Source organism: Desulfobacula sp. (assembly GCF_030145145.1).
Classification (GTDB): domain Bacteria; phylum Desulfobacterota; class Desulfobacteria; order Desulfobacterales; family Desulfobacteraceae; genus Desulfobacula.
This window is the reverse complement of the sequence record NZ_JAQYWD010000045.1, coordinates 1-40656: the sequence shown is the minus strand read 5'-3', so window position 1 is coordinate 40656 and position 40656 is coordinate 1. Positions and strand designations below refer to the sequence as shown.

At 44.0% G+C, this 40656-nt stretch carries 39 protein-coding genes and 1 pseudogene; 32 read left to right on the top strand and 8 right to left on the bottom strand.

What is annotated here, in order from left to right; all coding sequences use genetic code 11:
• Nucleotides 1-107: 107 nt before the first annotated feature.
• Nucleotides 108-1028: a hypothetical protein gene (locus tag Q1Q15_RS21690; RefSeq protein ID WP_300464594.1), complete on the top strand. Its 921-nt coding sequence runs from the start codon at nucleotides 108-110 to the stop codon at nucleotides 1026-1028.
• Nucleotides 1029-1224: 196 nt separating this feature from the next.
• Here Q1Q15_RS21690 and Q1Q15_RS21685 read toward each other — a convergent pair whose 3' ends face one another.
• From Q1Q15_RS21685 to Q1Q15_RS25570, 3 genes are all read right to left on the bottom strand, one after another.
• Nucleotides 1225-2610, bottom strand: coding sequence for a carboxypeptidase regulatory-like domain-containing protein (locus Q1Q15_RS21685; protein ID WP_300464592.1), 1386 nt, complete (start codon nucleotides 2608-2610; stop codon nucleotides 1225-1227).
• 2 nt (nucleotides 2611-2612) lie between these two features.
• On the bottom strand, nucleotides 2613-3206 hold the full coding sequence (tssD, locus tag Q1Q15_RS21680) for a type VI secretion system tube protein TssD (RefSeq protein WP_300464590.1): 594 nt from the start codon (nucleotides 3204-3206) through the stop codon (nucleotides 2613-2615).
• 386 nt (nucleotides 3207-3592) lie between these two features.
• Nucleotides 3593-3931 (bottom strand): YkgJ family cysteine cluster protein, encoded by a 339-nt coding sequence (locus tag Q1Q15_RS25570; RefSeq protein WP_363321029.1) that lies wholly within the window; start codon nucleotides 3929-3931, stop codon nucleotides 3593-3595.
• A 116-nt stretch (nucleotides 3932-4047) separates the two neighbouring features.
• On the opposite strand from Q1Q15_RS25570, the gene Q1Q15_RS21675 reads away from it, so the two are divergent.
• Both Q1Q15_RS21675 and Q1Q15_RS21670 read left to right on the top strand, forming a co-directional pair.
• Nucleotides 4048-4467 carry a thioesterase family protein gene (locus tag Q1Q15_RS21675; protein ID WP_300464589.1) on the top strand — a complete coding sequence of 140 codons (420 nt, stop codon included), beginning with the start codon at nucleotides 4048-4050 and terminating at the stop codon, nucleotides 4465-4467.
• 48 nt (nucleotides 4468-4515) lie between these two features.
• Nucleotides 4516-4764, top strand: a pseudogene (locus Q1Q15_RS21670) (hypothetical protein); the annotation flags it as partial.
• Nucleotides 4765-4798: 34 nt separating this feature from the next.
• Here the strand turns inward: Q1Q15_RS21670 and Q1Q15_RS21665 are convergent.
• On the bottom strand, nucleotides 4799-6187 hold the full coding sequence (locus Q1Q15_RS21665) for a sigma-54 dependent transcriptional regulator (RefSeq protein ID WP_300464587.1): 1389 nt from the start codon (nucleotides 6185-6187) through the stop codon (nucleotides 4799-4801).
• Between the two features lie 482 nt (nucleotides 6188-6669).
• Between Q1Q15_RS21665 and metK the strand changes: the two genes are divergently transcribed.
• The 9 genes from metK to Q1Q15_RS21620 all read left to right on the top strand — a co-directional run bounded on the left by metK (nucleotide 6670) and on the right by Q1Q15_RS21620 (nucleotide 14953).
• Entirely contained in the window at nucleotides 6670-7857 is a 1188-nt protein-coding gene (gene metK / locus Q1Q15_RS21660) for a methionine adenosyltransferase (protein ID WP_300464585.1), read from the top strand.
• A 113-nt stretch (nucleotides 7858-7970) separates the two neighbouring features.
• The gene (locus Q1Q15_RS21655) at nucleotides 7971-9167 is read left to right on the top strand and encodes a homocysteine biosynthesis protein (protein WP_300464583.1); all 1197 of its coding nucleotides are present in this window, start codon (nucleotides 7971-7973) and stop codon (nucleotides 9165-9167) included.
• Nucleotides 9164-9589, top strand: coding sequence for a 4Fe-4S binding protein (locus tag Q1Q15_RS21650; RefSeq protein ID WP_300464582.1), 426 nt, complete (start codon nucleotides 9164-9166; stop codon nucleotides 9587-9589). Before Q1Q15_RS21655 ends, Q1Q15_RS21650 begins: the two co-directional genes overlap by 4 nt.
• A 100-nt stretch (nucleotides 9590-9689) precedes the next feature.
• Entirely contained in the window at nucleotides 9690-10166 is a 477-nt protein-coding gene (locus tag Q1Q15_RS21645; protein ID WP_300464580.1) for an SET domain-containing protein-lysine N-methyltransferase, read from the top strand.
• Nucleotides 10163-11371 carry a diaminopimelate decarboxylase gene (locus Q1Q15_RS21640; RefSeq protein ID WP_300464578.1) on the top strand — a complete coding sequence of 403 codons (1209 nt, stop codon included), beginning with the start codon at nucleotides 10163-10165 and terminating at the stop codon, nucleotides 11369-11371. Before Q1Q15_RS21645 ends, Q1Q15_RS21640 begins: the two co-directional genes overlap by 4 nt.
• Nucleotides 11372-11380: 9 nt before the next feature.
• Complete coding sequence (locus tag Q1Q15_RS21635; RefSeq protein ID WP_300464576.1) at nucleotides 11381-12751, top strand: aminotransferase; 1371 nt, start codon at nucleotides 11381-11383, stop codon at nucleotides 12749-12751.
• Nucleotides 12748-14160, top strand: coding sequence for a gamma-aminobutyraldehyde dehydrogenase (locus Q1Q15_RS21630; RefSeq protein ID WP_300464574.1), 1413 nt, complete (start codon nucleotides 12748-12750; stop codon nucleotides 14158-14160). The genes Q1Q15_RS21635 and Q1Q15_RS21630 overlap by 4 nt, the downstream gene beginning before the upstream one ends.
• 212 nt (nucleotides 14161-14372) lie before the next feature.
• A complete protein-coding gene (locus Q1Q15_RS21625; protein WP_363321028.1) occupies nucleotides 14373-14732 on the top strand; it encodes a transposase in 360 nt (119 codons plus the stop codon).
• Nucleotides 14733-14821: 89 nt separating this feature from the next.
• The gene (locus tag Q1Q15_RS21620) at nucleotides 14822-14953 is read left to right on the top strand and encodes a hypothetical protein (RefSeq protein ID WP_300464571.1); all 132 of its coding nucleotides are present in this window, start codon (nucleotides 14822-14824) and stop codon (nucleotides 14951-14953) included.
• A 456-nt stretch (nucleotides 14954-15409) separates the two neighbouring features.
• On the opposite strand, the gene Q1Q15_RS25565 is transcribed toward Q1Q15_RS21620, so the two are convergent.
• Both Q1Q15_RS25565 and Q1Q15_RS21615 read right to left on the bottom strand, forming a co-directional pair.
• Nucleotides 15410-15640: a hypothetical protein gene (locus Q1Q15_RS25565; protein WP_363321030.1), complete on the bottom strand. Its 231-nt coding sequence runs from the start codon at nucleotides 15638-15640 to the stop codon at nucleotides 15410-15412.
• An 8-nt stretch (nucleotides 15641-15648) separates the two neighbouring features.
• Entirely contained in the window at nucleotides 15649-16179 is a 531-nt protein-coding gene (locus tag Q1Q15_RS21615) for a hypothetical protein (protein WP_300464570.1), read from the bottom strand.
• Between the two features lie 553 nt (nucleotides 16180-16732).
• Between Q1Q15_RS21615 and Q1Q15_RS21610 the strand changes: the two genes are divergently transcribed.
• The 18 genes from Q1Q15_RS21610 to Q1Q15_RS21525 all read left to right on the top strand — a co-directional run bounded on the left by Q1Q15_RS21610 (nucleotide 16733) and on the right by Q1Q15_RS21525 (nucleotide 33832).
• Nucleotides 16733-17737 carry a TRAP transporter substrate-binding protein gene (locus tag Q1Q15_RS21610; RefSeq protein ID WP_300464568.1) on the top strand — a complete coding sequence of 335 codons (1005 nt, stop codon included), beginning with the start codon at nucleotides 16733-16735 and terminating at the stop codon, nucleotides 17735-17737.
• A 30-nt stretch (nucleotides 17738-17767) separates the two neighbouring features.
• Entirely contained in the window at nucleotides 17768-18262 is a 495-nt protein-coding gene (locus tag Q1Q15_RS21605) for a TRAP transporter small permease (protein ID WP_300464566.1), read from the top strand.
• Entirely contained in the window at nucleotides 18259-19575 is a 1317-nt protein-coding gene (locus Q1Q15_RS21600; protein ID WP_300464564.1) for a TRAP transporter large permease, read from the top strand. Before Q1Q15_RS21605 ends, Q1Q15_RS21600 begins: the two co-directional genes overlap by 4 nt.
• Nucleotides 19576-19831: 256 nt before the next feature.
• Nucleotides 19832-20308: an IS1595 family transposase gene (locus Q1Q15_RS21595; RefSeq protein WP_300464562.1), complete on the top strand. Its 477-nt coding sequence runs from the start codon at nucleotides 19832-19834 to the stop codon at nucleotides 20306-20308.
• 280 nt (nucleotides 20309-20588) lie between these two features.
• On the top strand, nucleotides 20589-21101 hold the full coding sequence (locus Q1Q15_RS21590) for a hypothetical protein (protein ID WP_300464560.1): 513 nt from the start codon (nucleotides 20589-20591) through the stop codon (nucleotides 21099-21101).
• Between the two features lie 9 nt (nucleotides 21102-21110).
• Nucleotides 21111-21548, top strand: a complete 438-nt coding sequence (locus tag Q1Q15_RS21585) for a formylglycine-generating enzyme family protein (RefSeq protein ID WP_300464558.1) — start codon at nucleotides 21111-21113, stop codon at nucleotides 21546-21548.
• Nucleotides 21549-21784: 236 nt separating this feature from the next.
• Nucleotides 21785-23248, top strand: a complete 1464-nt coding sequence (locus Q1Q15_RS21580; protein WP_300464557.1) for a sigma 54-interacting transcriptional regulator — start codon at nucleotides 21785-21787, stop codon at nucleotides 23246-23248.
• Between the two features lie 258 nt (nucleotides 23249-23506).
• A complete protein-coding gene (locus tag Q1Q15_RS21575) occupies nucleotides 23507-23866 on the top strand; it encodes an antibiotic biosynthesis monooxygenase (RefSeq protein WP_300464555.1) in 360 nt (119 codons plus the stop codon).
• 188 nt (nucleotides 23867-24054) lie between these two features.
• Nucleotides 24055-24228 (top strand): hypothetical protein, encoded by a 174-nt coding sequence (locus Q1Q15_RS21570; RefSeq protein ID WP_300464553.1) that lies wholly within the window; start codon nucleotides 24055-24057, stop codon nucleotides 24226-24228.
• Nucleotides 24229-24652: 424 nt separating this feature from the next.
• Nucleotides 24653-24970 (top strand): BON domain-containing protein, encoded by a 318-nt coding sequence (locus Q1Q15_RS21565; protein WP_300464552.1) that lies wholly within the window; start codon nucleotides 24653-24655, stop codon nucleotides 24968-24970.
• A gap of 31 nt (nucleotides 24971-25001) precedes the next feature.
• Nucleotides 25002-26204 (top strand): OmpA family protein, encoded by a 1203-nt coding sequence (locus Q1Q15_RS21560; protein WP_300464550.1) that lies wholly within the window; start codon nucleotides 25002-25004, stop codon nucleotides 26202-26204.
• Nucleotides 26205-26440: 236 nt separating this feature from the next.
• The gene (locus tag Q1Q15_RS21555) at nucleotides 26441-26653 is read left to right on the top strand and encodes a LapA family protein (protein WP_300464548.1); all 213 of its coding nucleotides are present in this window, start codon (nucleotides 26441-26443) and stop codon (nucleotides 26651-26653) included.
• A gap of 13 nt (nucleotides 26654-26666) precedes the next feature.
• Nucleotides 26667-26957 carry a coiled coil domain-containing protein gene (locus Q1Q15_RS21550; RefSeq protein WP_300464546.1) on the top strand — a complete coding sequence of 97 codons (291 nt, stop codon included), beginning with the start codon at nucleotides 26667-26669 and terminating at the stop codon, nucleotides 26955-26957.
• 420 nt (nucleotides 26958-27377) lie between these two features.
• Complete coding sequence (locus Q1Q15_RS21545) at nucleotides 27378-28406, top strand: hypothetical protein (protein ID WP_300464544.1); 1029 nt, start codon at nucleotides 27378-27380, stop codon at nucleotides 28404-28406.
• A gap of 149 nt (nucleotides 28407-28555) precedes the next feature.
• Nucleotides 28556-29365, top strand: a complete 810-nt coding sequence (locus tag Q1Q15_RS21540) for a nitrilase-related carbon-nitrogen hydrolase (protein ID WP_300464542.1) — start codon at nucleotides 28556-28558, stop codon at nucleotides 29363-29365.
• 309 nt (nucleotides 29366-29674) lie between these two features.
• Complete coding sequence (locus tag Q1Q15_RS21535) at nucleotides 29675-30985, top strand: glutamine synthetase family protein (protein ID WP_300464540.1); 1311 nt, start codon at nucleotides 29675-29677, stop codon at nucleotides 30983-30985.
• Between the two features lie 233 nt (nucleotides 30986-31218).
• A complete protein-coding gene (locus tag Q1Q15_RS21530) occupies nucleotides 31219-33426 on the top strand; it encodes a hypothetical protein (RefSeq protein WP_300464538.1) in 2208 nt (735 codons plus the stop codon).
• Between the two features lie 10 nt (nucleotides 33427-33436).
• On the top strand, nucleotides 33437-33832 hold the full coding sequence (locus Q1Q15_RS21525) for a DUF2391 family protein (protein WP_300464536.1): 396 nt from the start codon (nucleotides 33437-33439) through the stop codon (nucleotides 33830-33832).
• 459 nt (nucleotides 33833-34291) lie between these two features.
• On the opposite strand, the gene Q1Q15_RS21520 is transcribed toward Q1Q15_RS21525, so the two are convergent.
• Together Q1Q15_RS21520 and Q1Q15_RS21515 are read right to left on the bottom strand one after the other, a co-directional pair.
• Nucleotides 34292-34975 carry a hemolysin III family protein gene (locus tag Q1Q15_RS21520; protein ID WP_300464534.1) on the bottom strand — a complete coding sequence of 228 codons (684 nt, stop codon included), beginning with the start codon at nucleotides 34973-34975 and terminating at the stop codon, nucleotides 34292-34294.
• Between the two features lie 910 nt (nucleotides 34976-35885).
• Nucleotides 35886-36440, bottom strand: coding sequence for an XRE family transcriptional regulator (locus Q1Q15_RS21515; protein WP_300464532.1), 555 nt, complete (start codon nucleotides 36438-36440; stop codon nucleotides 35886-35888).
• Nucleotides 36441-36540: 100 nt separating this feature from the next.
• Here Q1Q15_RS21515 and Q1Q15_RS21510 point away from each other — a divergent pair, with 100 nt between their 5' ends.
• Together Q1Q15_RS21510 and Q1Q15_RS21505 are read left to right on the top strand one after the other, a co-directional pair.
• Complete coding sequence (locus tag Q1Q15_RS21510; protein ID WP_300464530.1) at nucleotides 36541-37146, top strand: LysE family translocator; 606 nt, start codon at nucleotides 36541-36543, stop codon at nucleotides 37144-37146.
• Nucleotides 37147-37856: 710 nt separating this feature from the next.
• Nucleotides 37857-40656, top strand: a 2800-nt coding sequence (locus tag Q1Q15_RS21505) for a chemotaxis protein CheB (protein WP_300464528.1), incomplete at its 3' end; no start/stop codon positions are given.

The window sequence follows — 40656 nt, the reverse complement described above, 5'->3', positions numbered from 1 at the left end:
TGTAGGTTTGAAGCATTATATTTTCCTTTTTTGGATGCCGCTTAACCTACGATATTTTTACCCAAAAGTCAAGTAAAACCCTTTAAAATAAGGCTTTTTGAAGCTTAATGTCAGGAGCTCTGAAATTCGACAGCCAGGGACAATGGGTCTGGTCGGTTGGCTCGCTCGGCTCCGATCATGATGGCCAGTTCCTTTCCCCACGGGGAATCGGCATAGGCGTAGACGGCAATCTGTATGTCTGCGATACCTACGGCTACCGCATACAGGTGTTCGGGGTGAACGGAGAGTTGATCAAATCTCATAATGATGAACATTTCACCTTACCCGCGCACATCGCCTTCAGCCCCGACGGTAACGCCATCTATGTCGGCAATGACGGTAGAGAGACAGAACTCTTCAAGGAATCGACGGGCAATCCGTGGTCTTACAATTTTTCTCTTTTCGGGTTTTCTGCTGCTGAGCAGTGGGTTGATCTTGCCTATCGGGATCAGGGAACTGTAAGGATTGTTGAATTCTCCGTTGCCGACGAAACCCTCACGCCTGAAGATATCGAACATTACATTGACTATCAGGAAGGCGAATATCGATTTGTCACCATTGACTCACTCGTGAGCAGCTTCGGTTCAAATCTGATTCATCCGACCCATGAGGAGGAGATTCGTCAGGCCATTTCACAGAATAAGCTTGTTTTAACTATTCACATTGTTTCATCAAATCGCAATCCTGTATCTCCCGAACTTGCGGCGCTTGACGATAAATCCATTCCAGCCTACGACTGGCTGTCAAACGAATTATTGGGAAACGTTATGGTAAATATATCTATAGCCCCCAGGCCGGTCCGCAAAGGTGATTTTGACGACAGCGGGCATATCGACCTAGCTGATGTAATTTTAGCCTTGGAAATCCAGGTCTGTGAAAAAACCCAGCCGGCATCAGATGTTTATGTGGAAGCGGAGACCAGCGGAGACCAAAAAATCGGAATTCAAGACCTGCCCTTTGTCATGCAGGAAATAACAGGGAACAGGTGAGTTCGGGGGACAAGTTCGGGTTCTTAGAAAAAAAACGGGTTGTGCCGGTTAAATGAGCTGGTAGATTGAGAGACAATCTCAATGGGAGAGGGATATGGGGGCATTCAAAATTCTGTGTCAATAAATCCGGGAAATATAAAAAAGGGCTGCCATAATTACCACGACAACCCCCTTTTATGAAAATTTTCAGAGGACACTATTTAAACCCGGAAAGGGCCTTTAAAATATCAATCGCCTCCTTTAAATCAATCAGACCATCATTGTTGATGTCACTTAGAACCTTTAATTCAATGTGCGGCAGATATATGAACGTGTCATTTACAACAATTTCAGTCGTATAAGGCTTGAAATAAGAGGCCTGGGCTTGAATCAAGTAATTCCCATAGGGAATATTGTCAAAGGAAAAAGTGCCTGACAGGTCGGTCGTTGTCTGGAAATCCGTTCCCTGCAAGAAAATTGAAGCACTCTTGATTCCGCTTTCGTAACCGTTGACCGTAGAAAAAATCGTCCCCATAACCGTGGCTGTCCGAAATGTATAGGAGGTTTTGTCCTGAGGATCTGTTTCATCGACATACTCCTGGTAGTTGCTGTTTCCATCACCATCCGAATCTTGGGCAGCGTCTTTCCGATTCGTGGGATCAAGGCCGTTATCGGCTTCCCATCCATCCGGTAAATCATCATTGTCGGTGTCGTAATCAAACGGATCTGTGTTGTGTTGATATTCGGCTAAATTAATTAATCCATCCGAATCAAGGTCGATCCCTCCATCCTTCTCGTTTTTGTTCAATCCCGTATAATAATCTTCCCAATTATCCGGCATTCCGTCCCCATCAATATCGCCGTCATTGTCTATTTCTATTGCTGATACGGTTTTTTTTGCTCCTGATGCTGTACTCAGCAAAATCACGGCCGAACCGTTCTCAGTATCTGCATCCTCTGCTGCTGCAATCGTTACCGTCTGAAACTGATCCCAGTCGAATGGTGTAAAGGTAAGGCTGGCGCCGGACTGAATTGTAAGGTCAGGGTCTCCGTTTACTTTTGCAGCCATCAAGCTGACATTGGATGCGGGTTTAGAAGACAGCTTTACGCCGATTTCAGCAATCCTGCCTTCGGTCACCGGAAGTGAGTCTTTGTCCGTTACAAGTTCTGAGTCTTGAGTCGTCGGTACAAAGATGAAACCAGTATCGACAGCCTCAATCCATCGGATATCCGGGTAATAAACCACAAACGGTTCGGTTTCAAGAACTTCCCATAACGTTCCGGATGTTCCATTTGTTGTTTCAACGGTTTCATCCGGATCAGGAAGCGATAATATGGACGACTCGGCATAGAGTGACAGGATCATGGACTCTATCTCGTAAACCAAAAGACTCTCGGATTCGTAATGTATACCCCAGCTTGCCACCTGTAAAGACGCAAGGGTTACGATACCACCTCCTGGAAGCGTTATCAATCCCTCCATATCTTGATTGATGATGGTATTGCCTTTAAAAACCATGACCTGCCCGGCATGAAAATTTTCCGCCAATGGCAGGGTCAAAGATACCACCACAAAAAATAGTAACAGATTGATTGTTTTCATGGCTATTGCCTCAACTGCGCATTCCTGTCTGTTGCCATTTGCTCGGAAGATCCTATTGAATCTTCTGACTCTATCCCATCACTTTCCCATGTCCACTTGATATATTGATAGATGAAGGCAACGGTTTCCATATGATGATAGCTGTTGTTTTGGGGTAGGAAAACAGGCGGATAACTTGGTGTGATGCTGATAATTAATGCTTTTTTTAGAGTGATAGTAAAATAGTTTTCTTCAATTCCTGATGGGTCAACTTTGTAAAACCGCATGGTAATCTCTAGTTGTTCGCCGTTGATGAGCGCCTGATAGAGCTTGGGTGTTGATTTGTCGAAGGATTTTAGAATTTTTAACGGTGTATGTACTCTCTTCCCTGTAATGTTATTTTGAGCGTCTCTTGGTATGTAGACGTTATGCCCGAACGAATATGCGGCTATCCATCCATCACAGTCAAAGCTGGAGTCGCAACTGCCTTCGATTTTACCCTGTGTTTCACCTTCAATGAGAACCTTTGAAACAAGTGCTGCTTCAACAGCCAGGGGAGTGCATAGAAATGCCACGGTTACCAGCAATAATGAAAAAAAAATTAAAATCGCTTTCATGGGACAAACCTCCTTTTATAGTTTATCGTATTGATATGGAACCGGAACAAGAGGATTGCAGGCTGGGCTGAAGAGTTGGAACTGACATGGATTCATGTGTCAGGTCAAAGCAGATAATTATTCTGAATAATACACCCAAATACATAAAAAGAGCAAGTTTTTTACAGGACCTGAGATTGCGTTTTATGATCCGCGGCCAACAATATTCATGGGAATCCCCGATCCGGGCAAATTCACCTCCAGCGTTGATCTTAGTTCCGTGTTCAGGTAATTTTTCACGTGAGCAATGCCTGATACATAATCTTAGAGCATAATGAGGATCAAAAAAATAGTATCAATACCTGTGGCTGGCATTTGGAATTGTAACCAAAAAGACGGGAAAAGCGTTAATACTTTGAAAAGGATTGGAGGCCAAAAAATTCTCTTGACCTGTCACACAGGAAGTTGCCGATATTATTTTCCCATGAAATATTGAATTCTCGACAGGTGGAGGGCCGGTGTTCATAAATGAGACATTTTACACAGAAACCCACTTTGCCCTCCAGAGCAATGCAGCGATGATTTCTGGTGTCAGTACCTTTCATGAACCTTCTGGAGTCTTTGAAGAGAGAGGTCATATCAACTGGGACAAAACCATTTATGATATTATCGACCTCAAAGTCTGGGAATGAAACCAAGGAAAAGGCACAACAGGCACCGCATGTTTCGCAAGGGCTGATTTTCATATGATTTTTCCTTCTTTTTTTATATGCAATATATTAATCTTCGTTTATTGTAAAAGCAAACTAATTATTCTATTATTTAGATACTTTTATAACAATTTAAACTGCGAGAAAAACCAATGGGCAAAATCGACCTTTCAGGATTGAAAATCGGAATGGAAAATACGCTAAGTATTATTGTCTCAAATGAAAACAGCGCCGAGGCTGTCGGCTACAAAGGAATGCCAGTTTTAGGAACACCTCACCTTGTTGGCGTTATGGAAACCGCTTGTATATTCGTACATGAATTCCTGCCTGAAAACTACCTGACAGTAGGAGTAGCGAATAGCATGAAACACCTGTCCGCATCACCTATTGGCGCAACAATTGTAACTAAAGCACAATTAACTGCCATAGACGGGAGGAAGCTGACCTATTACATAGAAGCCCATGACTCAGTCGATAAGATAGCCGAGGGCACTCACACACGGTTTATAGTTAATTCCAGAGATTTTTTTGCAACCCTTGAAAGAAAGAAACACAAGCTTGGTCTAACCTAAAAGGTTGTTCAAAACCAACGTATGAAAAAAGAGCAACTTTACGCTTGGTCCTTGGTGCTGCTCAACCTTGCCGGTGGGGATTGTGTTGATGATTTAACCTGAAGGTCACACGTAAAAATACTGGAAGCAGATGAGGGGTTTTATAAAATATTGCGTCAATCAGAAATGCACGGTCTGAGGCGTAAAGTCCGGAGAGCCTTGGACTGTCTTCCGGATAATGTGGAAACAGTAAAATTAAGATCAGACACGGCCGGATATCAGCACGACCTGTTGAAATACTGTGAAACAGGTGGAAACTGGGATGATGAAAAAATTTGGCGGTGGATTTGGACTACCCTGATGAGTTGACAGTAGAGATGCCGTACCGCTCCATCTTGTTGTACAGGGTCCGCCTGGATATTCCAAGGATTTCACTGGTACGGGATCGGTTATCCCCTGCATGGGCCAGGGTCCTGATAATCAGTCCTTTTTCAACCTGGGCCAGGGTCATGCCTATTTTAACGGTCATCTGATTATCCCTGTCCTGGTAATGGCTGATCCGGTTGGGCAGGTTTCGGGTTCGTAGAATATCCTCAGTTGCTGAGACCACAGCGCGCTGGATGACGTTTCTTAATTCCCTGACATTCCCCGGCCAGGGATAGGATTCCACACAGTTGATAAAATCCGAAGAGAGCCCTCTGATCTTCTTTTTAAAATCCTCGCTGGCCTCTTTTATGAAATGGCTCACCAAGAGAGGGATGTCACCACTCCGATCTCTTAAGGGCGGCATAACGATATTGAGGACGTCCAGCCGGTAGTAAAGGTCTTCTCTGAAATTGCCCAGCCGGATCTCATTGACAAGATCGGCATTGGTGGCGGCAATCACACGGACATTGACAGGCATATTTTCCTGGCTGCCGATCCGGCTGAATTCATTGGTCTCCAAAAGTCTGAGCAGGCTGACCTGCATTTTCTGATCAATGGTGCCGATCTCATCAAGAAACACCGTGCCGCCGTCAGCCATCTCAAAGCAACCTTTCCGCATTTTTGTTGCTCCGGTAAATGCACCGCTGACATGGCCGAACAATTCACTGGCCACAAGATCGGGAGGCAGAGAGGCGATGTGGACAGGGATACAGGACGCATCATTGCGCGCGCTCAGTTGGTGGATGGCTTGTGCAGCCAGTTCCTTTCCAGTACCGGTTTCTCCTGAAATCAGAACCGGGATGTCTGTAACCGCTGCCTGGCGGATCAGGCGGTAGGCCGCCTGCATCACCGCGGACCGGCCGACCATTCGTTCAAACGTATTTTTTTCGGTCTCTGCCTTGAGCAGCATGTTGGGTCCCAGAAGGGGTTTTGCCTCCATGGCCGACCCGATAAGCAGTTTGAGTTCCTCGCTGGTAATGGGCAGTGTGGCGTAGTGGTAGGCGCCGGCTCTTAGCCCCTGGTTGGCAAATTTCAAAGAACCGGGGGCCGTAAATAGAAGAATCTGGGTCTGGGGGCATTTAACAGAGATCAGCTCCAGTACATCCAATGCATCGGCCTGCTGGTTGCGGGCAACAGCGCCGGAAAAGAGCATCAGGTCAAACCGGTTCCGTTCAAACCGGTCCACCACAGCTTCAAGATTTCGTTCATAAGCGATGGTTACATCATCGTTATCAAAAATGGTTTTGACTTGTTCTGCCAGAACTTTGCCGTCGTCAACGCATATAATTCTGGCAGGTATGTGTTCGCCCTCCATGGGGGTGCTCCTTGCGGGATGTATGAATGTTGGCTTGTGCATAATGTGCACAATTTGACCATGGGAATAAAATATTCCTTGTTCAACTCGATTATGTTTTGAGCGTAACTATCATTTAAAATAGGGAAATGCAAGTGTTTGATAAGGTTTTTTTTAACACTGCCAGGGGATAGGGCAGAAAATAGGTTTGTGTAAAAAATGCACACTTATATTGGATTTATATCAGAAGTGTGCTCTTCTTGCCCATGTTCGGATAAAAAAGGGTGTAATCAGGTCGAATCCTTTCCACCCGGTTCGTTATAATTATTTTAAAGATGTATGAAATCAATGAGATGCGGTTGTTTTCCTGAGGGGTATCTGTGTCTGGTACAGGTGTTGCAAAGCCCTGGCAGGAGTTAGTGTGCATTACCGTTGCCGGAAAAACAACCGTCAAAGAAAATGTTCAATGATAATAAACCTGAGCAAGTAAAAAAGGAATAAATATGAGCAAGCTGAAAACCGATCATGTATTTACCAGCGAATCTGTCAGCGAAGGCCATCCGGATAAGATCTGTGACCAGGTCTCGGATGCCATTTTAGATGCCTGTCTGGAAAAAGATGCGGCCAGCCGTGTGGCCTGTGAGACGGCCGTGACAACTGATTTCATGATCAATATTGGAGAGATTACATGCCGTGGGTGGGATGAAATATCTCCGGAAGCCGTTGCCCGAAAGGTCATCCGGGATATTGGATACGACCGTGCAGAACTCAAATTCTGCTGTAACGATTTTGAATATCTATGCCGGATTCATCCACAGTCTGCCGATATTTCCCAAGGGGTCAGCGAGGGAGAAGGACTCTTTTCGGAACAGGGCGCGGGTGACCAGGGCATGATGTTCGGTTACGCAACCAATGCCACCAGTTCGCTGATGCCGGCGCCCATCCATTACAGCCATGAGCTTCTTGCCGGGCTTCAAAAGATTCGTAAAGAGAGGGATATCAAATATCTCAGGCCTGATGCCAAAACCCAGGTCTCGGTGCTCCATGAAAATGGCATGCCCAAACGGATCACTTCGGTGGTCATCTCGCACCAGACCGATGACATTCCCCTGGAAAAGATTCGGGCCGACCTGATCCAGGTCTCCAAAGATCTGCTCGGTCCTTCCGAACTGCTTGATGATGATACGCAATACTATATCAATCCAACCGGCAAATTTGTTATCGGCGGCCCCCACGGAGACGCCGGATTGACCGGCAGAAAGATTATTGTGGACACCTATGGCGGTGTCGGCTGCCATGGCGGCGGGGCATTCAGCGGCAAAGATCCTTCCAAGGTAGACCGTTCAGCCGCCTATTATGCCCGATATGCAGCAAAAAATATTGTGAGTGCTGGCCTGGCAGATAAATGTGAAATCCAGGTGGCCTATGCCATCGGTGTTGCCAAACCCCTGAGTGTTAATGTGGCGTGTTTTGGAACATCCAGTGTTGCACCTTCGAGGATTCAGGAGGTTCTGGAGAGTGGTGAGATATTCGACTTCAGGCCGGCCGGTATCACCCGGGATCTTGATCTCACACGCCCCAACGGCTGGAGCTATCAGGATACGGCGGCCCTCGGTCATTTCGGGCGGGAGCAATTCCCCTGGGAAAAGACAGACAAGGCCCAGGCCCTCAAGGAAGCGGTTGGCGAATAAACGATTTTGATGGGCTTGTGGGAGTTTGATGATGTGTAGAATTAATGGCAAGCGTGGTTTTGCCCAATCTTATGACACTAAAAAGACAGCTGTAACTACAGGGGGCCGGATTTATGAAAACATACGAAGAGATTAACCGTAAAATAGCATCGGGAAAGGCCGTCGTCCTAACCGCAGATGAAGTGATCGACTACGTGGATCAGAAGGGACTTGATAAGGCCGCAGCTGAAGTTGATGTGGTAACAACAGCCACTTTCGGTCCGATGTGTTCTTCAGGATGCTTTCTCAACTTTGGCCATTCCAAGCCGAAGATGCGGATGACTGAAGCCTGGATTGATGATGTAATGGCTTACGGCGGTATTGCTGCGGTCGATGTATACCTTGGGGCAACACAGTTAAAGCAGAATGATCCTGCCAATAAATATTATCCGGGTGATTTTTTATTCGGCGGCGGACATGTGATGGAGAAACTGGTGGCAGGCGAAGAGCTGGAGTTATCTGCCCGATCATACGGCACTGATGAATATCCACTAAAAGAGATCCGAACGTATTTCACAATAGACGATCTGAATCAGGCCATTATGACCAATCCCCGCAACTGCTACCAGAACTATAATGTGGCTATCAATTGCAGTGATAAGCCGATTTATACTTATCTGGGTGAATTAAAACCCAAGATGAAAAACCTCACCTATTGTTCGGCAGGGCAGCTTTCTCCTCTGCTGAATGACCCGTTATACAGAACCATTGGGGTGGGAACCAGCGTCTGGCTTGCAGGGTCGCACGGTCATGTGTATGCCCCAGGGACGCAGCACGCGTCGGACTGCCTCAGAGGGGATAATGATGTGCCGATGGAAGGTGCCGGAACACTTGCACTGACCGGGGACATGAAAGAGATGGACAGCGAATTTGTCCGGGGCGTCAGCCTGAAAGGATACGGCGTATCCCTCGCCTTGGGGGTCGGTGTCCCGATACCCATACTCGATAAAGAGATTCTTCGGTATTGTACCGTACGCGACAGTGAAATATTTGCCGAAGTCATTGACTATTCCACCGCATATCCGGAAAGGCATGGCGATATTCTCGGAAGGCAGTCTTACGCTGATCTGCGAAGTGGAAGAGTAGAAGTGAATGGAAAGAAAGTGACAACCGGGTCGCTGTCTTCCTATTCAAAAGCATTTGAGATATCCGAACGGCTTAAAGAAGAAATTAAAAAAGGAGATTTTTTGTTGAGCATGCCGTTTCAGAGGCTTCCTGTTAGCCAGAGAATGTCTCCGCTTGATGTAAAAACCCAGGGAGAAAAAAGATGAATACCATAGAACAAGTCAAGAGAAGAGTCGTACTGACCTTTCCCAGATTTATTGGCGGACAGCCGATTATCACCGAACTGATCAGAGAATATGAACTTGAAGTAAATATATACAGAGCCCAGGTTACACCGAATGAAAAAGGATATATTGCCATTGATATTATCGGTGAAGAGTCCCAAATAGAGGACGGTCTGGAGTTTATACGTTCTTTCGAGATTGATGTGAACCTGACCATGAACACTCTTTTATGGAATAAAGATAAATGCACCGGATGCGGCAATTGTGTTCCTCACTGCCCCACCGGTGCACTCTATGTAAAGGATAATCGATCAAGACCCATCGATTTCCATGGGGATAAATGTATCGAGTGTCTCTGCTGTATCGAAAGCTGTCCTTTTGGCGCCTGCACGTCCATGTTCTGATATGATAAGTGCAATTTTAATTATAAAAAACAGATGGTTAGAAAAATTATTTGTATGGTGATGATTCACCACAATATCTAAATATTTAAAGAGAGGTGTTATGATTTACCCTTGTGAATATGAATTGCAAGAGGGCCGAAACTATCCAAATGAAGAAGATTTTACGGTTACCCATTGTGAAACAACCGGCAGCGGGATTTATGTGAACCGACGTTTTAAAAAAGGTGAGATGGTGGCCAGGATGGCCGGGATAACCGTGCCGTATATTCTTCAGCACACCCTTCAGATTAACCCGTTTCTTCAACTGTATGATCCCCATTTTACTGGGCTTTTACTGCATTCATGTGATCCGCTGGTCTCTCTGGATATGAATAAACTTGAAATCTGGGCATTGCAGGATATTGAAAAAGGGGTGGCGCTGACAATGGATTATGCCCAGACCGAGGACGTATTGTTCAAACAATTTCCCTGTGCCTGCGGTGCGATTAACTGCCGGGGATGGGTGACCGGTCGAAAAGAATCGATCAATTCCTCGGGCCAGAAGTATCTTCAGGAGCTGGAAAGGAAGTGTGGATGAGCTCACAAAAAGAGCGTCTGTGGTGGGAAAGAGAGGATCTTTGCTATAAAGACGGCCATCTGTTTTTTTCCGGGGAATCAGTGACGGATTTGATCGGTTTAACCGGCACCCCTGCTTTCTTTTATACGGGAAAAAGGATATTACAAAATATCGAGCGGCTCCATACGGCTCTGGATCAACTGGAATCTCACAAGATTTTTTATGCCATAAAAGCCAACCGGTTTGCCCCGCTTTTGACCCATATCAAAGACACGGGTGGATGCGGTGTGGATGTCTGTTCTCCCAACGAGCTGCTCCATGCCTTTTCCTGCGGTTTTATACCCAATGAGATTTCATATACAGCCAACTCCATGACAGATGAGGAACTGAAGCTGCTGGCCAACAATCCGGATGTGGTTTTAAACTGTGATTCGTTAAGCACTATTCGCAGGCTGGGCAAATTCTGTTCCCACCGGAAAATCGGCATCCGGGTCAATCCGGCGATGGGGATTGGATACAGGGATAATGAGACCCTAAAATACAGCGGCGATAAAACCACCAAGTTCGGCATTTACAGGGAGCAGTTTAAAGCGGCGCTCCAGCTGGCTGCAGAAAATCACTTTATCGTGGATACCATCCATTTTCATACCGGATGCGGATATCTGAACAATCAATTGTCAATATTCAGTGAAATTTTAGAAGCCACGCAGTGGTTTCTGGACAATGTGAAGGATCTGGCGTTCGTTAACCTTGGCGGCGGCCTGGGGGTTCCCCATGACTGTGATGACGAGGCGTTAAACCTGGATGCCTGGGTGTCTGTTATCAATACCCATTTTGATGGCAAAGGCATTACCATCTGTGTTGAATCCGGGGATTATATTGTTAAAGACAGTGGAATCCTGGTTTTGGAGGTGAATACCGTCGAGAAAAAGCGGAATACTGATTTTGTCGGTGTGAACGGCGGATTTAATCTGGCCATTGAGCCGACGTTCTATGGGCTGCCCTGTGAACCTGTTGTGCACAGGCAGAAAACAGATCTGATGAAACCGGTTACCATTGTCGGCAATATCAACGAATCCCTGGATGTATGGAAAGACAATTTTCCCATGCCCGATCAGATAAAGGAAGGGGATCCGCTTGTGTTTATCAATGCCGGCGGATATGCGTCGTCCATGATGTCGAATCACTGTATGCGGGGCGTGGTATCAGAAAACCTATTAATTTAAAAGGCGGCTATGAATTTTAAAAAAGAGAATATGACGCTTGCTCAAAAAGACAAAAAGCACATTATCCATCCGTGGTCGGATCTGGGAAGTGATGCTGAATCCATGGTGATTGAATCCGGCAAAGGGATTCATGTCTTTGACGATGCAGGCAATCAATATATTGATTCGATCTCAGGCATGTGGTGTGTCAATCTGGGGTATGGAAACAGGGAAATGGCAAATGCGATTGCCGACCAGTGTGTTCAGCTGGCATACTACACACCCTTTGGGGCCATGACAAGCCCTCCCTCGGTCAAACTGGCAGATAAGTTGAGCCGGTTAACCCCCGGTGACCTGAACTGCTTTCAATTTACAAACAGCGGTTCCACGGCGGTTGAATCGGCCATCCGGTTTGCCCATTACTATTTTAACTGCCTGGGCAAGCCAGAAAAAAAGCATATTATTTACCGCGAGAACGCCTATCACGGCAGTACTTATCTAAGCGCTTCCTTGAACGGTAAAAAATGTGACAGAAGCTATTTTAATTATATTACAGATATGGTTCATTCCATTCCTGATCCCAATCCGTTTAAACGGCCTGCGGGAATGAGTGTCGAAGAGTTCTGCGACCTCCGGGTCAGCGAACTGGAGCAGAAGATTCTACAGCTCGGGCCGGAAAATGCCGCCTGTTTCATTGCAGAACCTGTCATGGGGTCCGGCGGTGTGATTGTCCCGCCGCCGGGATATCACAAAAAAACCCTGGAGATCTGCAGAAAATATGACGTGCTCTATATCTCGGACGAGGTGGTGACGGCGTTTGGAAGACTGGGGCATTATTTTGCGTCTGAAAATGTTTTTGACATTGTTCCGGATATTATTACCGTGGCCAAAGGCATTTCTTCCGGTTATCAGCCCCTGGGGGCTGCCATTATATCTGAAAAACTGGTGAATCGCATCAGCGGACCGTCGGCCAGTGAAAATTCATATTACACAAACGGATTCACCTATTCCGGCCATCCGGTGACCTGCGCGGCAGCCTTAAAATATCTTGAGATTATGGAGAGGGAAAAGATAAATGAGCATGTACGGGAAGTGGGGGACTACTTCATGGAGCGCCTGGAAACCTTACGTGAGTTATCCATTGTGGGCGATGTCAGAGGGATCCGTCTGATGGCGTGTGTAGAGTGTGTGGTTTCAGACAATGAAGAGGAGAATATCGCCGTTGCCCAAAGAGTGGATGAATTCTGCCAGGAAAATGGGCTCATTGTCCGGCCCTATGAAAACTTATGTATATTGTCGCCGCCGTTAATTATTGAAAAAGAAGGCGTAGATCAGATTGTCAATATTCTAAGGCAGAGTATCATCGCGACAACGAATGAAAGAAAAAAGGAGAACCAGTGATAGAAAAAATAGATACCCATCTTCTGATAAACGGGAAAAAAGTGCTGGGAGAGTCTGAAAAAATCGCTCTAATCAGTCCGGAAAATAATGAATTGATAATCGACGTGCCATCGGCGTCAGCGGATCAGGTGGATGCGGCTGTGGAAGCCGCCAATGCGGCTTTTCCCGGATGGAAAAGAAAATCTTTTGCAGACCGGGCAGACAGATTGTTCAAGCTGGCCGATCGGATTGATGAAAAAGCCGGGTTCCTGGCAAAGCTGGAATCACTCAACTGCGGTAAACCCTATCAGCGGATGCTGGAGGATGAGATACCGGCCATTTCCGACCATTTCAGATTCTTTGCAGGTGCGTCACGCTGTATGTCCGGCAGTGCTTCTGGTGAATACCTTGAGGGATTTACCAGTATGATCAGAAGAGATCCGGTGGGGGTTGTGGGACAGATTGCCCCATGGAATTATCCTTTAATGATGGCAGCCTGGAAAATTGCCCCGGCTCTGGCTGCCGGTAATACGGTCGTATTTAAGCCGTCTGAAAATACACCATTGACCATGCTGGCCCTGGCTGACGATATGATCGAACTTTTTCCTGCGGGTGTGCTCAACATTGTCACGGGAACAGGACGTGCTGTCGGAAAACAAATTGCAGACCATGATAAGGTTCAAATGGTTTCGGTAACCGGTTCGGTAAACACCGGAAAGCAGGTGTTGTCATCGGCCTCATCCAATGTCAAACGCACCCATCTGGAACTGGGGGGTAAAGCGCCGGTGATTGCATTTGATGATTGTGACGTTGATGATCTGGTTGAAAATATAACATTATGGGGATATTACAATGCCGGACAGGATTGTACGGCAGCCTGCCGGTTGTATGTTCAGGACAACATTTATCAGGAAGTGGTAGAAAAGCTGACAGCGTCGGTAAAAGGGATTGACGTTAATGACATCGGGCCGTTGATTTCCGAGCAGCAGCGGGAAACCGTCAGTGGCTTTGTCGAACGGACTAAAACAATTCCCCATCTTAATATTACTGCCGGCGGCAACAAGATTGATCGCGGGTGCTATTATGAGCCGACCCTGATTGTTGATGCGCTTCAGGATGATGAGGTGGTTCAGGAAGAGATCTTCGGGCCGGTGGTTTCCGTCACCCGGTTCAGCAATACGGATCAGGCGGTTGAATGGGCCAATGACTGTAAATACGGGTTGGCTTCGTCTATCTGGACCAGGGATATTCAAAAGGCGCACAAGGTATCATCCCTGCTGCAGTTTGGTGTAACATGGATCAATACTTATTTCATGTATGCGTCAGAGATGCCCCATGGGGGATTTAAAATGTCTGGATATGGAAAAGATCTTTCCATGTATGGGCTGGAAGATTACACAGTGGTTCGACATATTATGGTGAAAATTTAACCCTGAACTTTCATAACCTGAAGGTCAGAAACTGATAATTTTGTATAGTCTCGCCAATAATATAGATAAATGGTTGGAATCACGTATCAATATAAGTTCATGAATCCGGGGACATAATACCGTTTTTAAATAGTATTATGTCCCTGAAGAGAAAAAGGGGACAGATTTATTTTTTAATTGTTTTTCTGAACAATATATGAACAAATAGGCATATGCCGAGACAAGGAAGGATCATATTACCCAAAACTCCGCACCACATCATGCGGCGTGGTCATAATCGTGATACTGTATTCAATGGGGATGACGATTTTGAATACCACAAAACCAACCGGATAGAATTCAAAGAAAAAACCGAGTGTAAAATATATGCGTATTGTCTGATGACCAATCATGTCCAGATCATCATTGATCCGGGCAAAGATCCAGCAGCACTTTCCCAGTTCATGAAGGGTGTCGCAGGAAGACAGACGCGCTATATTAATAAAACTGCAAAGCCATCAGGCAGTTTATGGGAAGGCCGTTTTAAATCCAGCATCATATCAACACATGAATACCTTCTAAGTAGGTTTTGATTACTTGCAAAAACCTCACCTTTCCATACAGAAATGCAAACTTAGCGAGAACAGGCTTGCGAGCCTCAATTTTTTTTTCAAGATGAGATATGAATATAAAAGTGGAACCGGTGGGCTTGGTGGAATTGGTGGCTCAACCCAAAAAAGATCAAAACCCCCCAGAAACCCAATTGCAATATGAAAAATTTTCTCCTACCCCCAAAGCAATCTCTGGACAATAAGAACAGTCCATCGAAAGCAAAGGACCGGAGGAGGGCCGGAAAAATTTTGGCTTAGACTTGCATTCCAGGACATGCTTAGAAAAGAACATCTTGATTATACGGTTTCAGTTGCATAATTTAAGCAAAAACCGATATCTCCTCTTTGATCTTTTGCGTATGGCAAAATTCAATATCGCCCAAAGCTTGTTAAAGTAGTCGTCATAATAAGCAAAGCCTTCTGAAGCCCATCTGAACTTATATTACAAGCAGGGTCAGAGGGCATGGATTTGAAGTTCCTTTCAAGGGTAAAAAGATCAGCCGTGTGGTGCTTTGTCACCAGGTCAAAACCATTTATTTTATTGAAAGAGGACTGCAATTTACTGAAAAAGCACCGACCAGTGTGGCGTGGCCAGTGAGGCACTGGCAAAGGTCAAAGCTATCGTAATTATCATTTTTTTAAAGCGACCCTCCTGCATTTCATGCAGATTTTCGCCATTCATACCGATGGTGAAGGCCTCCGAGACGCGGCAAAGCAATCACTTTACAATTTTTCAGACACTTTTCCCGGACTGATCGTCCCGATGGTGTGTCTTTATCAAGACCAAGGTGGGTTTTGTCATCATGATAATAACCCAAATAGGCTGTTAATATTCGCCTCAAATGGTTTTTATTCAAAACAATCATGTGATCCAGACAATCACGACGCACGCTGCCGATCAATCTTTCACCATAAGGATTTTGCCAGGGATTTTGCGGGGGGTTACAGTCGGCACTTTAAAAAAATCAATGGCAAAGGTATTGAACATCTGATTTTTCATGAATGTTCTCCACGTCTGGGATGGGGGTTTGCCGGTTCTGAACTTCTTTATGATTTTAGAAACTGTCCTTTCATGAACTTCAATTCCCAACTTCATAAACTCTCCGTGTATCCGTGGTGCACGCCAAAGAGGATTTGCCCTGGCCATGCTTTCAATGAGTTTACGGATATCGGAATCAATAGAAGGTCGCCCTACCCGTCTTTTCCTCGATTTAGCTTTCCAAAACAGTTTAAATCCTTTTCTGTGCCAATGGATTACCGTTTCTGGCTGAACAATGATTAAAGCACTTTTCCAGTCTTTCCAGAGCCTGCAAAGAAATACCCAGAGAATTCTGTCACGAGTTCTGATTTTTGGACGGTTGCCATGCTGTTTCACGATAGCCAGTTGTTGACGAAGAGCAAGGTTCTCGATGACAAGATATCGATTCATTACAATCATCAAAAAAATGAAACAAAATGATAAAAATATCGCTTCCATAATGCTGGCAACTTAATCATGGGATTTAAAAATTGTCAATAATTTCAGTCAGGACGAATAAATACGAGTGGTTGTAAACTTTTTTACCTATTTGATTTTCGTAATAATTGGGTTTTCAAATAAATAAAACCCGGCACAAAGACAAGATTGCCCAGCCTGGCGTTATTTATCCTCGAGTCATCGAGTCAAAGGGAAAGAATCCTGAACAATATCCAAATTGGGAATATGAGGAAGAATAGATGACTCGTGAAAAGGTTTCGAATCGGCGACCCAATATAATGCCCCAATCAAATAAATGTTGATTTATCAACGAAACCCTTAGAAAATTTTGCGAAAAAAATCCGGATTTTCATTGACAAACGGCAGGCTCATTCGTTATAGCATTTAATCGATGCTACAATGTAGTTGCATTGTGATACTAAAATGAAGACATGTAAACAGCAGGAGTCGGCCATCTGAAAATGACCCTGGTTCAGACGGCCGCCTGACTTGAGGAGGTTTTTGAATGCGCTTACAATCGGTTCCATTGTTTCTGGTTTTCTGTGCCACTTTTTTTCTGATCCAACCGGCCGGGGCTCAGATGCGGCTGACCTATTCCAACTTTTTTCCGCCCACCCATGTTCACAGTCAACTGGCGGAACGCTGGTGCAAAGAAATTGAAGAACAGACCCACGGCGAGATTGTATTCAACTATTTTCCGGCCTCTACCCTGACCCGGCCCCAACAGACTTATACTGCCGTGGCAAAAGGGGTGGCGGACATCGGCATGACGGCCATCGGCTATTCCCGGGGCCGGTTTCCGGTGCTGGAAGCCATTGACCTGCCCATGGGATACACCTCCGGGGTCCAGGCTACTGCCGTGGCCAACCAGGTGCTGGAACGGTTCGATCCGGAAGAGCTGCACAATACCGAAGTAATGTATCTGCATGCCCACGGACCCGGTGTCATTCATACCCGGAACAAACCCATCCATAGCCTTGCGGATCTCAAAGGCCTGAAAATTCGGGGAACCGGCACCAGCGGGGAAGTCATCGCCGCCCTGGGCGGGACGCCTGTGGGCCAGTCCATGGCGGAAACCTATCAGATGCTCCACCGAGGCGTGGTGGACGGGTCAGCCCATCCCGTCGAAGCCAACCACGGCTGGAAACTGGGAGAAGTGGCCAAATATATGATCCAGAACTTTTCCAGCGGATATACCACCACCTTTGCCGTGTTCATGAACCAGAAAAGATGGCATCAATTGACCCCGAAACAGCAGGAAATTTTCACACGCATCAACAAAGAATACGCACTGAAACACGGACAGGCTTGGGATGAGGCGGACAAGAAAGGCATGGCGTTTTTTCTGTCCAAAGGCGGCACCGTGATTTCCCAGACCAATGAGGAATCAAAACGCTGGGCTGAAAAATCATCGGTCCTGTTAGAAAACTATATTCAATCCGTGGCAAAAAGAGGCATTGACGGCAAAGTGGTTGTGGATTTCATCCAAGCCCGTCTGCAACAGCCATAACCCGTATCTTCCAATATACAGGAGTTTTTAATGAGACAGATTGCTCTGGCACTGAACAAACTATCCAACGCCATGAAACTTATCGGCGGCATCGCCCTGGTCGGCATGATGCTGTTGACTGTGGTGGATGTCATCGGGCGGTTTTTCAAACACCCGATATTCGGATCGGTTGAAATCGTCGGGTTTCTGGCAACCATCATCGTGGCAGGGGTCCTGCCCTATACATACAAAATAGGCGGCCATGTGGGCGTTGAAATTCTGATGCAGACCTTTTCCCGAAAAACCCAAATCTGGGTCGGGCTGATCACACGGACTTTAACACTGTTTCTGTTCGGACTGATCACATGGCAGATGTTTCTGCATGCGGCGGAACTCAGACAGACGGGGGAAGTATCCATGAGCTTGAAATTCCCCACCTATTATATCGCTTATATCCTGGGTTTCGGGTTACTGCTTTTTTCCATCACCATTCTGGAAACCATTTGTCTTGATATTGTGGAACTGCGGAAAGGAGATTCAAAATGAGCCCGACACTCATCGGTATTATCGGCATTGTTTTCATGCTGGCACTGTTTCTGACACAAATGCCCGTGGCATTTGTCATGGCCCTGGTGGGATATGTGGGATTCTCCTATGTCATAAATATCGATGCCGGCCTGGCCCTGCTGTCTCTAGAAGTGTATGAAACCCTGGCTTCCTATGACCTGTCCACCATTCCCTTGTTCATTTTCATGGGCCAGCTGGGATTCAATTCAGGTATCAGCAAACGGCTGTATGACGCCGGGTATAAATTTCTAGGCAATATCAGAGGCGGGCTGGCCATGGCCACGGTGGCCGCGTGCACCGCATTCGGAGCCGTGTGCGGATCCAGCCCGGCCACTGCCGCCACCATGGCCACCATCGGGCTGCCGGAAATGAAGCGGTACAATTATGACGATGAACTGGCCACCGGTTCCGTGGCCTCCGGGGGCAGCATCGGCATGATCATGCCCCCGTCCGTGGTGCTGATCATATACGGCATTTTAACCCAGCAGTCCATCGGGGCGCTGTTTGTGGCCGGCATTTTTCCGGCCCTGCTGATCACGCTGCTGTTCATTTTGTGCATTTATATCCGATGCACCATTTCCCCGGAGCAGGGTCCCCCGGGTGAATCCTTTTCATGGACGGAAAAGCTGAAATCCCTGATGGGTTTAGGCGAAACTCTGGCGGTCTTTGCCCTGGTGATTGTGGGAATTTTCATAGGCTTGTTCACACCCACGGAAGCCGCAGCCATAGGTGCCTTCGGTGTTCTGCTGATCGGTTTGGTCAGACGGCAGCTCACCTGGCAGGGATTTGTAAATTCCGTTCTGGAGGCCCTTCGCACCTCCTGCATGGTCATGATGCTGATCGTGGGGGCCGTGATCCTGAGCAAATTTCTGGCCGTGACACGAATCCCCTTTGAAATCGCCGGATGGGTGGCCGGTCTGGACCTTCCCGCCGTGCTGGTCATGAGCGTGATTCTGATCATCTATCTCATCGGCGGCTGTTTTATCGATGCCCTGGCATTTGTCACCCTGACCGTGCCCATTTTCTATCCCGTGGTCCAGCAGTTGGGGTATGATCCCGTCTGGTTCGGGGTGATGATTGTCATGATCACCCAGATGGGGGTAATCACCCCGCCCATAGGCATCAACGTGTACGTGGTTTATGGCGTGGCCCAGACCGTGTTCCGGCAAACCATTCCGCTGGAGACAATCTTCAAGGGCGTGATTCCTTTTCTGGCCGCATTGATTGTGGGCGTCATCATTCTGATCCTGTTTCCACAGATCATTTTGTTTCTGCCCAACCTGCTGTATTGAAACCGGCGCGGATACGGCTTTACGTCAAAACTGACCGGTGCTGGTCTTCAAACCGGGCTTTCACCGACTCCACCATGAAATGCAGCCGGTTTCTGATATTGACTTCTGAGGTGCCGGCATCAAAATCCAGGTACAGCAGATTCAGTCCGGGTACAGTCCATCAAAAGGGGTCAAGTCTCGATTTGAGCTTTGAAAATCATGCAACTCTCAAATAGAGACTTGGTAATCATATAAAGGACTTAGTGAGGTATCGGCATTGGCAATATCGCCTATTTTCATAGTTGTAATTGCTATTGAAATCCATGAACCTATGGGTTTCGGACGAGTTAGGATGCAACGCATTCCTGATGCTAGTGCTGATAGTTTGGTTCCATTTGTCTGTAATTCTGTTGAGCCTGAATCGAATATCCTTACTGATAGCTGGAGAGGATACGATACAATTGAGAAATTTGGCTATAGCCATGAAAAAGTAAATCTTTCGGATAGTGGTGATCCTGCACATTTAAGTTTGCCTGGTGTTCATAGAGTTGCCTCATTATTGAAAAGATGGCTACTCGGAACCCATCAGGGGGCCGTTAGTGAAAAACATCTGGACTATTATCTCGATGAATATACTTTTTGTTTTAATAGAAGATCCGCCTCAGCAAGAGGATTGCTTTTCTACCGTCTTTTAGAACAAGCTCTTTGTTCAACGCCAACAACATACAGAGAGATTGTAAGTAAAGAAATATAAGTTACGGCTGGTCCTTAATTTTGATTTACGCCAGCGAAGTGGACACCCCCCTTATACTAAAATCATATTTCGCTATGGATAGCCCTTGATATTTTATTAACAAAATTTTAGAGTTATCATCCTCTAAAATTTTTATTTTATCATAAAATTACACCGTTAAAATGATCAACGATAATCAAAAAACATTGAAATAGTTGGCTCAAAAACACAGGAGAAACAAAAGAAAGATCCTTTTGCAATTATTATTGACAGGCGCTTTTCTGGCAAATAGACTGCAAGAATGATTAACACTGGGAAGATAAAAAAAATATTGTGGTTTGTCTCTCTGGTATTTCTCTTTATTGGTTTTTCACATGCAGACGATCAGCCAAATCTTAGGTCTCTGGTTGAGGCGGCAAGAAAAGGGGATGTTGAAGCCATGTGCGATACAGGGATGGCCTATTTTTATGGAAAAGAAACACTGAAAGATCCATTCAAAGCCAAATGCTGGATTAAAAAAGCATATGACAACGGCTCTCTGCGGGCTGAAAAAATCTGGCAAGATCTGGAATTGTGGAAATACTCGGGAAAATGTGAAACATCTTTTGATGATGAGCCCTTACCGAAATATTCCAGAAAAGATAGCTTTACAGAACCTGTAACTGGAATGGAGTTTGTCTATATCCCAAACGACTGCTTTAAGATGGGGTGTAACCCTTTAGAAGAAAAATGCAGCAAAGATGAAACGCCTTATCATAAAGTCTGCCTGGATGGATTCTGGATGGGAAAATATGAGGTCACCCAAAAACAGTAGCACTATTTAATGGGTAAAAATCCTTCTCGGTTTAACAGTGATTCAAGCCGGCCTGTTGAAAATGTTTCCTTTGATGACATTCAACAATTTATTCGAATTCTCAGCACAAAAGGCACTGGGAAATTTTCATTGCCCACAGAAGCCCAATGGGAATATACCTGTCGAAATGGTGGGGAAAAAGTGATTTTTTCCTGGGGCAATGATTCCTATCGCCCGGATGCGAACTGCGGCACCTGTAATTCAGACGATTTTCATGGCGAAACTGCACCTGTTGGCAGTTTTTTCCCAAATGAACTTGGGCTGTATGATATGGCGGGCAATGTAAAAGAGTGGTGCCAAGATATTTATTCCAAGAAGACCTATTCAAAACAGGTTAAACAAAACCCTGTTCATGACGGCAGAAGAATTAGACGCATACCCGGTGTTGATTTGAAATTTCTGCTGTAAACAAATGAGCCTGACATTTTGACCGAGTCATCGATTTTTTCCTTGAAATTTTTCAGGGGAATCAACGTTTTCTCATATGGTATGTCTCCTTAGAAGCATCAAATGATTTTTTAACCTTCCTTTGACAAAAAGCAACAATCCATCTATTATACCAGGTGTTTAACTTTGTGTTCCAGGATTGAGTTAACTCTTTTGTTTTTCCCGTGTTTATGTTTTTTAAGATAAGGATATGGTCTGTGAAGAAAGCGTTTTTGGACATTTTCAGCAGTATCCTGAGTTCAGTTAGAGAACCGCTTGTGGTGCTTGATGCCAACCTTAAGGTGGTGGATGCCAATCCCTCTTTCTACAAGACATTCTACGTTACCCCCCAGGAGACCGAAGGAACATTGATATATGATCTTGGCAATGGGCAGTGGAATATCCCAAGACTCAGAGAACTGCTTGAACAGGCCCTGCCGGAAAACTCAATATATAATGATTTTGAAACCATCGGGTCTAAGATCATGCATCTGAACGCCCGGAGAATCTACCGGGAGGCCAACCAGACAGAATTGATCCTTCTGGCCATTGAAGATGTGACCGAGCGTGAATATTTTAAAAGAAATCTTGAAAAAATTGTTGAATCCCGAACTGCCGAACTGGTCACCGCGAGGCAGGAGGCTGAAAAACAAAAACAGGCCGCAGAAGAAGCCCTTTTTGAAATAAAAAATCTCAAAGAGCAGTTGGAGCAGGAAAGAGCCTACCTGAAAGAAGAAATCAAACTGGAACATAACCATGAGAACATCATCGGAAAAAGCGATGCCTTGAAATATGTGTTGTATAAAGTGGAACAGATCGCCCAAACAGATACCACGGTATTGGTTTTAGGTGAGACCGGGACCGGTAAGGAGCTTGTGGCTCGTTCTATTCACGGCTTCAGTAACCGTAAAAACAGGGCGCTTGTAAAAGTAAACTGTGCTGCATTGCCGTCAAACCTGATTGAAAGCGAATTGTTCGGCCATGAAAAAGGGGCATTTACAGGTTCCAGTTCAAGGCAACTGGGACGGTTTGAGATTGCCGACGGGGCCACACTTTTTTTAGATGAAATCGGAGAGCTGCCCCTGGAATTGCAGTCCAAACTGCTGCGGGTTATCCAGGATGGTGAATTTGAACGGCTGGGCAGTTCCCACACCATCAAGGTGGATGCAAGGATTATTGCTGCCACAAACCGGAATCTTGAAGAAGAAGTACAGCAGGGAAGGTTTCGGGATGATCTCTGGTACCGGCTCAATGTTTTCCCCATTACCATGCCGCCTTTAAGAGACCGGATAGAAGACATCTCGCTGCTGGTGGAATATTATATCAGAAAAATCGCCAAACGGATGGGAAAGCACACCGGCATCATTCCCAAAAACGTAATGAATACCCTACAGAATTATCACTGGCCGGGAAACGTCAGGGAACTGGAAAATGTTCTCGAGCGGGCGGTGATTAACTCGTCAGGCCCCAAGCTGCATCTCGTGGATGATCTTAACAAGCCCTTTGCATATTTAAGCAAGAGCCTGAAGACACTGGAGGCAGTGGAGCGGGACTATATTGTCCGTATGCTTGAACAGACCCATTGGAAAGTCAGCGGCAAAAACAGCGCTGCTCAAATTCTCGGTCTCAACCGCAGTACTCTGCGTGCCCGTATGCGAAAGTTGGACATCCGCAAGCCTTAAAATCAGGGCCATATGTGACCAAAGGTCATATGTGGCCTTGACACTGCATTGTTTTTAATACCATCTTTATTTTTTTCAGGACCGATTCTTCTATTAAATCAGCAGGACAGGCTGTGTATAAAAAACATGGGCAGGCTATGGCATGAAGGTTGCTCTATACTCTTTTTGATTAAAAGCTGCATTGGGTAAAACAAAAACAGGGTCGTGGTCAAAATCCTTTCGCATACAAACTGCCAGGCTCAAAAAAAGGTGATCACAGTGATCGTAGTCAAAATTATTCTGAATGTTCTTGCAGAGAAGCAGTTGGAGATAACGCAGACCCTTGTTTCGCTGATCGAGCCTGTGGCTCGGGAAAAAGGGTGCAAAGGCATTTCTGTTTTCTGTGATATCCAGGACAAAAACCGCTTTTGCCTGATCGAGGAGTGGAAAACTCGTGAAAACCTGGATCTGCATCTCAAATCTCACAGGTTCGGGGTTCTGCTGGGAACAAAACCCCTTTTAAGTGAACCTTTGAACATAAGGATTTACACAGTTTCCCATCTCCAGGGAATGGCGGCCATTGACGCGGTGAGGACCAAGGGAGTCCCATATGACGAATATATTGTTAATGTATCCTGAATTACCGGATATAGGAGACCATCCGCATCGATTAGGGGTTGTGGAAGCGAAGCTGCCCTGAGCGGCAAAGTAGTTGTAATAGGTCAATTATACTTATTTCAAAAAAAGGCCGGGGGGTTAATCAAAGTATTAATGATTAATTGGCGGCGTGTGCGGTCAACAACGATTTATTCAAGAAGGAGATTACCATGAAGTTTAAAAAATTTATCTTATTGCTGTTATTTTTAGGGACAATAGCTCTGACCGGATGTGAAAAGAAGGGTCCGGTTGAAAATGCGGGTGAAAAAATAGACAACGCCATTGAGAGTGCAGGAGAAGCCATCGAAGAGGCAGGGGATACGATAAAAGATGCCACAAACTGATACCCCGGGTAACCTATTCGGGGTATTTGATTCCCTGCGTGGAATTCGTATCGGTAAGTAAGGGATGCAAAGAGAGAAAAAATCAAATGAAAATTTCAACATAGCTGAGTCAAAAAATAGCTGATGGCATAAATGTATCACAAATCGAATTGCCGACAGATGTATCTTACGACAATGATCCGGATGAAACTGTTTATTTTGAAGAGCAGAAGCCCTGCGGTTATTTCTGCCCAGAAAACCATCCCTTTTCTACGGTGGAACGATTTGGATCATGTTACTACAGCAGGGGTCAGGACAAAAAAGCCGCCATTCATTCATCAGAAATGAAGTGGCATCTGTTTACAAAGGGTAAAGAGCTTGCAGTCAAAACGGCCAAAGCACAGAGGGTAGAATAAAAAAATTATCATCTTTAGAGGAAAAAATCATGAAAGCAAAAAATTTTATCAATTGTTTTATTATTGGGGTTTTTCTGTTTACCTTTGTTGCCGGTTGTGCCGGAACACATCATAAGGAAAGCACGGGAGAATATGTTGATGATTCTGTTATAACCACCAAGGTGAAGGCTCAAATTTTTGATGACCCGATGCTCAAGGTGCTCCAGATCACTGTTGAAACTTTCAAGGGAGAAGTGCAGTTAAGTGGTTTTGTTAATTCTGCCACGGCTTCTGCCAGAGCTGTGGAAGTGGCTAAAAAAGTAAAAGGGGTCAAATCTGTTAAGAACAGTCTTATCGTAAAAAAGTAACTCAAATTAAAAATTGAACAGGAGAAAGAGCATGAAATTTTTCAGAATTATGGTTGTTTTACCACTCATTTCATTATTTTTATTCGGATGTGCTGTCCGGCAACAGGCACAGCCCATGGCTGATTTTACCCCAACCATGTTTAATTCAAATGATTATGTTTCTGCCGTGGATAATTTTTTGATTATCCTTGACGCATCCAGTTCAATGGATACCAATTACATGGGGAATAAAAAATTTAAGATTGCCACCCAGATTGTCAATCGCATGAGTCAAACTCTGCCGGAACTGGGACAAAATGCCGGTCTCAGGTCTTTCGGGCATAGTCCGAAAGTGTCTGATAAACAGACGGTTCTTTTTTACGGCATGGAAAACTTCACCCAGTCGGGTCTGAATGAAAAATCACGTCTGATTTCATCTCCCGGTGGCACCAGTCCGATGCATAAGGCATTAACCGAAGCCGGACAGGATCTTGTTGGTTTTCCCGGAAAAACAGCTGTGATTATTATCACTGACGGTCAAGAGCAGGTCGGTTTAGAATCTCCTGTGACTCTGGAAGCAGCCCAAACGCTGAAAGACCAACTGGGATCAGAACTTTGCTTTTATCCAATCTCTGTTGGAGATGATGAGAATGGCGGGACCCTCATGGATGAAATCGCCGGGATTGGCGAATGCGGCTTTGCCTCAAATGCGGATACGCTTCTAACCGGTAGCGGTATGGCAACCTTTGTCAGGAAAATTTTTCTTACCCAAAAACCCATGGCACCCAAAGACAGTGACAACGATGGTGTCACCGATGACCTTGATAAATGCCCGGGAACACCACAAGGTATCAAAGTGAATGTTGATGGATGTCCTCCTGTTATCAAAACCAAGGCAGTTGCCCCACCCATGGGAGAAACCTGGATCATTGATGAAGCCTATTTTGATTTTGATAAAGTCGTCGTCAAACCGGGCGCTTTTGATTTTCTTGATAAAATTGCCGAGTTTCTCAAAGGCAATCCCGGCGTCTTTGTTAAAATCCAGGGGCATACTGACAATGTTGGAACCAAAGCATACAACGATATCCTTTCCCTGCAACGCGCCCAGGCCGTAAAGACCTATCTTATGGACAAAGGGATTGATAAAAGTCGTATGTCCTGCGAGGGATTTGGATTTTCCAAACCCACAGCTTCCAATGAAACGGAAAAAGGCCGGAGGTTGAACCGGCGTGTTGAAATGTATCCGGTAAAATAAAAACCATCTAAAAAGGAGTTCATGGTCTTAAGGGGTGAGATTGCTTCTGATTTTACGCTTCCGGGCGTAAAGGAGATAAGAATTTTTTATGGCTAAACAGGCAACAGAATTGAGGTACTGGGGATGAGACCTCTTCTGAGTGATTACAATAGTATCATATTGTGTAATATTGATTGTTTACAAAATATTTAAACAGCATGGACATTCGGTCGAAGTTCGAACGGAAAGGAGGAGAGATGAAATCAATCAAGCTGGTGTTGCTTCTGGTGCTGGTTGTTTCTTTGGCGGCAGTTGTATTCCAGAATCAAGCACCGTTGCAGGTCCATTTTCTCTGGTTGACCGGGGAAGTGCCAGGAATCATCCTGATGCTTTTAACCGCAGCCGCAGGATTTATCATGGGGATTACCGCTACGCTTCTGGTGAAGCATGGAGCTAAATCACAACAATAAATAGGAGAAAGCAATGAACGAAAAAAAGCTGTTTCAGCAAAAAAAACAGGCTCAGTTGGACAAATGGAAAGCAGAAGTAAACAAGTTTAAGGCAAGAGCCTCCGGGGCCAGCGCCGACGCACAACTGGGGTTGAACAAGCAGATCGAAGTTCTGGAAGGCAAGATTGAGGAGGGAAAGACCAAGCTTGCTGAAATCCGGGTCGCCAGTGAAGACTCATGGGAGTCAATCAAAGAGGGCGTGGAAACCGCATGGGATTCGATGAGGTCTGCTTTCAGTGGCGCAGCAGCCAAGTTTAAAAAATAACAACAAGCGTCTAACGAAGAAGGTTGGCTGTGATATTAAAACATTTCATCTCTTTCAACTATAGGAGTTCAACATGACAATGGGTTCACGGGAAATACAATGAAAATTATTGCTATTGTCCTAATCGTTTAAGGCATTGGCTACCAAGCTTGTGGGTGACGTCCACGGTGCAAAGAAGGAACAAAGAAAGATTACACAAGAAAAACTTTCAGGAGGTGGACTATGTCGACAGAAAATGTTACGTCTTTTGTCTGGCCGGTGGTTAATAATACGGTGTGTATCGTTGCTCTTGTGCTGGCTGTGATGATTTTCATATTTGGGATGTCTAGCGGCGCACGGGGTAATAAGGTTCGCATGGTCTTTGCCGTGTGTCTCTCCACAGTGATAGGATGACTATCATGTTTAAGGCTCAGTACCAATATGATTGATTTAGGAAAAAAACTTATTCAAACCGAGCTTGTGAAGGAAATCATTTCCATCCGCCTGGATACGCTCTGGAAAATGTTGGCTCTGAGAAAAGAAGGTTTATTGCCGGAGCCTTATGAAGAAGGAGCTACGGGCAAGCTGGACAATAAAGGAGGTATCTTCATCCCTGGAGGCGTTATTTACCAGGATGTCGATGAGGTGCCTATAAGTTACAACAGACAACAAAAGATGTCGTCAAAAATTTTCCGGGAGAAGATCCGAAAGGCCATGCAATACGACAATGCCACTCTGTTGTTCCCAGACGGTATTGCAACCGGTATCAACCTGGACAGCGGATTTTTTTCAAAGGCGGCCAGGCGAATTTTCATGTTTAAAAAAGCAGCATTTCGAAGAAAAAAAAGGATCATCTCACAAAAATACTTCCAAGTCATGGCCAGTGATATTATCCGAAGCCACTGTCCTACTTATATGCCCCAGCCATATGGTGCCAGGACCCGGATAAGTACCTGTGCTGCAGTCGGTCTCATTGATCCGCCTATGTTTTTCTCCTATTGCGGCACTCAGTTGAGCCTTACCCGGATCCAGCTTGAAGCATTTGCAAAACAAATTGATATTGCACAAGATCCGGTCAAATCTCTGTCTGGAAAGATATTATATCAACCCTGCCTGGTCGTCTGCCATGATACCCGTTACAAGGAAAATAATTTAACCGGCCTGACAAGACTTATAGGTTTTGGCAAATTTGGTGAATTTGCCACCATTTCATTTGAACAGATCAACAAGACCCTGTTACGGGAACTGAAACGAAAGGATCAATCCATCGGCCAGGAGGATGTCCTTGCTGAATACGGAAACATGCAAATAGCAGGCATTCTGCGAGTCTATTCCCCAACAAAACTGGGAAAACGGCTGCAGCGCTATTCTCTTAATGTCATATCGCCAGTTAATGATCTATATATTGACCTTGAGCAGATCAAACAGGAAGCTTTTGAAAGATACCACATCAATTTACCTTCAAGTTAATAATCTTAAAGGAGGGATCCATTGTTTGGAAAATGTGATCCCGCCCCACTAAATTGGAGGCTATGTTACGCTACTTTTGGATTCGGCAGATTAAAAAATGCATGGAGTTCAATTTGTCTATTTTTATAACCGCTCGACTAAGAGGAGTAATGGAAATGTTTCAAGTCGCTGCCATTCAGATCACACCGATTTTAGGTGATGTTCAGGCTAATTTAAAACGAGGAATTCAGTTTATGCGAAAGCTCGGTCAGGAAGCTGATCTAATCGTTTTTCCTGAACTCTGGACCACGGGTTACTATCTGTCCAAGCAGGCTTTTCAACAGTTGGCTGAAACAAGAGATGGACCTACTATTAATCAACTCCGAGAAGAGGCTCGACGTGCAAAAGCGATTGTGATCAGCTCTTTTGCGGAAAAAGATACCGAAAATCAATTGTTTATTTCAGCGGTTATTATCGATCAAAATGGAGAGATATTGGGTGTTGTGCGCAAGAGCCTTTTATGGGGACGAGAAAGCGAAATCTTTAAAAAAGGTGAAATAAAATACCCCATTTTTGAAATAGAGCATGCCAAGATAGGGGTGTTGATCTGTTATGAAATGGAATTTCCGGAACCATCACGGCTGTTGGCATTGGAAGGCGTGGAACTGATTATTTGCCCTTCCGTATGGAGTGTCTCTGCATCGCGGCGTTGGGATATCCAGTTACCAGCACGTGCCTTGGATAATACTGTCTTTATTTTGGGCGTTAATACTGTTGGTAATAACAGTTGTGGAAAAAGCAAGCTGGTTGGCCCAATGGGTGACATTCTGGCAGAGGCTTCTGACGCCAGGGAAGAGGTTCTGTTAAGAGCCGTTGATATTCAATCCTTATATTGGGCACGTGATGAGAATCGGTATTTGGAAGATTATCGGACCAAATTAACACCAGGCGGAAGCACGATCCCCACTCCCATTATTTAACCTCACCCGACTCATTCTTTGAACAATATGGGAATAGCTTTATTGTTGATACGCCCTTCTGACGTGATATTGAAGCATAGTATCCTTTCATTGCGGAACAAATGCTTTGTGTTGAAGCCCTTAATCTGTTATGCTCTGTTCAGCATTACGAAAAAATATCCTTTCCATTCTGATTGATTGTAATCGAAGAGATCCTTCTTCCTTACCACAAAATTTAATTTGTGATGTGCTTGACTGGTAATAGACATCAATCAGAGATCTCAGTTCAATTCGGTGATTTTAGGGAAAGCCTAACTATACAGGACTAAAATGTTAAATTTCAAAGAATTAGAACAAAAAATCAATGATGTTGACGCGCTACAGATTTTCACAACCGACCTCAACGGTCGCTCAGTTAGCCTTCAGGTCCATGCAGGAAATGTTGAATCTTTTTTTAAAAAGGGGGTTGGTTTTGATGGAAGCTCTGTCCCGGGTTACGGGACGGTTGACAACAGCGATAAACTCCTGATTCCCCTGCCGGAAACCTTTAGAAAAGTACCCTTTGCCCAGGAAAATCTCGGTTTTTTAATCGGTAAGATCAATGAAGAGTATGGCGAAAGATCTCTATTGGATCCCAGGGCTTTATTGGAGCGGGTCGTCCAACAAGCTGAGGCCGAGTTTGGCTTTCGGTTTCTGACAGCCCCGGAGCATGAATTTTTCCTGTTGACGGGCGATGAATTCAGCAAAGATATCCATACCGATAATGCTGGATACTTCCATACGGATCCAAGAGATAAGGGGGAGTCGGTCAAGAAGGAGATTGCGGCGGTTTTAAAGCGGTGCGGGATCCAATTTGAAAAAATGCACCATGAAGTTACCCCTTCTCAGCATGAGATCAATCTTTCTTGCCTGGATCCTATAACCACTGCTGATCGAACTGTTTTATTTTCCTATATCACCAAGCGAGTGGCCAATGAGCAAGATTTACATGCCACGTTTATGCCCAAACCGTTTAACGGTTTTAATAGGAATGCGCTTCACATTCACATATCCGCCCAAGACCTTGACGGGAATCACCTGTTCTACAACCCGAGCGGATCTGACAACCTCAGTGAAACCGCACGTTTTTTCATCGGTGGTATGATTAAGTATGCAAGAGAAACATCGATCATTATGGCTGCCACTTTCAATTCGTATAAGGCCTATGTAATTGGCAAGGAAGCCCCCATTGTCCGAGGGTGGGGGCTCAAAAACCGAAGTTCCATGGTCAGGGTCCCTTATGCTGAAGGCGGAAAAGACACCAGAATTGAAATTCGATCTCCAGACCCTTCCGGTAATATCTATCTTCAAATTGCAACCTTAATCGGGATGGGACTTCAGGGAATTCGAGAGAAAATCGATTGTGGAGATCCTGATATTGGGAATCTCTCTGATACAAAAAATGCTTCCCACCTCATGGACACAAATTTTCTACCCCGCAATATGTTTGAAGCGCTGGTGGAAGCCGAAAACAGTTCATTTCTTAAAGACTTCCTGGGAGATCCGCTTTATTGTCAATATATGTCACTGAAAACCGCTGAGTGGGAAAACTATCGAACCTTTGTGACTCCTCGCGAACACAAGATGAATTTTCATATTTAGGATAGCCAACAGGAGTGGGCGGGAGATCATGAAAATGGTATCCTTCCCCCACTCTTCATAAACCAATTCAGGGTAAACCGGTCTGGGTGAAGGAATATTGTGGATGCGTATTTCTCAAAGCCCCAGATATCGTAAAATCATTTCTATAATTTCAATTTCTTCAATAAATCGAATGTTAGTATTGGTCCCTGGCAATAATTTATGCAGCAACTTTGCTGCAATAAGGAAATATTGTGCCGTTTTTAAATGAATTAAAACATACACTTCCCAATGTAAAAGCATACAGGCTCATGCAGAAATTGTTCAAAGAGAACCCCGGTCTTTTTGATATTATTGACACGTCAAAAACCATTCTCCAGGCCAAGAAAAAATTAAAAATTTGGGCTCTGGAGGTCCTTCGGGAAAACAAACCAGCATATGCCTATTATATGCGCAAACAAACCGGTAACCTCCAGCTTGAAAAGTTGAGATCCAAAGACTATGCTGCCATTCGCATCCTGGATTATATCCAGCATTCGGGCAGGCAATTTAGGGATCCCAATCTCAAAGGCGAAATTGTGGAAAATGATCCCTTTGCCATTCTCATGCAATGTGCCCGCAAGGGAACCGGTGGAGGCACACCTGCCTATTTCTATGATATAATTCACCTGTTCAGGCAGTTTTCAGGGCATGTATACCCAGATCCCAAGAAACTTGAAATTTCAACCTGGATGGACCGATATTCCTCAGGCCTTGATCCTGCCGTCATCGAGCAACGGAAAAAAAACAAGCTTCGGATACTGAAAAGCATCATTCAAATGATTGATGAACGAAGGGTAAAAAGCAAGCGGTTTTGTTTTATAAAAGGAATGTCCCGGCAAAAAAAATTGGCCCTTGCCAAAACATGGTGGAATGATCATAAATTTCATCTTAAATTTGCAGTCAGAACCCCTGAAGATCTGAATGAAATGCTTGATTTCTCCCTTGACAGAGAAACAATGGATACCCTGAAACAGGCCCAGCAAGTCGGCATTCCCTTTTTTGTCAACCCCTATTACCTGTCGCTTCTGGATACCCAAGCCTCGCCTATCTCTTTGGGAGCGGATCTTGCCATCCGGCAATATATTATCTATTCAAAGGAACTGGTTGCTGAATTCGGAAATATTAATGCCTGGGAAAAAGAGGATATTGTTGAACCGGGAAAGCCCAATGCTGCTGGCTGGATCGTTCCGGACGACTGCATTCACAGACGATACCCCAATGTCGCCATTTTAATGCCCAAAAGTATGGGCCGTGCCTGTGGCGGGCTGTGTTCCATCTGCCAGAGAATGTACGGGTTTCAACAGGGTGATTTGAATTTTGACTTTGAAAAATTACAAGCCAAGACCTCAGTAGAAGACCGCTTGGAAACTTCGATCACCTATTTTGAACATGACTCACAATTAAGAGATATTCTCATCACTGGCGGAGATGCTTTGATGAGCAACAACAAAACCATTCGAAAAATTCTTCAAAGCGTTTATAAGATGGCCAAACGAAAACTGGCAGCCAATGCAAACAGAAAAGAGGGGGGAAAATACGCACAGATCCTAAGGGTAAGACTGGGAACCAGGCTTCCGGTTTATCTTCCCATGAGAATCCAGGCAGGTCTTGTGAACATCCTTGCCGAATTCAAAGAAAAAGCGTCCAAAGTAGGTATTCAACAATTTGTTTTCCAAACCCATTTTCAATCGCCCATGGAAATCACCCCTGAAACAAAATTCTGCGTGGACCAGCTGAACAAAGCTGGCTGGATTGTAACCAACCAGATGGTTTTCACATCTGCCGCATCAAGAAGGGGGCATACGGCAAAACTTCGAAAAGTACTCAATGATATCGGCATTCTTCCCTATTATGTGTTTACCGTTAAAGGATATATGGAAAATTCCAGCCTGTTTTCACCCAATGCCCGGCTGGCTCAGGAAAGCATGGAAGAAAAGAGCATCGGCCTTCTGGAGGAGAAGTTCCATCCGGGAATCAGGCAACTGCCTCTGGATGCTGAAAATATAGCTGAGAAACTTTCCCAATTGAGAACGGATGCCGACATCCCATTTATTGCCTCTGATCGGAATGTCCTCAACCTTCCGGGGGTCGGCAAGAGCCTTACCTTCAGAACCATCGGCATTACCAATGAAGGCAGAAGAATCCTTGAATTTGACCATGACGCAACAAGGGAACACAGCCCTATTATAGAAAAAATAGGAAAAATCATTATCATTGAATCAAAAAGCATCCATGATTATCTCCTGCAGCTTGACAATATGGGAGAGGATGTGTCCGAATATGCTTCAATCTACGGATACTCCCTGAGTGAAACAGAACCCAGAATGCCTATCTTTGAGTATCCGGCCTATGATTATGACCCAACACGAAAAATAACCAACCTGGATCTTGAAAATTCGTTAAATGGCAATCGGAAATAGCGAGTAATCAATGAAAGTTAGCTTCAATGTTGAAGATGCAAGTCAGGTGTTTGTAGGTGCTTTTGCCTTAGCTGTGCCAATCTCTTTCTTGGAAGAAGCTTGGCGGTTAGGTGAAACATTGCCGTATACTAACTTGCTAATGCTGTTTGTTTTATCTGTGTTATTTCTCAGTTTGTTTACATATCAAAGTGTTTTTCAGAAAAATATTCGGTCTCGTATCTTCATATTTATTTTTCGTATAGTTATTGCTTATCTCATGGCAGCATTAGTTGTCACTTTGGTATTGTTTTGTCTAAACAAATTGCCACTGATAGATGACCCTATAATCTCTTTGAAACGTATCATTGTCATTACGATGCCAGCATCTATGGGGGCGATAGTGGTGGATAGTTTTGACAAAGAGTAGTAAAACCATTTAATCGGGTAGCCGGGGGTTTTAATCCCACAACACCCTGCATGCGGGTCAATCCATCGGCCAGGAGGATATACTTGCAGATTACGCAGACATTCAGATCGCCGGCATTCTGCGAGTCTATTCCCCGACAAAATTGGCAAAACGGCTGCTGCGCTATTCACTTAATGCCATGTCGCCAGTTAATGATCTACATATTAACCTTGAGCAGATCAAACAGGGAGCTTTTGAAAGATACCACATCAATTTACCTTCAAGTTAGTACTCTCAAAGGTGGTATCCATTGTTTGGTAATCATCAATTTTTTTTGCAATATACAGATTTTTGATATGCGGTATTTTTAGAAACTTTTGTAGATACAGTTTGAATCATTGAATGTTGGGAATGTTAACCTTTAAGGCAAGAATCTTTGACAATTGATGCATTAAAAATTTAAAGATGGATGATAACATTTTATCCATCAGTCAAATAAAAAAGAATCCCGAAAAAATGTGTAATACTCCCTCCCAGAACAAAAAGATGCCAAACTGCATGATTATATGGCATTTTTTCCCATGCATAAAATATAATTCCGAAGGTATAGGATATCCCGCCAACAAGAAGCCAGATAAGTAATTTCAACGGGACTGTTTGAAACATTGGCTTTATCGCAAAGACAATGAGCCACCCCATGGCAATATAAAATAAAACAGAAATTTTGTCGTATTTCCCTGTTAGGAAAATCTTTGCAATAATACCAGCCACAGCCATTGCCCAAACAATCACGAAAACAGTCATTCCCCAAGCCCCACGTATTGAAACTAAAACGATAGGAGTATATGATCCAGCTATTAGCAAATAAATTGACGAGTGATCCATGACTTTGAAAAATTGTTTTATTCGTTCATCGGAAAAGCTATGATACAAGGTGGATGATAAATACAGAAGAATCAGTGTGGTCCCGTATATACTTAAGCTTAAGACTCTCAGAGTATCACCATTCCCGGAAGCAGAAACAACCAAAATAGCGAGAGCGGCAATACTCAATGCTGCTCCGATTCCATGTGTAATACTGTTTGCAATTTCTTCTCCCAAGCTCTGAACTGCCGGGTCTGATACATCATTATTTTGCTTTTTTGTTGTTTTGCTGTTTTTCATATTAAATGCTTGATATTTTTCTTTAAATTACGTGAACTCAAATTTGGTATTTTTTGCTGAAAATCCTTCCACTCTGGCCCAATTCTGTTCTGCTATTTTTTTAAAAACTATTTTTTTCCATTTTAGAATCGAGTTCAACCCTTCCTTTGCAACTCTCTTCCCTTGATCCTTATCAGATAAAGAAAAATTTATGGAATTCAATTTTACAAGTTCTTGCTATATAAAACAAATAAATATATTAACTTGCATAGCCGGTTGGTCTGAATCGAGGATAAATATCCAATGTTTGTGTTTGACCTTCATTGAACCTGAAAAAATTAAAAATATCCGTTGTAAGTTTGAGCATTCTGAAAAGAAATAATTTCCATTTTTAGACTGAAGAACAAACAAAATGAGGGCGACTATGTCTCTATTTATATTGATTTTTGGCTGAAAAATAATGGCGCTCAATGGCGTATCAAAGACTCAGTCCTAACGAAATTTTGGCATCCCCACATATGGTATAGATGGTTTTTTCAGCCTTGTGATTTTTATTCAATTATATAAGCCATGAGCATCATACCCGGCCATTTCCCCACAGTGGTTTTTAGAATATAACAAATTTATAGTTGCTGATTCGGAAAAATATTTTTCAGGGTTTGACTGCTGTAAAATGAATCTCCAATATACAATAATGGAAGATTTGAATATTTTATTTTGGCCTCTCCCATAAAGTGGAATTTATGACTGAGGCGCAATAAAAATTAAAATACCAGATGTTGTGATTTGTCTTTTTTTGAAAAGCCCGGACTGGCGAAAGAAGCGCTCGGTAGATTGTTGAATTTGACTCCTGACACATAATACCATTAATACTCGCTGGCATTTCAGTTGTAAAAGATAAATCCTAACCTCTCTGATTCATATCATCGAGTCAGGAAAGATAACTGATCTGCATAATTGCCGATGCCATCTTTTTACCGATACATTTATAATCGTGGGGGCAATTCGCTTTAAATTGAAGGAATTCATTTTCATTTATTTTAAAGCCTTTACCATCAACACTTATTTCAAGCTGCCCTTTTAATACGAATACATATTCATAAACATTGCCTTCATGCGGTTCTCCTGAAAAAGTTGTATCAGGATCAATTTCGATGAAGTAGGTTTCAAAAGATTGTTCCGGCTCAAATGGGATTAAAGGAAAAAGCCGATAGTGTTCAGACTCTGCTGTTAGCGGTTTTCCATCTTTAAATGACCTCACTTCCGCTTCAACAACTGGTTTTTTGAGTAGGCTTGTGAATGAAACTTTCAATCCATTGGCGATCTTCCAAATAGTTGCGATTGTTGGGCTCGATTTCCCGGTTTCAATCTGCCTGAGCATACTTTTGCTAACACCTGTAAGCCCTGATAACTTATCTAAACTGAGTTTTCTGGCCTCTCTTATCGTTTGTAAATTGTTTGCAATTGCATCAATTGACTGTTTCATATAACAAACTCCTTGACAATATATTGCACGATTATTAATATAACGATCATAAAGTTGTTAAACAGTACGATGAATTTATATTTTTATCAAGAGGTACAAAATGAATATTGAAATCATTCCTTTGATTTCCTTTGCGGTTATCACCACCTTTACGCCAGGACCCAATAATATAGCAAGTGCATCAATGGGTATCATGTATGGTTACAAAAAAACTATTTACTTCCTTTTAGGGATAGCATCTGGTTTCTTTGTTGTTATGATTGGTTGTGCTTATCTTTCCAGTACGATTTTGGCAACTATACCGATGTCAGAGAAGTATTTACGATGGGCTGGAGCCCTATACATCGTATGGCTTGCCATAGGTATTCTCCGCTCCAGCAATTCTTTTGACGACACGGGTAAAGCACCAAAAGCATTTTTAAAAGGATTTATTCTGCAACTATTCAATCCCAAGGTTGCTGTGTACGGATTGACCTTATTTTCAACTTTCCTTGCCTCAATTTCAAATCAAATGAAGACCCTTGGGCTCTTTGCAACTATTTTTGCGCTAACGGCATTTGCTGCAACATCAACATGGGCTTTGTGCGGTTCGGTTATAAAAAACAAGCTAAAAAATGAACCATTCAGAAGAAAAATCAATATATTGCTCTCCTTGTTACTTTTATACACTGCTGTGGATCTCTCAGGAATAATATCAACTCTATAAAATTTGGTATTTGGAGACGTTTATTTTGTCTATCTATATGGGGTTTCGGCTGGAAACTTACAGCGACAAATGGCATTTTAAAGACTCAGTTAAGACAAAATTCGGGAACCCCAATATGTGGTATCTTAATATTTTTCAGTTATGAAATTTTGATTCCACTATATGAGCCTCAACCACTGTGAAAAGCCAACCTTGCACTGTAATTTTTATAATATAACAAATTTATAGCTGCTGATTTTGAAAATATTTTACATGGTTTGAACTGCTGGAAAGTGAATCTCCAAGTAACTTGAATAGGATCTTGGTTTATTTGACTTTGGTTCCGGCTATATATTGTAATTTCAAATCTGAAACTGAAAAATTTATCCATACCGTATCTTGTACCATGGCAAATTATAAAAACCCCGGACTGGTGAATGAAGCGCTCAGTAATTTGTTTGGTTTGACTCGTCACTAATGATACCATAAAGACTCGCGAGTAATTCGATTAGAATCTGACCGACGATTTGTTTTGCATTGGAATGTTTTTTACTGTATTCTTGTTTAAATAAACTTACCCAAAAAATTATATTTCAACCTGGAATAAGAACCATTTTTCTTTGGGACTTGGAGTTTTCCGACTTTCACGCTCCTTTGCCAAACAGATCTTAATGATACCATTTGAACGGTTGGGTATTGGAAAAGTTCAGTCAAGCAGAAAGGTAACGGCCATGTCAGCAAAAAAAAAGGGGTCACCCAATGATAAAAAAATTTTAGAACCGGGTGAACCAGAAAAACAGCGCAAAAAAAGTATCTGCTTCCCCATCGTCGGTATCGGTGCCTCAGCCGGTGGATTAGAAACCCTAAATGCTTTTTTTTCCATTATGCCGCCTGACAGTAATATTGCATTTGTGATTATCCAGCATTTAAGTCCGAACCATAAAAGCATCATGGTATCCCTGCTGGAAAAAAAGACCCGCATGGTCGTCCGGGAAATTGAAGATGGTACAAAACTTTTGGCAAATCATGTCTACATTAATCCCCCGGGCAAGAATGTGGCTGTCTTCAATCGCAGCCTTCATCTGCTGAAACCGATAAAAAGCAGTGCCATTAACATGCCGATTGACTTTTTTTTCAGGTCGCTATCAGAAGACCAGAGTGAAAAAGCCATTGGTATCATCCTGTCGGGAACAGCATCGGATGGAACGCTGGGGATTAAAGCGATTAAAGGTGAAGGTGGTATAGCGATGGTCCAGCAGCCGGATACGGCAAAATACGATGGGATGCCCAGAAGTGCTGTCGAGACCGGACTGATCGATTTTATCCTTCCAGTTGAAAAAATGCCGGACACTTTAATCCGGTATGTACAGCATCCATATCTTGAGTTACAGAGCCAGATCAAACTCACAGACACCCCAGTTAAAAATCAGATGCAGAAAATTTTTGGCCTGATTCGCAGCGCCACCGGCCATGATTTTTCCCATTATAAACAAACTACTATTTCGCGTCGAATTGAGCGCCGCCTGGCTGTTCACCAGATAAAAGCATTGTCTGATTATGTTCTATATCTCCAGAAAAATCCTGCTGAAATAAACGTGCTCTTTAAAGACCTGGTCATAGGGGTAACCAGCTTTTTCAGAGATCCGGAAGCCTATAAAATACTTGAGCAGGAAGTGCTGCCGAACTTATTGAAAGAAAAAGGGCCTGATGCAATGATCCGTATCTGGGTGACAGCCTGCTCAACCGGTGAAGAAGCCTATTCTCTTGCCATTATCCTTTCCGAATTAAAAGACAGGATCAAAAACTACTTCAACGTCCAGATCTTTGCCACGGATATTGATCCGGATGCCATAGCCGTTGCCCGCCGGGGCATTTATCCAGAGAATATAGGCGTTGATATTCCCGCGGAGCGATTAAAACAATTTTTTACAAAAAAAACCGATGGTTTCCATGTTAAAAAGCAGATCCGGGAAATGATCGTTTTTTCAACGCAAAACGTTATTAAAGATCCGCCGTTTTCCAAGCTGGACATGGTGAGTTGCCGGAATTTAATGATCTATATGGAAAATGTCCTGCAAAAAAAAATCATCCCCCTGTTTCATTATACGTTAAATCCGGGCGGAATTTTGTTCCTGGGAACATCCGAGAATATCGGGGTGCATATGGATCTTTTCGGGCTGATCAATTCCAAATGGAAGATCTTTGTGCGCAAAACATCGCTTGCGGGCAAAGGAAAAGAGTATCTTGATAAAATTTATGATCCCGCCCATACAACGATCATCACGGCTGAAAAAGACGGCCTGCCCGTCAAGGTCGATATACAGGCTGCGATTGAAAGAACGCTTCTTGATGCATATGCCCCGGCGGGAGTCCTGATCAATGACAAATATGAAATTCTGCATTTTGTGGGTAAAACAGACAAATACCTGACACCTCCCACCGGAAAACCTGAGTTTAACGTGATTGACATGGCCCGTGAAGATCTCAAAAACAAACTGACCGTAGCCATTCACAAATCGGTTCGGGAAAAAAAGAACATGTGCTGCTCAGGGGTGAGGGTCAGATATAATGGCGCCTTTTGTGTTATCAATATATCGGTCAGACCTTTAAGCGGAAAACAGCTGCCTTCGGGTTTGATGCTCGTGACATTTGAGGATATACCCACTGCAGATGGTTCAGAAGGAAAAAAGGTCGGGACTGGTAAACCCAAACGACAGAATTCCGCCTTGAAAAGCCTTGAACAGGAACTGCAATCCACCCGGGAATATCTCCAGGCAACCATTGAGGAACTGGAAACATCCAATGAGGAACTTAAGTCAACCAATGAAGAGCTGCAATCGGTCAACGAAGAAATGCAGAGCACCAACGAAGAATTAGAGACCTCCAAGGAGGAGCTGCAATCCACCAATGAGGAACTTGCCACAGTGAATTCAGAGCTTCAACATAAAGTAGATGAATATGCCAAGGCCAGTGATGATATGCACAACTTATTGGCTGCTACTGAAATCGCAACCATATTTATCGATACTGACCTGCGCATAAAAAACTATACGCCTGCTGCTGCCGGAATCATCAATTTAATTTCGACCGATATCGGCAGACCGCTTAATGACCTTAAAACCCGTTTTGCCGGTGTCGATCTTGTCAGTATGGCCGAGAGTGTCCTCAACGATCTGAATACAGTGGGATTGGACATTCTGTCACAAGATGGCATCTGGTATTCATTAAAGATTATTCCATACCGGACAACCTCCAATATAATTGATGGTGTGGTCATGACCTTTTTTAATGTGCAGAAGATTAAACAGGCAGATAAATTAAGGAGGCTGGCAGCGGTTCTTGAAGACTCCAATGATGCCGTTACCGTTCTGGACATGGACGGAAATATTTTAGCCTGGAACAAAGGGGCGCAGCAAATGTACGGCTGGACTGAATCCGAGGCATTAAAAATGAATTTTGAAGAATTTCTCCCGGATGATAAACAAGATGAGTTCAAATCCATCGTTGAAAAATTAGAGGAGAAAGTTCCTG

Coding starts and splice junctions, on each gene's coding strand:
- Q1Q15_RS21690 (WP_300464594.1), top strand. CDS start 108: ATGTCAGGAGCTCTGAAATTCGACAGCCAGGGACAATGGGTCTGGTCG.
- Q1Q15_RS21685 (WP_300464592.1), bottom strand. CDS start 2,610: ATGAAAACAATCAATCTGTTACTATTTTTTGTGGTGGTATCTTTGACC.
- tssD (WP_300464590.1), bottom strand. CDS start 3,206: ATGAAAGCGATTTTAATTTTTTTTTCATTATTGCTGGTAACCGTGGCA.
- Q1Q15_RS25570 (WP_363321029.1), bottom strand. CDS start 3,931: ATGAAAATCAGCCCTTGCGAAACATGCGGTGCCTGTTGTGCCTTTTCC.
- Q1Q15_RS21675 (WP_300464589.1), top strand. CDS start 4,048: ATGGGCAAAATCGACCTTTCAGGATTGAAAATCGGAATGGAAAATACG.
- Q1Q15_RS21665 (WP_300464587.1), bottom strand. CDS start 6,187: ATGGAGGGCGAACACATACCTGCCAGAATTATATGCGTTGACGACGGC.
- metK (WP_300464585.1), top strand. CDS start 6,670: ATGAGCAAGCTGAAAACCGATCATGTATTTACCAGCGAATCTGTCAGC.
- Q1Q15_RS21655 (WP_300464583.1), top strand. CDS start 7,971: ATGAAAACATACGAAGAGATTAACCGTAAAATAGCATCGGGAAAGGCC.
- Q1Q15_RS21650 (WP_300464582.1), top strand. CDS start 9,164: ATGAATACCATAGAACAAGTCAAGAGAAGAGTCGTACTGACCTTTCCC.
- Q1Q15_RS21645 (WP_300464580.1), top strand. CDS start 9,690: ATGATTTACCCTTGTGAATATGAATTGCAAGAGGGCCGAAACTATCCA.
- Q1Q15_RS21640 (WP_300464578.1), top strand. CDS start 10,163: ATGAGCTCACAAAAAGAGCGTCTGTGGTGGGAAAGAGAGGATCTTTGC.
- Q1Q15_RS21635 (WP_300464576.1), top strand. CDS start 11,381: ATGAATTTTAAAAAAGAGAATATGACGCTTGCTCAAAAAGACAAAAAG.
- Q1Q15_RS21625 (WP_363321028.1), top strand. CDS start 14,373: ATGCCGAGACAAGGAAGGATCATATTACCCAAAACTCCGCACCACATC.
- Q1Q15_RS21620 (WP_300464571.1), top strand. CDS start 14,822: ATGAATATAAAAGTGGAACCGGTGGGCTTGGTGGAATTGGTGGCTCAA.
- Q1Q15_RS21615 (WP_300464570.1), bottom strand. CDS start 16,179: ATGAATCGATATCTTGTCATCGAGAACCTTGCTCTTCGTCAACAACTG.
- Q1Q15_RS21610 (WP_300464568.1), top strand. CDS start 16,733: ATGCGCTTACAATCGGTTCCATTGTTTCTGGTTTTCTGTGCCACTTTT.
- Q1Q15_RS21605 (WP_300464566.1), top strand. CDS start 17,768: ATGAGACAGATTGCTCTGGCACTGAACAAACTATCCAACGCCATGAAA.
- Q1Q15_RS21600 (WP_300464564.1), top strand. CDS start 18,259: ATGAGCCCGACACTCATCGGTATTATCGGCATTGTTTTCATGCTGGCA.
- Q1Q15_RS21590 (WP_300464560.1), top strand. CDS start 20,589: ATGATTAACACTGGGAAGATAAAAAAAATATTGTGGTTTGTCTCTCTG.
- Q1Q15_RS21585 (WP_300464558.1), top strand. CDS start 21,111: ATGGGTAAAAATCCTTCTCGGTTTAACAGTGATTCAAGCCGGCCTGTT.
- Q1Q15_RS21570 (WP_300464553.1), top strand. CDS start 24,055: ATGAAGTTTAAAAAATTTATCTTATTGCTGTTATTTTTAGGGACAATA.
- Q1Q15_RS21565 (WP_300464552.1), top strand. CDS start 24,653: ATGAAAGCAAAAAATTTTATCAATTGTTTTATTATTGGGGTTTTTCTG.
- Q1Q15_RS21560 (WP_300464550.1), top strand. CDS start 25,002: ATGAAATTTTTCAGAATTATGGTTGTTTTACCACTCATTTCATTATTT.
- Q1Q15_RS21555 (WP_300464548.1), top strand. CDS start 26,441: ATGAAATCAATCAAGCTGGTGTTGCTTCTGGTGCTGGTTGTTTCTTTG.
- Q1Q15_RS21550 (WP_300464546.1), top strand. CDS start 26,667: ATGAACGAAAAAAAGCTGTTTCAGCAAAAAAAACAGGCTCAGTTGGAC.
- Q1Q15_RS21545 (WP_300464544.1), top strand. CDS start 27,378: ATGATTGATTTAGGAAAAAAACTTATTCAAACCGAGCTTGTGAAGGAA.
- Q1Q15_RS21540 (WP_300464542.1), top strand. CDS start 28,556: ATGGAAATGTTTCAAGTCGCTGCCATTCAGATCACACCGATTTTAGGT.
- Q1Q15_RS21535 (WP_300464540.1), top strand. CDS start 29,675: ATGTTAAATTTCAAAGAATTAGAACAAAAAATCAATGATGTTGACGCG.
- Q1Q15_RS21525 (WP_300464536.1), top strand. CDS start 33,437: ATGAAAGTTAGCTTCAATGTTGAAGATGCAAGTCAGGTGTTTGTAGGT.
- Q1Q15_RS21520 (WP_300464534.1), bottom strand. CDS start 34,975: ATGAAAAACAGCAAAACAACAAAAAAGCAAAATAATGATGTATCAGAC.
- Q1Q15_RS21515 (WP_300464532.1), bottom strand. CDS start 36,440: ATGAAACAGTCAATTGATGCAATTGCAAACAATTTACAAACGATAAGA.
- Q1Q15_RS21510 (WP_300464530.1), top strand. CDS start 36,541: ATGAATATTGAAATCATTCCTTTGATTTCCTTTGCGGTTATCACCACC.